A 57,671-nucleotide genomic window follows, 5' to 3' on the forward strand; every position below is an offset into this window, starting at 1 on the left:
GAATCGCTAAACTTGGCGCGTGACCGACGCACGCGAGCAACTCATCAAGTACATTTCGGCCGAGGCCGTCTTCCACGGGGACTTCACCCTGACGAGCGGCAAGAAGGCGAGCTACTACGTCGACCTTCGAAAGGTCAGCCTTGACCACAGGGTCGCGCCGCTGATCGGCCAGGTCATGATCGACCTGATCGCCGACGTTCCCGACGTCGCCGCTGTCGGTGGAATGACGATGGGTGCTGACCCCGTCGCTGCAGCTGTGCTGCACCAGGGTGCGGCGCGCGGACTGGCCTATGACGCATTCGTCGTTCGCAAGGAGCCCAAGGATCACGGTCGAGGCAAACAGGTCGAAGGGCCTGACCTCGAGGGCAAGAGAGTGATTGTGCTCGAGGACACCTCGACCACGGGCGGTTCGCCCCTCGCGGCGATCGAAGCGCTCAAGAAAGTCGGAGCCGAGATCGCAGGTGTCGCCGTGGTTGTCGACCGCAACACGGGAGCGCGTGAAGTGATCGAAGCGGCGGGTTACCCCTACTTTGCCGCGATTGGGCTCGCTGACCTGGGACTCGAATAGTGAGCGACGACGAGTCGTCATTCCGCCGGCGACGACGCCGCGGTTCCGATCCTGCCGACGGCTCGGGCGATCACTCGGGAGACCGCTTCCCGGCGAACGAGGAGACCGAGGAACCCGCTGTTGAGCTGACGCCGTGGTGGCCGACCAGCCCGCCCGCTGCTGCTGGCGCTGGCGCTGGCGCTGCTGCCGCCGATGTCGGTGACGAGGGGCGCAACGCACGGGACGCCGTCGGCAATGCTGGCGCTGCCGATTCCGGTCGTGCTGACGCCCGTGATGCCGATACCCCTGACGCTGGCAGCGGCGATTCCGGTGGCGACGAACCGTCGGACGAGCCCGTTCCGCGTCGCCGGAGCTCATTCCAGCCGCTCGCCGAGCCTATTGTCGACCCCACTGTCGACCCCACTGTTGAGCCGACCGTCGAGCCTGTGCGGGCGGATGAACCCGTAACACCAGAACCCGCGCCACAATCCTCGACATCATCATCCGCGACACCCGAGGTCACGGCAGTGCCCCAGTCGGCGCTTTTTAAGCCGCGACCCGATGTCGAGCGGCCCTGGCTGAGACGGTCGCCCCGCGTACCGGTCGAGCCCGTCGTCGCTGACAGTGGGAAGGGCAGCACGAGTGACGGCGCCACCTCGGGTGCCAACGCGAGCGACAACGACAGCGCACCGTTCAACTGGTCGCTCACTCCCAATGATGAACTCGACCCCGTCGTCCACACGTCCCCGTCGGTCCCACCATCATCGCCGTCGCCTGTTGAGCCCGCTGTGCCTGTTGAGCCCGCTGTGCCGCGGCGTGCCAGGACAGAACCCGTCGCCGTCGAGCCGGCCGAGACCGGGCCAGCAGGGACCGAGCCGGTGGATGCCGAGCCGGTGGATGCCGAGCCGGTGGATGCCGAGCCGGTCGAGAACCCGCACGCCGGGGTCGAACCCAAACGGCCCGACGAGCCCGAACGCGCCGAAGAGCCGTCGCAACCCGATCCTGGCGAACCCCGCCCCGCGAAGCGCGCCCCCGCCAGTTACGACACCGACAGCCTCGCGTTCCTGATGGAACTCGAGGCCGCCGCAGCCGCGACCTCATCAGCTGCGCCGGACGCCGACACCAATCCAGACCGCGACAACGCCGACGCCGACAAGGCGAACGCCGACGCCGCCGACGACGCCGCCGACACGGCAAGCGCCGCTTCTGCTTACAACAGTCCTGTTTCGGCGGCGGGACTACCGATGTCCGAGTTCGGCCAGGAAACCTTCGGTGGGCTGGTCCCGCCCTTGGGCGTGAAACCGGCATCACGGGAGGGAGAACGTCCAGAGCGTCCAGAGCGCGGCTCAGGCCGATCGGGGATGTCGGCACTTCCTCCGGTCGTGAAGTGGGTGGCGCTCGGGATTGCCGTCGTCCTGGTGCTTATCGCGCTGTTCTTCCTCGGTACGAGCTTGCCGAGTCTCTTCGGAAGCGCCGGCTCAACCCCCGCAGCCGCGGCCACGACGACAGCGGCCACGCCGACCGAGACCCCAACCCCCACTCCTACGACCCCGCCCACGGAAACGCTTGCAGCTGTCGGCCCGGTCGCACCCGGCGAACACAAGTGGAACGGCCTCCTCGGCGGGGAGTGCCTCGAGCCGTACACAACACCGTGGGCCGAGAAGTTCGCGGTCGTGGATTGCGCGACGGCACACACAGCGCAGATGGTGTTCACGGCCCCGGTCACATCCGATCCCGCCGCCGCATACCCCGGTGAAGCCGAGATCGCGTCTGAGATCTCACTCTGGTGCAGTGCGCCCGGCGTCCTCGACTCGGCGGCTGCGGGAGCATACTCCGACCTCCAGGTGCAGGGCACCTACCCGGTCACCGAGGAGCAGTGGGCCGAGGGGGAGCGCAACTACTACTGCTTCATCAGCCGTTCAACCGGCGAGGCGCTCACCGGAACGCTCGCCATCGCGCAGCCAGCGACCTAGACGACCAGCCGACCGCGACGACCTCGACGACCAGACGACCTAGACGACCTCTGACTCGATCGGATTGTGCTCGAGCAGGTCCACAACGCCGCCGAGGATCTCGGACGGCCTGAATGGGTACCGTGCGATTTCCTTCTCGTCCGAAATCCCGGTCAGCACCAGAATCGTGTGAAGTCCGGCCTCGATTCCCGCAACGACGTCGGTGTCCATGCGGTCACCGATCATGCCGGTGTTCTCGGAGTGTGCACCGATCTTGTTGAGGGCCGAGCGGAACATCATCGGGTTCGGCTTGCCGACGATGTATGGTTCCTTGCCCGTTGCCTTCGTGATGAGGGCGGCGATTGCTCCCGTTGCGGGCATGGGGCCGTCCGCACTCGGGCCGGTGGCATCCGGGTTCGTCGCGATGAACCTGGCGCCGTTGTTGATCAGCCGGATCGCCTTGGTGATCGCCTCGAAGGAGTAGTTGCGGGTCTCGCCGACAACGACATAGTCGGGAGCGGTCTCGGTCATGATGAACCCCGCCTCGTGCAGGGCCGTCGTGATGCCCGCTTCGCCGATGACGAAGGCTGAGCCTCCCGGCATCTGGTCCTTGAGGAAGGCGGCGGTGGCGAGCGCCGAGGTCCAGATGAACTCCTCGGGCACTTCCAGCCCCGACGAGCGGAGACGCGCGCTCAGGTCCCGAGGTGTGAAGATCGAGTTGTTGGTGAGCACGAGGTACGGTTTGCCCTGGTCACGCCACTGCTGAAGCAGCTCGGCGGCGCCGGGGAGTGGACGGTTCTCGTGGACGAGCACGCCATCCATATCGGTCAACCAGCATTCAACTTCATCGCGACGGGTCATTCGGCTCCTTCGGTCGTGCTTTCAGTGTAGGGCTGTGACCTGTTGAGGGGGCCGGGATCAGGCGCTTACCCAGATGGCGGATGTCGCGGCACCGTCGAGCGGGATTCGAACGTCGGCGGCGACAAGACCTCCGTCTACGACCGTTACCGGTGTTCCGATGTCGACACCGGCAGCGTCGAGGGTGCGCAGGAGTGCGGGGTCACGATCGCTGATCCGAAGCACGACGCCGGTGTGACCGGTCTCTGCTGCGCCGATCAACACGGCATCCTCGCGTCTCACCGCGCCATCGGTGGCCGGGATAGCGTCTCCGTGCGGGTCGCGGTCGGGGTGACCGAGCCTGGCATCGATGCTCTCGAGCAGACGGTCGCTGATGGCGTGCTCGAGGATTTCGGCCTCGTCGTGCACCTCATCCCAGCCGTAGCCCATCTCGCGGACGAGCCAGGTCTCGACGAGTCTGTGTCGCCGCACGATGCCGACGGCTTCGAGCCTTCCGGAATCGGTGAGCGTGATCGCACCGTAGCGAACGTGGGTGACGAGTCCGGCCGCGGCGAGTTTCTTCACCATTTCGGTGACCGTTGACGGTGCCAGGCCGAGCCGCTCGGCGAGGACCGATGGTGTGATCGGGTCAGCCTGCCACTCGGTGTGCGCGTAGATCGTCTTGAGATAGTTCTCGATCACCGACTTGGACAACTTCATGGCAACCCACCCTATTCGGCACCGGTGAAGAGCAGGAACAGCAGCAGGGCATTGAGGCTGACGAGAAGCACGGATGCCACGGCGCCAGCGGTCGTCGTGAACCAGCGGTTGGTGAACCCACCGAGGATCGGCCGCTTCGCCGTGATGACCACCAGGGGAATAAGGGCGAACGGAATTCCGAACGACAGCACGACCTGGCTCAGCACGAGGGCGAGGGTGGGGTCGAAGCCTGACCCGAGGAGCAGCAGCGCCGGAATGAGGGAGATGAGCCGCCGGAGGAGGAGCGGAATGCGGACACGCAACAGTCCCTGCATGATCTCGGCGCCCGCGTACGCTCCGACCGACGTGGACGCGAGGCCAGAGGCGAGCAGTCCCAGGGCGAACAGCGTCGCGACGACGGGGCCGATCGAGGTCTCGAGCGCGGCGTGCGCTCCCTCGAGGCTGTCGGTTCCCGGTACGCCTGCGAGGTTGGTGGCCGCGAGCAGGAGGATCGCGAGGTTGACACTGCCGGCGATGAGCATGGCGATGGAGACATCCCAGCGGGTCACGCGGAGCAGTCGCGTCGTGGTCAGGCCGGCCGCGCGCACTGCGAAACGATCACGGGTGAGCGCCGAGTGGGCGTAGATAGCGTGCGGCATGATCGTTGCGCCGAGGATGGATGCGGCGAGCAGGACAGAACCCGCACCGTCGAAACGTGGGACCAACCCCGCGACCACGCCACCGGCATCCGGTGGGGAGATGAACACGCCAGCGCTGAATCCGACGGCGATGATGACGAGCAGGCTGACGATGATGCCCTCGAACGCACGGGGTCCACGACGGGACTGCACGGCGAGCATGACCATCGAGACGGTGCCAGTGATGATGCCGCCGACCAACAAGGGGAGGTCGAACAGGAGATAGAGGGCAACCGCGCCACCGATGATCTCGGCGAGGTCGGTCGCCATGGCGACGAGTTCGGCCTGAACCCAGTACGCAATGCGTCCCGGCCGGTTCTTGATGCGTTCCCCGAGCACCTCCGGAAGGCTCTTGCCCGTGACGATGCCGAGCTTGGCGGAGAGGTACTGGATGAGCCAGGCCATCACGTTGCCGACGACGACCACCCACACCAGCAGGTACCCGTACTCGGCTCCGGCCGTCATGTTGCTCGCGACGTTTCCGGGGTCGAGGTAGGCGACACCGGCCACGAGCGCTGGGCCAAGCAACCAGATGAGCCGAGGTCGTGTTGCCGGCTTCGGCGCAGCGGGCAGGGCTGGCTGCACGTCGGCTAGAGGTTTCGGCATACCGAAACCCTAATGCTATTTCGGTGTGCCGAAAAGGGGCGAGCGAAGAACGATTTTCCGCACTTCGTCGAACCACAGCACGCAGGAGGCGAGGGCGGTACAGATGAGCCAGTGGTGCAGGGCGAGCGGTGCTGTTCCGAAGGCGACCTGCAGGAACGGGAGGTTGACGACGGCGATCTGCAGCACGAGGCTGAGCGCGATCGCTCCCCAGAGCCAGGGGTTGGTGAACAGGCCGTGGAACGCTGAGGTCACCTCGGAACGGGCGTTGAGGGCGTTGAACAACTGGGCGAGCACGAGTGTGGTGAACCCCGCGGTGCGGGCGACCTCGAGTGAATCCTCGCCGGGCACGAACCCGCCGGGCAGGAACAGATCGATGGTGAACAGGGTCACGATGGCCATCACGAGTCCAACCGAGAGGATTCCTCCCCACATTCGCCCGTCGATGGCGCGGTCGGAGAGTTTCCGCGGTTTGCGTGCCATGACGTCATCGATTTCGGGATCGACGCCCATCGCGAGCGCTGGCCCTGAATCGGTGAGCAGGTTGATCCAGAGGATCTGTGTGGCGAGGAGGGGGAGGACGATGGCCTCGTTGGAGGCGTCGGACAGGCCGATCGCTCCGGCGAGGAGCACGCCCAGGAACACCGTGAGCACCTCGCCCATGTTGGAGGAGAGCAGGTAGCGCAGGAACTTCCGGATGTTGTCGAAGATCACCCTGCCCTGGCGCACCGCAGCCACGATGGTTGCGAAGTTGTCGTCGGCGAGGATCATCCGCGCCGCTTCCTTGGTTACTTCGGTGCCTGTAATTCCCATGGCAACGCCGATGTCGGCCGACTTGAGCGCGGGGGCGTCGTTCACGCCGTCCCCTGTCATCGCGACGATCTGGCCATCGTCCTGGAGCGCATCGACGAGCCTGAGCTTGTGCTGCGGGGCCACCCGGGCGTACACAGAGACCTCACGGACCGTTTCCCTGAGCTGGTTCTCGTCGAGGGTGTCGAGTTCGGTACCGGTCACAGCGCGCTCACCCGGTGCGATGATCCCCAGATCGGCAGCGATGCGTGCCGCTGTTGACGGGTGGTCTCCCGTGATCATGATGATGCGGATGCCGGCGCGGTGGGCCTGGGCGATTGCGCGGCCCGCTTCATCCCTGGGGGGATCGATGATGCCCACGACTCCGGCATAGATGAGTCCATGCTCGATCGATTCGTCGGCGTCGTCGGCGAGCTCATCGTCGTCCGATATCGAGCGGTAGGCAACGCCGAGCGTTCGGAAGGCCTCGGCGGAGAGCGCCTCGACATCATCCAGTGCCCGCTGCCTGAGGTCATCGGTGAGTTCGACGACCTCGGTGCCGGACTGGATCCGGGTACACCGGTCGAGCAGGACGTCCGGTGCACCCTTGCTGAACAGGACCGGAGAGTCATCTGTCTTTTCGCGGCACACCGCCGACATCATCTTGCGGTCGGACGTGAAGGGAATCTCAGCGGTTCGTTCGTATCTGTCGATCCGGGTGGCTGTGTCATCGAGCTTGGCGGCGGCGACGAGGAATGCCGCTTCGGTGGGGTCGCCCTGAATCTCCCACTGGCCGTTACGTTCGGCCAGCTGGGCGTTGTTGGCGATTGAGCCGGCAGCGAGTACGAGTTCGGTTTCGAACCGCAGGGCGGGGTCGGACAGAGGAGCCCCGTTGTGCAACACAGCGCCCTGCGGGCGGTAGCCGACGCCGGTGACATCGACAGAGCCCGAGGACGTGACAACGCGCTCGATCGTCATCTCATTGCGGGTCAGCGTGCCGGTTTTGTCTGTGCAGATGACGGATGCCGATCCGAGCGCTTCGACGGAACTCAGCTGCTTGACCACCGCGTTGCGTTTCGCCATGCGGCGAACACCGATCGAGAGCACGACGCTGAGGATCGCCGGGAGTCCCTCGGGGACCGCAGCAACGGCGAGGGAGACACCGAGCAGGAGCACGATGACGAGGTCACTGATCGATGACACCCCGTTCACGATGATGATCGTGCCCATCACGATGATCGCGATCGCAATGACGATGATGCCGAGAACCCTGCCGATGCGCGCCACCTCGTTTTGCAGCGGCGTAGGCTCCTCAACGGTGGCATCGAGCATGTCGGCGATCGATCCGACTTCCGTGTTCATGCCGGTGCCGGTGATGACCGCCCTGCCGACCCCCTGGGTGACGGCGGTGCCCTTGAACACCATGTTGATGCGGTCGCCCAGTGGGGCTGGAGCGGTGAGCTGCTGCGGATGTTTCGTCACCGCTTCGCTCTCACCCGTGAGCGATGCCTCAGCGATTCTCAGCCCGCTCGCCGAGAGCAGGCGACCGTCGGCGCCGACGGCGTCTCCCTCACCGAGCACGAGGATGTCCCCGCGAACGAGTTCGGCCGACGGAATCGTCGCGAGCTTGCCGTCCCGAAGCACTGTCGACGTCGCTGCCGTCATGGTGCTGAGCGCAGCCACGGCGTCTTCGGCCCTGGCTTCCTGCGCGAAGCCGAGGATGGCGTTGAGCAGAACGATCGCGAAGATGACTACCGCGTCGATCGGAACGCCGTGGGCTCCTTCGACGAACCAGGCGACGAGTGAAATGGCGACGGCAGCGAGCAGCAGGTAGATCAGCGGGTCCTCGAACTGGGCGAGCAGTTTGCGCCAGAGGGGGACAGGGGGCTTGCCGCGAAGTTCGTTGGGGCCGTCTGCCGCGAGGCGCCGCGCCGCTTCGTCGGAGGTCAGCCCCACCGTCGGGTCGACCCCGAGCTGGCTGGCCAGTTCCACAGAAGGGACAAGCGACGGGTCATGAGGGGTTTTCGGCAGGGACTCCATACCTCAGTCTCTCCCATTCAGGCGGTCCGGCTACCCTGTCTTTGTGCCCGAAACGACGAACACCCCTACCCACGAGCTGTCCACCAACGGAGTAGGTCCGTGGAGCGGTGAGTGGCCGGTCGAGGATTACTACGACGCTGAACTGCTCGCGCACGGCGATACCCGCAACGTCATCGACCGATACCGGTACTGGAAGCTCGACGCGATCGTCGCTGACCTTGACGAGCACAGGCATCCGTTTCACGTCGCCATCGAAAACTGGCAGCACGACATGAATATCGGGTCGATCGTGCGCACCGCGAACGCCTTCGCCGCCGACACCGTGCACATCGTCGGTCGCCGACGGTGGAACAAGCGGGGTGCGATGGTGACCGATCGGTACCAGCACGTCGTCCATCACTCGGATGTTGCGGCGCTGGTCGAGTGGGCACGGGGTGAGAACATGCCGGTGATCGGCATCGACAATGTGCCGGGCTCGGTGCTCATTGAGACGTTCGCGCTTCCTGAGCGGTGCGTCATGCTCTTCGGTCAGGAGGGTCCAGGGCTTTCGCCCGAGGCGATCGAAGCGTCGGATGCTGTTCTCGAGATCAGCCAGTTCGGGTCGACCAGGTCGATCAACGCGTCGGCGGCCGCGGCTGTCGCGATGCACTCCTGGGTCATGCAGCACGTGAGCTTCGACGCTGTGACCGGCCGCGCGACTTAAGCCTCGACACGGGTGCGGTGCCTGGGGGTAGCGTGAGGCCATGACTCTGATCACCGATGATTTGCCCGCCATTCTCCTCCGCGAAGAACACGAAGGCTGGAAAGCAATCCTGGCCGGACATGGCGGCCAGCACTACGCACGCGAAATGACCCGCGATGCGCTCATGATCGTTGAAGGTGCGGTGTTCGGTCGCGACGATGTGGTCAAAGCCTTTGCCGGTGTCACGCCATGGGACTCCTACGAAATCCACGAACCAGCACTCATCCGGCTGGAGGAACACAGCGGGATCCTCGCGTATCGTGCCGTCGCGACCCGCGGCGGCGAGACGGTTCAGTTGCGCATGACAACGACCTATCTCTACGGCGACGGTGCGTGGCAGGTTGCCGCGCACCAGCAGACGCCGGCCTGAGCCAGCGAAGCACCTTAACCTGTCGCGGTTTCCGGGTCCATCAGTCATAAGTAGCTGGTGTGCTCAGGGCAGTTCTGGATACGCTGAACCGGAGTCACCGACGGCACAGTGCGCTCAGGGGGTCCAACGGCATGATCAGGTTTGACGGAGTATCGAAGCGGTTTCCTGACGGGACCCTCGCGGTCGATGACTTCAGTATTACGATTCCATCGCGCACGACCACGGTCTTCGTTGGGTCATCCGGTTGCGGAAAAACCACGCTGCTCCGCATGATCAATCGGATGGTCGACCCCAGCGCCGGCGCCATTCATATCGATGACGACGACATTTCCACGCTCGAACCCGTCGCCCTTCGTCGGCGGATCGGTTACGTGATGCAGAACTCCGGGCTCCTCCCTCACCGGACGGTCGTCGACAACGTCGCGACAGTTCCGTTGCTCTCCGGTGTGAAAAAGGGCGCAGCGCGTGCGGCCGCGCTTGTGCTCATGGACACGGTCGGTCTCGATCGTGCGATTGCTCACCGCTACCCGTCCCAGCTCTCGGGCGGCCAGCAGCAGCGGGTCGGGGTGGCGAGGGGCCTCGCGACCAACCCGAATATCCTGCTGATGGACGAGCCGTTCGGCGCCGTCGACCCGCTCGTGCGCAGCGAGTTGCAGCAGGAGTTGCTCCGGATTCAGAGCGACCTCGCGAAGACCATAGTTTTCGTCACCCACGACATCGATGAAGCGTTCCTGCTGGGCGACCAGGTGGTCATTCTCAAGACCGGGGGGCGAATCGCGCAGATGGGGACGCCGGACGAGATCCTCGCCAACCCGGCCGATGAGTTCGTCGACACGTTTATCGGGGCGGAGCGGGGGCGTCGGTCACTGTCGATCCGAACCGTGGACGGAAAGGACGTCGTCTTCGACGGCACCGGCAGGCTCGCCGGCATCCTCAGGAATCCGGAGCGAGAGTCGAGCACCCAGCCATGACGTGGGTGTTCGCGAACTTCGAGCAGATCTGGAGTCTCACGGTCGCCCACGTGCTGCTGAGCATCGCGCCCATCATCTGTGGGTTTCTGCTTGCTGTGCCGATCGGCTGGTTCGCCTATCGGTTCAGAGTGTCGCGAGGCATCGTCCTCACCGTCTGCGGGCTGCTCTATACGATTCCATCGCTCGCGCTCATTGTGGCGATGCCCACTCTTCTCGGGACGAAAATCCTCAATCCGCTCAACCTCATCGTCACGCTGACGATCTACGCGATTGCCCTGATGGTGAGGACAGCGACGGATGCCTTCGAGGCTGTGTCGCGGGACGTCATTTCGTCGTCGACCGCTGTCGGCTTTGGTGCGTGGCGCCGGTTCTGGCAGGTCGAGCTCCCTCTTGCCGGTCCGGTTCTTCTCGCGGGTCTCCGGGTGGTGTCGACGAGTACCGTCAGTCTCGTGACCCTCGGCGCGCTGGTGGGGATGAGCGGACTCGGTTACCTCTTCACCGATGGGTACCAGCGCAATTTTCCGACCGAGATCCTCACCGGAATCGTCGGAACCGTGCTGATTGCCGTCGTCTTCGACGTGCTCCTCGTGCTCCTCGGACGGGTGCTCCTGCCGTGGGCCCGTGTCGATGAGGCGGCGCGGCGAGGCGCCGGCGGTGTCACAGTGAAGGCGGCAACGGCATGAACCTGTTTGCCGATGCCATTCGGTGGATCATGGACCCGGTGCACTGGACCGGGGCAAACGGCATCCCGAACCGTGTCGCGGAACATCTCGGCTACACGGCGCTCACCGTGGTTATTGCGGCGCTCATCGCCATATCGCTTGGTCTCTACATCGGGCATACCGGCAGGTATCGCGGCCTCGTCGTCGGGGTGACCGGTGCGCTTCGCGCCCTGCCGACGCTTGGCCTGCTCGTCTACCTGGCCGTGCTGTTCGGCGGGGGAATCTCATTCGCGCTCGTGCCGACCATCATTGTTCTCGTTGTGCTCGCCATTCCGCCATTGCTTGCCGGTGCCTATTCAGGAGTGGAGTCCGTCGATGGGCGAACCGTCGACGCGGCGAGGTCGATGGGCATGACGGAGTGGCAGATCCTGTGGAAGGTCGAGGTGCCGCTGGCGCTTCCGCTCATTCTCGGGGGAATACGGTCGGCGGTGTTGCAGGTTGTGGCAACAGCAACGGTTGCCGCCTATATCTCGTTGGGAGGTCTCGGTCGATACATCATTGACGCGCTTCCGCTTCGCAATTACACCGAGGTGCTCGTTGGGGCGTTGCTCGTGACGGTCCTCGCCCTGGTGCTCGACGGCATCCTCGTCGTGTGTCAGCGCCTTACCGTTCCCGCAGGGGTCCGGGCAATCCGAAAATCACCCGAGCAACGAAGCACAACGAAGTCGGCGCGCACGGTGTCAGCTTCGGCGTAAAACTGCGTCACGACTCTCTCCACTTTTCACCCACAGTTAGGAAGACAGATGTTCACTTCACGACGCGGACGGACCGCGGCAGGAGTTTTTGCCGCCGGTGCCGTCCTGACACTGGCCGCGTGCTCAAGCGGCGACCCGCTTGCGAATGACGATTCGGCGGGCGGCGAGACCGACACCATTGTGATCGGTGCCGCTGGCTTCGCGGAATCCGAGATCATCGCGCAGATTTATGCGCAGGCACTCGAGGCGAACGACATCACCGTCGATTTCAAGGGGCAGATCGGTCAGCGCGATGTCTACATCGAGGCGCTCGAAGACGGTTCGATCGACCTGATTCCCGAGTACAGCGGCAACCTGCTGCAGTTCTTTGACGATTCGTCGGATGCCAGGACGAGCGATGAGGTGTTCGCCGCTCTTCAGGAGGTCGTTCCGGACGACCTCGAGGTGCTCAACCAGGCCGAGGCCCAGGACAAGGACAGTTACAACGTCACGCAGGAGTTCAGCGAGGCGAACGGGGTGACGAGCCTCGCCGACCTGGCGGGGATCGATGTTCCTCTCGTTCTCGGAGGGAACCCCGAGCTGGCGGAGCGCCCGTACGGGCCGACCGGCCTGACCGAGGTGTACGGGGTGGATGCTGCTCGAATCACCTTCGTTCCGATCAGCGACTCCGGTGGACCGCTGACCTCCCAGGCGCTCGTTGACGGAACGGTGAACATCGCCGACATCTACTCGACGACACCGTCGATCGAGGAGTTCGGGTTTGTCACTCTTGAGGATCCCGAAAACCTGATTCTGCCGCAGAACGTCCTGCCGCTCATCAACGCGGAGAAGGCGAGTGACGAGGTGGTCGAGGTGCTCGATGCCGTATCGGCAGAACTCACCACCGAAGACCTGATTGAGCTCAACGCCATGAACCAGGGCGATGAGAAGCTGTCGCCTGAGGCTCTTGCCCGTGACTGGCTCGAGGAGAAGGACCTCTTCTAAACGCTCTGCTGCGCAGCCCGGTGGCCTCGGTCGCCGGGCTGTGCCGTTTCCGGATTCGGAGCTGTAACGGCGCAGTTTGACGCCGATTGATTGCCAAAAGCGCCCGGTGGTCCGTAGCATGGGGCGCGAGCCGCTTGTTGCTGATGTGACGAGTGTTACTCATGTGACTACCCCCAGTTCGGCGCTGCTTACGATCGAAAGTGCTGTTCTCTGACACCATGGAGCAATGCGCATGCGACTTCGGACCCTCATCGCGACGATCGCCCTCGGGGTAGTCGTCGCCTCCATGGGAGTTTCGGCGCCCGCAACCGCGGCGACAAGCTACCCCTCGTGGGAAGACGTTCAGAACGCGCGCGCAAGCGAGTCGGCCAAGGCTGCGGAGATTACGCGCATCGAGGGTCTCATCGCAACGCTTCGGAGCAACGCTGAAACAGCGCAGCTCGCTGCGGTCGCCGCCGCAGACGAGTACCAGGTCGCACTCGCCGTTGCTGAGGAAGCCCTGATCAAGTCAGAAGATCTCAAGCTGCAGCTCGCTGATGCCCAGGCCAAGGCCGCCGATTCGGCAAAACAGGCGGGTGCCCTGTTCGCCCAGATGGGTCGGACGAGCACATTCGACACGACGGCAAGCCTGCTGCTCGACTCCAGTAAAGCCGATGACACCCTGTACAAGCTCGGTGCGGTTTCGAAGCTGACTGCCTTGTCGACGCAGCTGCTCGACTCTGCCGAACAGGACGCAAACCAGGTCACTTCGCTGAGTGCGCAGGGTGAAGTAGCAGCGACAATCCTCGAAGAGGCCAGGGCTGATTCCGAAGAAAAGCTCGAGGCGGCGACCGCTGCGGCTGAAGCGGCTGCGGCCGCTGTTGCCGAGCAGGAAGCCCACGAAGAGACCCTTCTTGGCCAGCTTTCTCTGCTCAAGGGGCAGACGGCATCCGTCGAAGAGGGTTATGCGGCGGGCGTTGCCGAGCGGGCCAGGCTCGCGGCGATCGAAGCTGAAAAACAGCGCAAGGCTGCTGAGGCCGCAGCGGCTGCTGCAGCGGCGGAAGCCGCTAAGAAGAAGCCCAGCACCGGCGGTGGCGGTGGCGGCGGAAGCACTGGCGGCGGCGGAAGCGCCGGCGGTGGCGGTTCTAACGCCGGCGCGACTGGCACCTACTTCCAGGCCTCATCACAGGGCTGGTGGCGTCCGCTTCCCGGTGCAATCACGTCGTGGTACGGCAACCGACCCATCCTCTGCGGAGGAACAGGGTGCTCGGTATCCTTCCACGGTGGCATCGACTTCGGTAACGCCTGTGGTCACGCCGTCAAGGCCGTCCACGGTGGCCGGGTCGTCTCGGCCGGGAATGCCGGCGACTTCGGATACCGCATCATCATCGATCACGGCGGAGTCACGTCCACGTACGGTCACCTCAGTGCCGGGTCATTCCGGGTCAGTCCCGGCCAGCAGGTGTCCGGTGGACAGGTGATCGCGAGCGTTGGCAAGACCGGTGTTGCCACGGGCTGCCACCTCGACCTCAAGATCAATGGCGGCGCCACGAACCCGGCTCCGTTCCTCCGCGGCAAGGGTGTCTCGCTCTAGAGACGTGGCCCTCGGAACGAGGCGCGGTAGGCTAGCTCTGTGACCGGAGACAATCTGCTCGGAATGCCAGAGACCCGACTCCCGTTTGAACCGGAGGTCGTGGACGCCCTCGATCGTGCCACGACGACGGATGACATCGCTGCGGTTGCGGCGAAATACCCGAAGTCCTCGCTGGCATGGGCTCGACTGGCGGAGGCGACGTTCGATCGAGCGGACCCGATCACCGCCTACGCGTACGCGCGGGTCGGCTACCACCGGGGGCTCGATGCGCTTCGCAAGGCAGGCTGGCGTGGCCAGGGTCCCATTCCGTGGAACCACACGCCGAACCAGGGTGTTTTGCGCTCGCTGTATGCACTCCGCCAGGCGGCGGATGCCATCGGTGAAACCGACGAGGTCACTCGGCTGACCGACTTCCTCCGTGACGCAGACGAGACGGCTGTGGCGCGAATCGAGAGCGAAGGCCAACCGTCCGAGCCGCAGCCGCCCACAGAGGCGTTTTTCATTCGCGGTCAGGACTAGTCACAGTCGCGCGGTCAGGCGCGAAGCGTTCTACACGCACCAAGTTTTTCCGCAGCAAGAAGCATCAGGTCAAAAGGGAGCATCCGTAATGCCAGCAATCGTGATCGTCGGCGCCCAGTGGGGCGACGAAGGCAAGGGTAAAGCTACCGACCTTTTGGGTAGCCGAATCGACTATGTCGTGAAGTTCAACGGCGGTAACAACGCCGGTCACACAGTCGTTGTCGGTAACGAAAAGTATGCTCTGCACCTGTTGCCGTCCGGCATCCTGACCGAAGGTGTCACGCCGGTGATCTCGAACGGTGTTGTCATCGACCTCGAGGTGCTGTTCTCCGAGCTCGAGGCGCTCAACGCCCGCGGTGTTGATGTGTCCAAGCTCAAGGTCAGCGCCAATGCGCACGTCATTACGCACTACCACCGGACGCTCGACAAGGTGACCGAGCGGTTCCTGGGCAAGCGCCAGATCGGGACGACCGGGCGTGGAATCGGGCCGGCATACGCAGACAAGATCAACCGTGTCGGCATCCGGATCCAGGATCTCTTTGACGAGAACATCCTGAGGCAGAAGGTCGAGGGTGCCCTCGACGTCAAGAACCACATGCTGCTGAAGATCTACAACCGCCGGGCGATTTCGCCGGACGAGATCGTGGATGACCTGCTTTCCTACGCTGAGCGGTTGCGGCCGATGGTGGCCGACACCGCGCTCGAGCTTCACCAGGCGCTTGAGCGTGGTGAGATCGTGCTGTTCGAGGGTGGGCAGGCGACGATGCTGGATGTCGATCACGGCACCTATCCCTTCGTCACCTCCTCAAATGCGACATCGGGTGGAGCGGCGACCGGTTCGGGTGTTGCGCCCAACAAGATCGATCGGGTCATTGCGATCGTCAAGGCGTACACGACCCGTGTCGGAGCGGGACCATTCCCGACCGAGCTGTTCGATGCGTCGGGGGAGTACCTGCGGTCGAAGGGCTTCGAGTTTGGAACCACCACGGGGCGTCCGCGTCGGGTCGGCTGGTATGACGCACCGATCGCCCGTTATGCCGCGCGGATCAATGGTGTGACCGATTTCGTGCTGACCAAGCTCGACATCCTCGATGAGCTCGAGACGATTCCCGTGTGTGTTGCCTATGACGTCGACGGGGTACGCCACGAGGAAGTTCCCGTTTCGCAGTCGGACTTCCACCACGCGAAGCCCATCTACGAGGAATTCCCCGGCTGGAAGCAGGACATCAGCGGGTGCCGGACCTTCGAAGAGTTGCCGAAGAACGCACAGGACTATGTGCTCGCGCTCGAGGCGATGAGCGGGTCGCGGATTTCTGCGATCGGTGTTGGCCCTGGTCGCGACGCGATCGTGGTGCGGCACGACCTGATCGACTAAATCGATGGGCGAACCTGTGACGGATGCGACGATGCATCCGTCTGTTGATGCGGATGCTTCTTCTGCCGCTGGGTCTGTCAGCCCTTCTGCTGACGGTCCCGCCGACAGATCTGTCAGCGACGGTTCTTCCACGGAGCCGAGGGGTTCGCTGCTGAGTCGGCTTCCGGGCATCCTGCTTCGCGTTGTCAGCTGGGTTGTGCTCATCGGCTGTGGGTTGCTGATCATCGGCTTTGTGCTTGTGCCTCGGCTTACCGGATCTACGCCGTACACGGTGTTGACCGGGTCGATGCGTCCGTCGATGCCACCGGGAACAACGGTTGTGGTGAAGCCGATCGATTTTGCTGCGATTTCCGTTGGCGATGTCATCACCTACCAGATTTCATCCGGTGAGCCGGAGGTCGTGACGCACCGGGTGATCGGTGTGAACGTGACTCCCGAGGGCGTCCGGCTTGAAACGCAGGGTGACGCGAATCCGGTTCCTGACCAGGAGCTCGTTCGTGAGGAACAGGTTCGTGGCAAGGTTTGGTACTGGCTTCCGGTCATCGGGTACGTCACCAACGGAGTCACGAGCGACACCCGTACCTGGCTCGCTCAAGGGCTGGGCGTTGCGCTGATTGGCTACGCGGTGGTGACGCTTGTGGTCACGGTGGTTCGTCGGAAGAAGAGCGCTCCGGGCGAAGACAAAGCTGCCGCGACCGAAGCCCAAGCCGCCGCGACGGATGCCGAGCCTGTGGCTCGCGTTGGCTCACCTGCGGCGGACGACTCATTCGCTGACGATGCACGCGCGATGACCGGTTCAGCCGCGATGACCGGTTCGGCCGCGATGACCGGTTCGGCCGCGATGACCGGTTCGGCCGCGACGGACGTTCCATCCGCTCACGAACGATCCGCGGACGATGCACGCGCGATGAATGATTCAGCCGCGACAAGCGCTTCAGTCTCGACTGATGATTTAGCCACGACGGACGCTTCAGCCGCAATGGACGCTTCAACCGTCGAGAAGCTGGCCCCCGTCGCTATCGCCGAGCGCCCCACCTCGTCTGAGCTCCCCGAGTCCGCCAAGCCCGGCGAGCCTGTCAAGCCGTCCGAGTTCCCCGAGCCCACCGAACTCCTCGAGCCGTCCGAGCCCGCCAAGCCCGCCGAGCCCGCCGAGCCCGCCATGCCCGCCACAGTGCCCGCGTCCGAGCGGGCGACCGACACCCTCAGCGAGCTTCCCACCCGTCGGAGCCTCAGGCGCGAGCGTGGCGAGCGTGGCGATCGGGCAGACGGCATCGGCGGTCAGTCGCGCTAGCTCTTCCTCGGCATCGGCATCGGCGACGCGAGATCGGGGATTGTCGCGCCGCCGTCACTCAGGATGCGGTCATGTGTCATGTGTCATGTGTCATGTGTCATGTGTCAGGTGTCAGGTGTCAGGTGTCACCACCGGTGCGCGACGTCGATGACGAGACGGCTTCCACCTCCCGGGCCGTCCAGGATGAACGTGCGGAATGGCAATCGTGCACGAACCCCGAGCCCGAAGGTGCTTTGCCCTTCGAAGCTACCGGCGAACGCGACCTGGCGGAATGTCTCGTACCCGGTGACGTTGAGCGCCTCACTGTCGTTTGCGGGGTTGTATGTCACGGCCATGTTGTTGTTGATGTCGTAGGCGGGCGCGAGGGCGATGACCTGAAGATCAGCGGCTCCACGGAGGGGAACGGGTGTACCCGACCCATCCTGGACGACCTGCGGTACGTAGCGGACATCGAACCCGAGGATGTCTCCTCGGACGTCGATGACGAACCGGTCAAAGCACGGATGCTCACCCGACCGAGCGTTTGTGATCGGTGCATCGGGCGCTGAGAGACTTTGGCTGTCGGGGAGTGACCCCCAGGTAATGCCGCAGTACGGAGCTGCCGTCGCGGCGATGCTGCCTGCGCTGAGAAAAACGGCACCCATCAGTGCGCTGATGATGAGTGCAACGGAACGCTTCATTGCGATCCATCCCTTCATGAGAACTGTTGAAACGGATGCTACGCCGGTCGCCGTGTTCGCGTGCCCGTCATAGATCACGGTTTGGGCGTCAGTCACGCCAGCCCCCGCACGGTCGTCCCCTCAGCGTGTGCGGTCGGTGTGCGCGCCCCTTAGGTGTGCGTGACCCGTGTGTGCCCGAGGCCCCTGTGGCTCAGAATGGTGGTTCGTTGGGGTCTGCTGACTCGTCTTCTGGTGCCTCGTCGCGGTTCTCCGTGTCGTTTCTCTCCCTCTCACGTTTTTCTTTCTGGGCGTCGAGGAGTCGGGTGTAGACGTTGTTCAGTCGGGTGTCTTCCTCCTGTACCTGGATTGACGGGGCATCCGTGTCGTCCGGAGCGCTTCCGGTGCCGGGATTCGGAGGCTTTGGTGGTGCCGCTTTCGCCGGTGGGATCGGATGTGGGATCGGGTTGCGCACTGGGTTCTCGGGGTGGGTGGTGTATTCGCGTCCGTGGGGTGAGGTCCATTTCAGGATCCCGTCGCCGAGTTGCTCGACGTTCCACCCGGTTTCGTGTTTCAGTTTGTGGTGTTTGGGGCAGAGGCTGGCGAGGTTGTCGAAGTCGGTGTTTCCGCCGGTGTCGTATGGGTCGGTGTGGTCGATGTCGCTGGACACCGCTTTGCGGGTGCAGCCGGGGAACCGGCAGTATCCGTCGCGGTAGCGGAGGAACCGTCGCATCGCTTTCGATGGGGTGTATTTGGTGTGGCCGAGGGACAGGGCGACTCCGGTTTCGGGGTGGGTCAGGATCCGGCTGAACTCCGGTGCCTGGGACGCGAGTTCCCGTGCGGTGTCCGGGTCGATGGGACCGTATCCGTCGAGGTTGCCTGGTTCGACACTTTTGCCGAGGAGGGTGAGGACCGGCACGGTGACCATCACGGTGGGCACGATCTTCCGGAACGCGGTCGCCGGGTCACGTCCCGGCCCTGACCGCTTTCGCCCGCGGCGGTCGCCGGTATCGATGGCGCTACCACTTTCGCTGCCGGTGGGTCCGCAGCCTGCACCACCGTTACCGGTGGGTGTGATGCCTGTCGCGCCATTCTCGCCGGTGGTGGTGCTGTTGCGGTTGGGAGCATCTGAGCGCGGGTCGGTGTAGGGGTTGCGCGTGCCGAGTCCGGTGCCGAAGAGTCGGGTGCCGGTGGGGTCGGGCAGGGTGAACTCACCGGTGAACGCCTCCATCATCGCCGCGAACACCACATCGGCGTCCAACTGGGACAGGGTGCGTGGCTCGAGCGGTGATTGCAGTTTCATCGACTGGGCACGGATCGTGTCGAAGATCGTCTCGGCGGCCGGTGCGGTGGTGAACAGGTTCAGCCAGGCCATCCCGTCCGGTGCCGGAATCAGTTCTACCCGCCGATCGGTTACCGACTTCCGACACCGGGCGACCGCGGATTCCGGCTGTAACCGTTCCCGCAACATCCTTGTCTTCTGCCGGAACCTCGCCACCGTCATCGTCCGGGCAAACGGCAACGCCTTCTCTTCGAGCTCCGCTGCTTCCTCGGCGGTGAGGGTGCTGGTCTGGTCGACCAGCTGCTGGGCATGCCGGTAACTGATGTCGCCCTCCCGCAACGCCGTCAGAGTGGCCGGCAAGCGGTGCATCAACGCTTCGCTGTCATCGATCAACGCGGTCGCGGTGCGTTCGGACACCCGCAATACACACGCCAGTTCTGCCGTGAACGACCGCAACGCCAGATCCCGGCGCTCCGCTGCGCGTTGTGCTGCGGTCTGCGTCGCAGGCCGGGCGGTGTCGAGAACGCCCTCCTCCGCGCTCAGCGCGAGGGTCCTGGCCCGGTCGATGAACTCCGCCTTCCACGCCGCCTGACGCGCCTCCAACCGCTCCACCTGCCCTACCGCCTCAAACAGCGCCGTGCACGTGTCAGCAATCCGCGCAAACAACGTTGGCTCAGGCTCAGGCTCAGGCTCAGGCTCAGGCTCGGGCTCGGGCTGAGATTCCGAATTGGAATCGACATCGGGCTCTACGCCCGCACCGGCATCCGCATCGGGCGCCGGGTCGGACTCGGGTCCGAATTGTGGCTCGGGCTCAGGCTTAGGCGCAGCGACGGTATTGCGTTCTGGGCTGGACTTAGACCCGGACTCAGGTTCCGACTCCGGTTCCGCGTCGGGATCAGGTTCCGACTCCGGTTCCGCGTCGGGATCAGGAACTGGCACAAGGGCGCCGGGATCGGGCCGAGACGTGGACTCCGCATTCGGCTCAGGCTCGGACTTCGGCTCTGAGCCAGGCGCGAGTCTCTGCTCGGACTGCGGCCCGCGCGAAGCGGCATCCGCACCGCTATCAGGTGGATCGTGATTCTCGTCGCCCGGAGGATCGACGGCTCTGTCGTTGTTTTCCATGCCACAAGTCAACACCACACCACTGACATTACTTCGACTAACAGCTAAGGAGAGGTCTAAATACTAACGAAAGTGTGTTCGATCTAGACGAGCTGGCCAGGCCCGTCCCTCAGCTTCTCGGAGGAAGTCTGATCGGCGACGGTCGCACCTGATTGTTCGACTCGAAGGGAGACAGAACCCCTTCCTCAAGCGATCCGAAAGATGGCGTGATCACGCTCTCATCCGCGGTATGTGGCAAATCTTGCGCAAACCTTGTGTGTTTGTCGAAGAACTGTCGGAACCTTGCGGATCCGGCTGGGTTGTTCTTGATCGAGGGCGGGAAATATCGATCTTGTTGGAAGCGAAAGCGGAAAACACCCGCAGACTCCGGTAGCTCCTCCGCTGCCAGGCCCAGAGAAAGAAGCACACCATGAAGAAGTTCAACATGAAGAAGACCACCGCTGCTGCGGCTGCCGCAGCCGTCGGCGCTGTTCTGCTGCTCGGTGGAGCTGGCACGCTGGCTTACTGGTCCGACAACGAGACCAGCGTTAGCCAGACGATCTCCTCCGGTAACCTCAACCTCAGCACAATTGCGGCGGGCACGTGGAGCCTTCAGCAGGTGGTAACCACCGGAACCGGTTCAACCGCTGTGACCACGCGGACGGCCCCTGTTACATTCGATTCCGCGACGATGTCCGTCGCACCGGGTGACGTCCTGACCGCGACAGTTCAGGTGCCGGTCACTCTCGCTGGTACGAACATGAAGGCCAAGCTAGACGTGAGCAATGCTGTGGTCATCCCTGCAGTGGCCAGCGACACCAAGCTGACCGAAGCTCTTCAGGTCTCAATCGTCTCGGTCGATAACACGGCCGGCGCTACGAAGACCTTCACCGGCGCGAGGACTGGAAATGTTCCCGTCGTCATCTCTGTGACGATGCCGTGGGGCACCTCCGCGAACGAGAACATTCTCGCGGCTGCCAAGTCTGCAACTTTTGCTGCGACGTACACCCTTACGCAGGTCGCGGCTGGTACCACCCCCACCGCAACCCCCGTCGTCACCCCGTAGTAAACAGCTTCACCTGCAGCGGAGGCGGGATCAGCCCCGAAGCTGATCCCACGGGCCCTGTCGTGTAATCGACTCGGCAGGGCCCATTTTTTCCGCCAGTAACACCCACTTCACCCCCAGACTCATCACCGCACGAAAGGAGCCACCATGAAGAAGTCAGTCCGCACTCTCATCGGAGTCTCCGTCGCAGCGGTCCTCGGTTCCACACTCCTCCTCGGTGGCGCCGGCACCCTCGCCTTCTGGTCTGACACCACATCGAGTGCAGCTCAGGCTATCCAATCCGGCGAACTGGACCTCGGGTCCTCTGCGGAGCTCACAATGACGAGCCCCACCATCAAGCAGTGCACGCCCACCTGCACCGGCAACGCCCCATACCGCGGTGGCGCCCTCGTTCCCGGTGATGTCGTCACAGCCACAGTGAATGTCCCTGTGACCCTCATCGGCCAGAACATGAACGCCAAGTTCCTCGTCTCACCTAAAGTGGCCCCGGCTAGTGATACGAAAGCGAACAACGCACTGAAATCGGCGGTTACCATGAAGGTCACAAAGATCGGTACCACCGAATTCGCTCTGGATTCCACCGCAGAACGCGCGGTTACCCTCTCCACCGCGACCCACAACGGAAAGACAACAGTCCCCGTCGTCGTCGAGATCGCTTTCCCCTGGGGAAACCCGGGCGACTACAACGACACGATGGGTGGACGGGTCACGCTGGCCGCCGACTACTCCCTGACTCAGGTTGCGAAGTAGCGTGAACAAGCACCGCACCTCGGCCCCCGGGAATCACAGAAAGCCGCTCATTGGAGCGGTTCTCGCGTTTGTGGCCGCGGCCGCTCTCATCGGCGGGCCCGTCACCACAGCCTCGCTCAACGACACAACGTCGAACACGTTCTCTGACGCGGTCGGGGGTGACCTCGCCGTTGAGGTCCTGACCTCCAACTGGGAGACGGTCGCCTTGTCAGCCCAGCCCGCAAACCTCACACCCCGCGGTTCGGGTGGCATCGTCCCCGGGGTCCGCGGCCAGAAAATCACCTTCACGGCCCGCAACGCAGCGTCATCAGCCACTCCCGCACAACTCACGGGCACGATCACGGCTCCCAGAGACGACACCCTTCAGGCCCTCGAAGGCGCAGGACTTCAGTATGCGATCGTCGCCAGCACCGGATGCACAGCGGATGCCGTCACCACCGTCGGCGGGAACGTCCAGACCAAAATTTCGAGCGTTGCCGCCCTCGCCAAGGGTGTTGCGTGCACCTTCACCCTGACGCTCTCGATTCCCTGCACTGGAACCTCCTGCGAATCCGCAGCGTGGAGCCTCAGAGGCATCCGTCTCACGAGCCTGCCGGCCTTCACCGTCAACGCCACGCTCACCCAGGTGGCGAGGCCACTATGACCCGCCGTCACCGCACAAACCCCACCCGGTCTCGCTTCACCGCCGCCCTCGGGGTCATCGTCGCGCTTCTCGCCATTGGACTACCTGCCTCAACGACCGGCGCGAACCTCACGAACACGAAGACCGTCACATCGAGCACAACGCCGGTAGGTGACTGGTGCAGCGTTCCCGGCTCGTCCCAGTTCAAGAACGTGTATCGACTCAACGACTTCACCGCGGTCGATGCCCCTGAAACGGCCAGGACATCCACTCCGGTCCGGATGCTCGTGCTGCCCGTGGCCAACGTCGCGGAATACGCACCGGTCGGTGGCAAAGAGACGGTGCCGTCGGCTCAACCCGGCCAGCTGGGTATTCGGCTCTGGAGCTGCAGTGATGCCTCTGCGATCCCTGCTGGATCGATCAAAGCGACAGCCTGGCGGGGCGCGTATGCCTCGGCCAACCTCAACTGGTTGACCTCGCCGGTCGCCGCAGGCTCCCTCGCCGGAGCGAGATTGGATCCCCGGGGTTCACTCACGTCCGGGGCAACCCAGGCTTCGACACGCGCAGGCAACGAGCTCCGCGATCTGCACCGCGGAAAGAACACCCTGGGTGGCGTCACCGCTGACGGCACTCACGAGGTCACTATGCGGTACAGCTGGCTTCTCACAAATGGACGCAACGAGCTGCCGGCGAACCACCAGAAGGAACCCGCGTGTTCTGGACTGAGTTGCGCGGTAACTCCCGCGCTCGGAGGCGACGGCGCAACGTTTGCGAATTCGTTCTCGCACGACGAATCGGCGACGGCGTCCGGCGCCGTTCTCGGCAACTCAGCGACGTACCTCGCGAACAAGTACTACGCCGATGGCGGTCTGTGGCAAACGATGAAAGATCAACTTCAGTGCAGGGACCGATATTGGTTTTTCACGTGGCTGCCGTGGTCGGAGTTTGCTGACGAGTCAGGCGCCGCCTGTCCACGAAACAACGCAGTGCACGAATATGAACAGAGGTTTGTCCAGAGGCCCGTGAACGTAGTGCCCACGCCGGCGTTCACGCTCCTTCAGACTCCTGTAGGACCAAGCGACGCGGCCCTGGAAGACAAGACCGGTACTGCGATCCAGTACGTCGTGCTCGAGTGGTGGGGCGCAACCGCGACCACAACAAACGGTGCGCTGCCCACCGACCTCGCCGTGGAGGTGTTCGTCAAACGATGACCACCTTCCGGCTCCTCGCCCGCATCGCCGCAGCCCTCATCGCGATCGCAACGGTCAGCATCCTCGGTCTCGCTGCTGCTCCCACCGTCGCACACGCCGAAGGTGACGACCGCGCGCTTCACCTCACCCGCGTCGACGGCAGCCCGATCGGCACACTGTTCAGCGACTGGGTGATGGTCCCGGGCGACAAAGTAAGCACGACAGTCATCGCTCACCGAACCGGCGAGGGCGACTCAAACCTTCTCATCACCCTCGGTAGCTGGTCGGATGCCGCACGCACGACAGCCGCCGCCATTGAAGAAGACGTGATGATCAGCATCCGCACCAACGGAATCGAACTCTCGTCGACGGCATCCGCTCTGATGACGGGTGCTGCCGTCTTCGACCTGGGCCGCAGCGCGGCATCCTCGGTCCCCATCGAGGTGACCTTCGAGTTGCCTTTCTCCTCGGGCAATGCCACCCAGCAACAGAGCATCGACCTGTCACTCATTGTTACAGCGGCAGATCTGCCGGAGTCCACACCGACGCAACCCGGGACTGACGGCCCCCTCGCCTCCCTCATCCCGATTCTTCCGAGCACGGGAACGTCTGCCCGCGACCTTCTGATCGTTGCCGCGATCGTTACCACAATCGGACTCCTCTTTCTGGGGGGTAAGCGAAAAACTTCCACACCCTCCCAGTCCCACTAAGGTTTAGGGAGCGTGACAGGGGGTCACGCTCCACATCAAGGCAGCTAGCTCCCTTGTCAGTTGGTGTGCCGGTCTGGGAATAGCGGAAAAATGTCTGAACGTACTAGCCGCACCGCCGTTGTGATCGAAGACGATGGCGACATTCGTGGCCTCATCGAAACTGTGCTTCGCCAGGCCGGGTTCGATGTTTCGTCGACCGCAGACGGGGCCGAAGGCGTCGAGCTCGTCCGCACACTGTCGCCCAGCGTTGTAACCCTGGACATCGGACTCATCGATATCGACGGGCTCGAGGTCGCACGCCGTATCCGGCTGTTCAGCGACTGCTACATCGTCATGATCACCGCGCAGGGCGACGAAGCGGACCTGCTCTTCGGCCTCGAGTCCGGCGCCGACGATTACGTCGTCAAACCGTTCCGGCCACGCGAACTGCGAGCGCGCATCGGCGCGATGATGCGCCGACCGCGCAGCTCGGCTTCGTCAGATCAAACGGATGCCGCGGGCCAGACGGGTGCGCATTCACCGATTCCTGAAACGCAGCCGATCGGACAGTCAGCCACCCAGGTGCCGGGCCCGACAGGGCCAGCGTCAGGACAGACGCGGGACTCCTCCTCGACAGCGCCGATATCGGTGCGCGAAACGAACCCGGTGCGGCTCGCCGATCCTGCTGCCGATGACGCCGGTGAACTGGTGTTCCGCCACAACGGGATCACGCTCAACGCAGACACCCGCACCGTCGAGCTCAACGATTCCGAGCTCGACCTGACGCGGACAGAGTTCGACCTGCTCCAGTCGCTGCTGAGCAGTAAGCGCCGGGTGCGCTCAAAGGCGGATCTCGTTCGCGAACTCCGCGATGAGGAATATGTCGCGAACGACTTCGTCAGTGAGTCGGAGGAGCGAGCGATCGAGGTTCACTTCGCAAACCTCCGTCGCAAACTGTCCGATGACCCCAAGCGCCCCCGCTGGGTCGAGACCGTGCGCGGAGTGGGATACCGACTGCCTCCGGCCCGCGAACCCGAGTTCCCAGCCTGATCTGCACTCGCTGAAGCTGCCCACTTCGCTGGCGGCTCGATGCGGCTCGATGCGGCTCGATGCGGCTCGATTCGGCAGGATGCGGCAGGATGCGGCTCAGGACGCGACAGCGACGTCGGAGTTTGACCATCGCACGGGGAGCGCGAGCAGGGTGGCTTCCCCGATTTCCCGAAGCATGGGAAGACCCCTGAGGGCGGCAGCGAAGTCTGCGCTGCGCACCGCATTCTCCAGTCCGGCTGAGAACGACGCCAGCCGGGTCGCGCCGATCATCCCGCTCGACACTTTGACGCTGAGAATGGCCGTCAGCGCGCCCCCGCTGTCCGCGGCGCGCAGACGATCGGCAATCCGCGTCACCCTGTCAGGCCACTGGTCCACGAACGCCTCAACGAACCGTGCTACCGCATCGGTGTCATTCTCGAGAGCCTCGAGCAGATCGTTGAGGGGTTTGTCGTCGAAAACAGGCAGATGCCCGGCGAGGATGAGGTGCTGGTCGTCCGGGGAAAACGTCACCGTGCCCCACTCTCTACTCAACCGGGCATCTGCCCTCGGACGGTCAGGGGAACCGTCCGGGGTCGTGGCCTCGGGTGGCCACTGGATTGAGTCTGACCGGCCCGGATCAGGATTGACGGATGCCAACCGTCAGGTTTTCTGCAAGATTGCGGAGCTTGATCAAGATTTGCGTAACACCCCCGCACGGGGGTCCTGATCTCACCGTGAGGTGACCCGTGAGAATCGCCGTACGCTCAGCGGCACAAAGATAAGAAGAATCACGGCAACGCCGATCAGAACCGCAACCGCAGGGTTCTGCTGCACCCAGCTGTCACCGACAGGAGTGCCAGGTGGAACATTACCGAACAGCTCCCGCGCGGCCTGCACCAGGGATGTCACCGGATTCCATTCCGCGAACGTCCTGAGCGGACCGGGCAGAGTCTCGGCCGGAACAAAAGCGTTTGAGATGAAGGTGAGCGGGAACAGGACGAGGAACGACACATTGTTGATTACCTCCGGGCTCCGCACGGTCATCCCGAGATACGCCATCACCCAGGACAGCGCATAGGCAAAGAGGAGAAGGAGTGCGACAGCCGCAACAGCCTCGAGGAAGCTCGAGTGGATACGCCAGCCGACAATGAAGCCTGTCGCCATCATCACGACCATCGAGAGTGTGTTGATCAGCAGGTCCCCGTTCGTCCGTCCGACGAGCACTGCCGACGGACTCATCGGCAGGGTGCGGAACCTGTCGATGATGCCGTCCTTCAAGTCCTGTGCCATCGCCGAACCGGAGTAGGTCGACCCGAAAACGACGGTCTGCGCAAAGATACCGGCCATGATGAAGTCGGCGTATGTGCTCCCGGGGATCTCGATCACTCCCGCGTACACGTAGGTGAAGAGAAGGACGAACATGATCGGCTGCAGGGTCGTGAAGACGAGGATGTCCGGCACCCGCTTGATCTTGATGAGGTTGCGCCTCGTCGTGATCCAGCCGTCATTGAGCCAGCCGACGATCGCTCCCGGCTGATGCGGAATGTCTATTCCGGGGGTGCGCGTTTCGGTCACGCCGACGTCCTCTTCCGAGTGCCGGCATCCGGTTCGTCGTTTTCCTCGTCGAGCTCTGCTGTGGCAATGTGACCCGTGAGCCGGAGGAAGACGTCGTCGAGCGTCGGTCGTCGCATCCCCGCGTCAAAGAGTGCGACGTTTCTGACGTTGAGTTCACCGAGGACGAGCTGCAAGGCCTCAGGCCCGCTCTCGACACTGACGGTAACCGTGCGGGAGTCGTTCGATATCGCTGGTTCCACTGTGCCGAAGCGACGCAGAACCTCGACGGCGTCAACGACGTCGTCCGCTGTCACGAGGTTCAGCTCCACCCGCTGTCCGCCGACAGACGCCTTGAGCTCATCGGCCGTTCCCTTCGCGATCACCTTGCCCGTGTCGATCACACTGATGTCGTCAGCAAGCTGGTCGGCTTCCTCGAGGTACTGGGTGGTGAGAAGTACCGTCGTACCCCCGTCGACGAGCGACCTGATGATGTCCCACATTCCCAGCCGGCTGCGCGGGTCGAGACCGGTGGTCGGTTCGTCAAGGAACAGCACACTCGGTCTCGTCACAAGCGCACCGGCAAGGTCGATCCGGCGGCGCATCCCTCCGGAGAATCCCTTCACCGGTCGGTTCTGCGCCTCGGACAGCTCGAACAGTTCGATCAGTTCCCGAGCACGCGCACGCGACGCCTTCGCGCCGAGGTGATAGAGCCGGCCAACCATGTCGAGGTTCTCGAACCCCGTCAGGTTTTCGTCGACCGCGGCGTACTGGCCCGAGACACCGATGATCGGACGGATGGCCTCCGGCCGTGCAACAACATCGATGCCGCCGATGGTCACTGAACCGCTGTCGGGAACGATAAGCGTTGTGAGCACCTTCACCGCGGTCGTCTTCCCTGCACCATTCGGGCCGAGAATCGCGGTGATCGTGCCCTGGGGCACAGAGAGATCCAGCCCGTCCAGTGCGTGGACCGGGTTGGCACCCTTGGGGGAGTACGTCTTCCGAAGCTCGCGAGCTTCGATGAAACTCATCGTTCGACGATACCCCGCACGGCGCTCGCGGAAAAGAACCGGTTCGTTTGTTTCACACCACGCTGAACCGCTCCGGCAGTGGCTCCCGACCGGTCAGCGCCATCAGCACCAGTTCGCCGTCACCCTTCCTCGCCGCGATCCCCGCCGCGAGAGACGCCGACTCCTCGATCAGGTCAGGAGCGAAGTGCGCAACCTGACCCGTTGCCCGCGCAATGTCGATGGAGCGAACAACCAGCTCGAACACCCGCGTCTTGAGGTACTCATCCAACGGAATACCCATGCCGCCGAGCGACACCAGCCGACCGGCATCCTGCACCGAAATCAGGTCGAGTGCGCGCTTCGTGAGTGCCTCGATCCGGTCGATCGGGTGATCTCCGAGTGCTATCCCTGCCTGCACGCCACGCTGCGCGATCGCCTCGGGGTTCGTATAGACGAGGTAGATCTGCCCGTAGTAGTCGCCGGCTGTCTCCATGTCGACCTGCGTCGCCGGGTCGAGCTCGAGATAATCACCCACAGTGATGAGTGCCCGAGCCGCATGCCCGACAAGCGATCGGACGCTCCAGACGCCAAGTCCGAGCGTCTCCCACTGGTCGATCTTGATGCCGCGCACCACGTCGACAAACGCATCAGCCGCCCTCGAAAACTTCTCCGCCGTAGCCATGGTTCATGCTCGCACGAACTGCTGCCAGACTGAAAGACATGGCTCAGTTCGACGACCCCACCCCGCTCTTCTGGCTCGGTTCATATACAGCGGATGCCGGCGGCTCCGGCGACGGAATCAGCGCACTGCGCCAGGAAGAAACGGGCACGCTCAAGCCGGTGTCGCACTCGCAGGTCGAGTCGCCATCTTTCCTCGCGAACCACCCGACACTGCCCGTGATCTACGCGGCGCTCGAGGGCTCCGGCCAGGTCGAAGCGCTCGCCAGACGCGGTGAGGCCGGACTCGTCCCGCTCGGCCGACCCCTCGAAGCGGGGGACTCGGTGTGCCAGCTCACCGTGACGCCCGACGGTTCGACCCTCATCGCCAGTTGTTACGGCGACGGCCGTGTGCTGCTCTTCCCGCTCGCTGCCAGCGGTGCGCTCGCCGGTGAGGGTGTCGTCGCTCCCGCATCCAACGACCCGTACGGAGATCCGCTCGCCGCCCGTGCGGCCGAACTGGAGAACACCGACTTCGGCGACGATCCCTTCGCGGAGCTCGCACTCCGAAAGGCGGTCGATGACGCCGCCGTGGATCGCCCGTCCCGCGCACACGCGTCGCTGGTGCTGCCGGATGGCCGCTTCGCAACGACGGACCTCGGCCACGACACGGTGAGGATCTGGCGTCGCTCCGGCGCCCGCCCGATCCTGAGCCAGGAGGTTGTCCTGCCGTTCGGTGTCGGCCCGCGACACCTCGTGTTTCACCCGTCAGGACACGTTCACGTCATCACCGAGTATTCCAACGAGGTCTTCACCCTCGGACGCGGTGACGACGGTGCCTGGCGGGTCGTGTCCTCCGTGCGGGCAACAGCAGACTCTCTCGAAGACGGCGACAACGCCTCGGAGATCAGCATCGCGGCATCGCGGGAACAACTGCACGTCTCGATTCGCGGCACCAACCGGGTGTCAACACTGACGATTGGCGGCGACGGGTCGACACTGCGCGCGATTTCCGATGTCGACTCCGGCGGAGACTGGCCGAGACACCACGCCGAGTCTGGCCGCTTCCTCCACGTCGCCAACCAGAAGTCAAACGAGATCGCGACGTTCCTCCTCGACGCCCGCGGCATCCCGTCAAAGCGGATCGGCTCGATCGAAGCTGGCTCGCCGACCTGCCTGGTGAAGGCATAACCAGCCCTATGCTGATTCGGTGACCGCACGCATCCCGGACCCCGCGCCAGTCATCGGGCGGTTCATCCGACTCGATCCGATGACCCCCGACGACTATCCCGGCCTGTTCTCGGCGATCGCACACCCGGAGGTCTTCGCCGGCGGGTATGGCGGCGGGCCCCACGGACTGCCGGAAGACTTCGCCGCCTTCCGGAGCTTCGCCGAGTCGTACTTCGCTGTCGGAGGCAACCAGTCGTTCACGATCCGGCTCGTCGGCGGTGAGTCCGACGGCGTCATCGTTGGCACGTCGACCCTCGGCGATTTCAACGAGGCGAGTGAACACACCCAAATCGGCTGGACGGCATACGACCCACGGGTCTGGGGAACCGCGGTGAACCCCGAAGCCAAGCTGCTGTTGCTCGGCCTCGCGTTCGATAACGGATTCGGCCGGGTCACGATCCAGGCGGATGAGCGCAACGAACGTTCCCGCGCAGCAATCGCCAAAATCGGCGCCACGTTCGAGGGCCTCATCCGCCGCGATAAACGTCGCGCGGACGGCAGCTGGCGGACCACAGCGCTCTTCTCAGTGATCGTCGAGGAGTGGCCCGATGTGCGTGCCGGTCTGGAAACGAGGCTCGCTGCCTTCGACGGACCGGTGGCCCTGGGCTGACGGATGCCCTTGGGCTGACGGTAGCCCTGCGCTGACCGATGGCGTCACTGACCGTTGGCGTCACTGACCGTTGGCGTCGGCCAGGTCGTGCTCCCTCGGCGGGCAGGATCTCGTGGTTCGATGGCTGATTTCCGCCAGTTGCCGATCCGCCCCCGCGAGTAGATTGTTGAGGTGTCTCGCACTGCAGCTTCTCCCTCCGTTCAGAATGTCGGAGACCCGTCCTACGCCACCGCACCATCGAGCCGGATCACCCTCCAGTTCATCGGGATGGGACTGGTCTGGGGCGCGAGTTTCCTCTTCATGAAGGTTGCGCTGACCGGGGTGTCCTTCGGCCAGGTCGCGTGGACCCGGATCCTGCTTGGCGCCATCACCCTCGGCATCATTGCGCTCGCGACCCGCGCGAGGCTTCCGCGCAACCCGAAGATCTGGCTGCACTTCACGGTGATCGCCATCACCTACTGCGTCATCCCGTACACGCTCTTTGCGTGGAGCGAGCAGTACATCTCGTCGAGTCTCGCGTCGATTCTCAACGCCGTTACCCCGATCATGACGGCGCTCATGGCGACGCTCCTCTTCCGGGTCGAGAAGCTCAGCGCCGGTCAGGTGCTCGGTGTCATCGTCGGCATCCTCGGTGTGACCGTCATCGTCGCACCGTGGCAGGCCGGTGCCCTGATCGGCAACTGGCAGGGCCAGCTTGCCTGCATCGGCGCTGTCGCCTCCTACGGCTTCAGCTTCGGCTACCTCAAGAAGTTTCTCGCTCCCTACCGGGTGCCGTCGATCACCGCGGCGTTCATGTACATCGGCATCGCCGGGGTGATCATGCTCCTGCTCACCCCCGTCATCGCCTGGCAAAGCGTCGAGCTCGACATCTGGGTCGTGCTCAGCCTCGTCGCTCTCGGCGCCTTCGGAACCGGGATCGTCTACATCTGGAACATGAACGTCCTCGCGGCGTGGGGCCCGACGGCCACCTCGAGCGTCACATACATCACCCCTGTCGTCGGAGTGATCCTCGGTGTTCTCCTGCTCTCCGAGACCCTCGGTTTCAACGAGCCTCTCGGCGCTGTCATCGTCTTCGTCGGCATCCTGCTGACCCAGAATCGAATCCGGCTGCCCAGGCGGCCAGCCTGACCCAGGGTCACCCTCGAGGATGACCCCGCGTCAACCTCGGGCACGATGTGCGGATGCCAGCTGGCGGCGAGTCTGGAATCATGACTTTTTCGACGCCCCAATACCCGACTAACCAGTACCCGGCTAACCAGCACTCGTCTAGCCAGCACCCGACAAACCAATACCCGTCTCACCAGTACGCAACGCCCCCGACCACCTCGTTCTCCGCCCCGGCCATCCTGTCCGGTTCAGCGCTCGTGAAGACCTACGGTCCGAGCACAGCCCTCGCCGGAGTGGACATCCAGATCAGGGCCGGGGAATCCGTGGCAATCATGGGCGCATCAGGGTCGGGCAAGACCACCCTTCTGCACACCCTCGCGGGAATCACCTCCCCGGACTCCGGTCGCGTCGAATTCCAGTCGGCGGGTGGAGCCGTCGACGTCACAGCGATGAATGAGCGCGACCGCTCGAAGCTGCGTCGCGAGGCTTTCGGTTTCGTCTTCCAGCAGGGGCTCCTGATTCCGGAACTCACCGCCATCGAGAACACGGCTCTTCCGCTCATGCTCGCCGGGTACCCCCGGCGTGAAGCTGAGGGGCGCGCTCAGCACTGGCTCGGAGCCCTCGGCCTCGCCGGCCTGGAAACGCGCCGAATCGGCGAACTCTCCGGTGGGCAGGCACAGCGCGTCGCCATCGCCCGCGCCCAGGTCACCGGTGCGACCGTCGTGTTCGCCGACGAACCCACCGGGGCGCTCGATTCGGCAACGAGCGATGACGTGATGAGCGCCCTGCTCGGATCTACAGTTGGGCAGGGTCACGCCCTCGTCGTCGTCACGCACGATCAGACGGTTGCCGCCCGCTGCTCCCGGATCGTCCGGGTCCGCGACGGCCGGGTACTCCCGGACGCGACCGGGGTCACCGCCGGTGCGCCTGGCGCTGGCGCCGCTGGCTCGACGACCGGAACCACCGGGGTGTCAGCATGACCGCAACCGCCGCGTTCTCGCCGCAGACGGCATCCGCCCCTCGCCCCTCCGGGCGTGCGCCGATCGCCCGCCTGACCTGGCTGCTCGCACGACCGAGCGCACAGAGCACCGCGGTGCTCCTCTTGCCCGGAATCGCTTTCGCGGTCACGACGGCCCTCGTACTGATTGTGCTCGGCGGAGGACTCATGTTCTGGCGCTGGACTCTCGAGGACAACGCCGACGCGCCCATTTACCAGATGCTCAGTGTGCTCGCCCTGGTTCTGCTCCTCGTGCCGCTTGCCTCCCTCGGTGGCGCCGCGGCGAGGCTGTCCGCCCGGCGACGGGATGACCGTCTTGCCACGCTGCGACTGCTCGGCGCAACGCCGGGTGTCGTGACGCAGATGACCGTCCTCGAGTCAACGGCGATCGCCGTGCTCGGTTCTCTTGCCGGCATTGTGCTCTATCTGGTTGCGATGCCCTTTGTGGGCCTCATCCCGTTCGGTGGCGCTGCCATCGGCGCTGGGGAACTCTGGGTTGGCCCAGGGATTCTCGCACTCGTCGTCGTCGCCATCGCTGCGCTCGCTGCGATCAGCGCGGCGATCGGACTCCGCCAGGTGACGATCTCGCCACTCGGCGTTCGCACCCGCCAGTCCGCTCCGAAGATGCACTGGATGCGCATCGTCATCGGTGTCGTCGCGATCATCGTCGCCTATCTGCTGTTGAGTTCGATGGCGGGAATGGCCGATATGGCGCTCACCATTCTCGTCCTCGGTACCGGCATCGGGATCGGGATCGGAGTGCTGAACCTCATCGGCCCGTGGGCGCTGGGGATCGCCGCGAAGCTGTCACTCCGCCGTGCGAAGACGGCTGCGCAGCTGATCGCGGCCCGTGGCATCCTGGAATCTCCCAAGGCCGCGTGGAGGCAGGTGTCAGGCGTTGCGATGACGAGTTTCATCGCCGTCGTCGCCGGCACCGGGATCGCCTTCGTGAATACGCTCACCGGTGATTACGACGACGCCACGAGGCTTCTGCTCGCCGACGTGCGCACCGGCATCATCATCACCGTCGTCATGAGCTTCCTCATGGTGGCCTGTTCGGTCGGGGTGAACCAGGCAGCGAATGTCCTCGACCGCCGCGACCTCTACGTCGGCCTCGACCGGCTCGGGATGCCGCGCGAGGTGATCGAGAGTTCCAGATCTCGCACGATCATGGGTCCGCTGCGGTTCGTCGCCTTCGGGTCAGCGCTCATCGGCGCTGTGCTCGTTCTGCCGCTCGTCGGGATCACCATTGTGATCGCACCGGCGTCGCTCCTCGTCATTGCCGGCTGCCTCATCGGCGGCGTGCTGCTGGTCTGGCTCTCTCTCAAGGCCACCAGCCCGGTGCTCACCAGGGTGCTCAGCCAGCCCGAGCGGCTCTAAGACCGGTGTTGCCCCTCGCCGTTCGGGTTCGGCGCGGGGCAGCGCTGCGGGGCGGTACTGAGGGGGAGCGCTGCGGGCAAACACTACGGGGGAGCACTGCGGGCGGGCCGCTGGGTGGGCCGGCGAGACCGGCGCTGCCGGGCTGCACGATAGATTGAGTTCATGGCCGACACCGACGCAACAGCAGAGCTCCTCAGTTTGAGATCCACCATCGACAACATCGATGCCGCTCTGATCCACATGCTCGCCGAACGCTTCAAGGCCACCCAGCAGGTCGGCAGGCTCAAGGCCGAGCACGACCTTCCCGCCGCGGATCCCGAACGGGAGAAGCGCCAGATCACCCGGCTCCGCGCCCTCGCCGAAGACGCGCAGCTCGACCCGGCCTTCGCCGAAAAGTGGTTCAACTTCGTCGTCGCCGAGGTCATCCACCACCACGAGCAGATCGCGAACGGGGAGCGATGACCTGGAACCCCGCCGACCTGCCGGACTCAACGGGCAAGGTCGTCGCCGTTAGTGGTGCAAACGCGGGCATCGGGTTCTGGACCGCGTATCAGCTGGCCGGTGCCGGAGGATCCGTTCTTCTCCTCACTCGAAACGCTGAGCGAGCGGATGCCGCGGTGCGGGCAATTCGCGCACACGTGCCAGCCGCGGACCTCACGGTTGTGCCCATCGACGTCGCTGACCTGTCGAGTGTGCGCGATGCCGGCGCCCGGCTCGCGGAGTTGTCGCGCCTCGATGTGCTCGTGAACAACGCTGGGGTCATCCATGCCCCGCGGCACCGCGAGCAGACCGTGGACGGACTCGAACTCGTCACAGGGACGAACTTCTTCGGGGCGTTCGCGCTCACCGCCGCGGCTCTGCCCGCCCTCGAACGGACAGCGGCCTCGCGCGTGGTCTCGCTCGGGAGTCTCGCGACCCTGCTCGTTCGGCTCGACACGGACGACCTGCAGCTCGAGCGGCGCTATTCGGGCTGGACCGCGTACGCGACGTCGAAGATCATGCTCACCTCGTTCGCCTTCGAGCTCGACCGGCGGCTGACCGCGCGAGGAAGCAGCACCCGCTCGCTCGTCGCTCACCCCGGTTATTCGATCTCCGGTCGCACGAGGACGGTCCCCGGTGTGAACGAGCCGTCAAGGTTCAAGCGCTTTGTCGATACGCTGCAGACGCCGTTCACCCAGAGCAAGGAAGCCGGTGCGGGGCCGATCGTTCGGGCCGCGATCGATCCGGATGCCGTTGGCGGCTCGTTCTATGCACCGCGGTTCCTCGTCAGGGGCGAGCCGGTTGTGGCGCGACCGGCGAAGGTGACGACGAACCCGCGCATCGCTTCAGCCATCTGGGCCGAGGCCGAGGTCGCCACGGGGATGCCGCTGCTGTAGCGCGCTGTCGTGCGCGCCCGATCGCGTCAGCACTGGCACACTGGTGCCGTGGACACCTACTCAGCGATTCGTGACGCCGAACTCGCTCTTTTGTCACCCGCGGTGCGCGGCGACGCCGATCGACTGCGCGCACTGCTGCATCCGGAGTTCGTTGAGATCGGCCGTTCCGGTCGACGGTGGACCCGCGAGGAGATCCTCGGCGCGCTCGTCAGCGAGGATTCGAGCGAGATCCCGGCCGTCGACGACTGGCAGTTCACGAACCTGGCCGACGGGCTCACCCTCGTCACCTATCTGATTCGAGGGGACGAGCGCGACAGCCGCCACTCGTCACTGTGGGACACCTCGACCGGCGCACCGGTGCTGCGGTTCCACCAGGGGACCGTGGTGGCGGGCCGATAACCGGCAACCGCCCACGGCATCCGCTTCATAGCTCCGCCACGGCATCCGCTCACGACAGCGGTTTAACAGGACATCGCACGTTTGTCAGGACGATTGTGCTGATGCTGTCCTGAAAATCGTGCGATCTCCTGTGCTGAGTGCGTCGGCCCGGCGAGGGTGCCGCCGGGCCGACGCTGCACCACTGTTAGGCCAGGCGCGGCACCAGCTGCCTCGCGGTCACCGACCGCGACTTGACCACGGCCAGGGTGGTGGCGGCGAAGGCGGCGAGCGTCCACAGGACGAGACCGGTGATCGCGGCCGGGAGGCCACCGCCACCCGACACGACCGACTGGAACGCGTTCAGCGCCGGCTGCAGCGGCATGAAGCCGACCGCCGAATCGAGCGCCGCCGGTGCCGTCGCGATGATGCTCGTGGCGATCAGGACGAGCGCAACGATCATCGAGACAAACCGTCCGGCTCCGCCGAACACGGCGTTGAGGGCCTGGTTCGTCGAGGCGAACGCGATACCGGCGAGGGCAGCGATGGCGGCGAAGCCGAACCAGCCAGCGGCATCCAGCTCCATCAACGGCTGGAGGATCGCAGCAACGAGCAAGCCCTGCACGGCACCGACGATCGCTCCGGGCAGCCACGCCTTGAACGCGAGGAGTGCCGACGGGCGGGTCGATCCGAGTACGCGCTGCGGAACAGCACGCAGCACCAGGAAGCTCGCGAACGCGCCGAGCCAGAGTGCAAGCGCCGCGAAGAACGGAACACCGCTCGTGCCGAAGGAGAGACCGTCGCCCTCGCCTTCAGCGACGATCGGAGTCGCGACGACATCGGCGAGCGTCTCGCGCTCAGTCTCGGTGTAGCTCGGGATAGCATCCGTCGCCTCAGTCAGTCCTGACGCCAGAGAGTCGACACCGCCGGCCAGGCCGGCAGCGCCGTCGGATACTCCCGTTGCACCGGTTGCGAGGTCTGCTGCACCGGTAGCGAGTTCGAGTGCGCCGGCGTTGAGCGTGGTTCCACCCGCGGCGAGTTCGCTGGCTCCGGATGCGATCGTGCCGATTCCGGAGACGAGGGCTGGCATGTTGCTTGAGAGCTGAGTAGCGCCATTCGCCAGTTCGCGAGCGCCGGTCTGGAGCTGTGCAGTCTGTGCAGCGGCGGCGGGGTCCGTGGAGCCAGCCGCGAGGGTCTTGAGGGCGGTGCAGAAAGGATTCTCTGAACCGTCGGGCATTGGAAGGGCCGCCGACGCGCACTGGCTGGAAAGCGCAGCGAGCGCCTGCCCCTGCTGGCCCATGCCGGCGATGAGCGCGTCGATGCCGTCAGCGACACCGTTCGCGCCGGTGGCGAGCTGGCTCGTCGCGCCCGGGAGCGCGGCGGTCTGCTGCTGCAGGGTTGCGAGGCCGCTCGAGAGCTGCGAAACCCCATCGGTGTACTCGTTGATTCCCGTGGACAGGCTCGACACTCCGCCGGAGAACTCGGTGGTTCCCCCCGCGAGCTGGGCCGCACCATCGGCGAGCGAAGTTGCGCCGGTGGCCAGCTCCTTCGCGCCATCGGCAGCGGTTCCCAGCTGGTCGCCGAGCGTGTTGAACCCGATGTAGATGTTCTCGAGGTAGCTGGTCGTCAGTTCGTTGCCGACCACGCTCGCAGCCGTCGTGGTGATGACAGAGCTGATGGCGTCATCTACGAGGCGGCTCTTGTCGCTCGTCTCAACGTCGATGGTGGCTTTCTCGGCCTCAGCAGCATCGCCGGAGAACGAGGTAGCCGCCGCGGAGAAGTCCTCGGGAATCGTGACGACAGCCGTGAACCGGCCCGACTTCAGCCCGTCCTCGGCGTCTTTCTCGTCGGTGAGGACCCAGTTGTAGTTGGTGTCTTCAAGGTCGGCACCCGCGGCGCTTGCCGATGAGTCGCTCGAGCCTCCGCCGACGAGTCCGGCGGCGAGCTGCCGGCCGAGTGGCACGGTCTGGCCGTCGAGTTCGACCGGTTCGTCGAGGTTGACGATGGCAGCGGTCACCGTGTCGAGTCGCTCCTGCGGGTTCCAGAACGCCCAGACGAGCACTCCGGCAACCACGAGCGGGACGAGGAGGATGCCGAGGACCGAGCGCCAGGTGATGCGACCTGTGGCCCGCGAGGCCGTGAAACGTGCGAGTGGGGTGCTCATGCGGATACCTCTGCTTCGTGCGTGAGTTCTGAGTGTGTCAAGTCGACCCGGACGGCTGTCCCGACACCGGGAACGGCATCTGCCAGCGCCTCGGGGAATGCGGTGCCGACGGCAACCGCGAGAGTGGTCTCGTTCTTCGCCGCCGCGCCCTGGGCCGAGACGAGAGCGTCGTAGATGTTTCGGCGCGCAACGGCATCCGTCACCTGGTCAATGCCGTCGATCACGACCAGGCGCGGGTTCTCGCCGAGCGCATCGGTGAGGTCGCGGACCGGATCGGTCGCATCGCCGAGCGAGACAAATGCGACGCGCGATCGAATGGATGCCGCCCGCACGCCGGCAACGTACCCGGCGACCTTGAGGACGCCCGAGTCTGCCGCCATACGTCCCGACAAGGTGAGGAGTAGCGCGGTGACGCTGGCATCGCGCGTGGAGGAGACCACGAGTGTGCCGTCCTCCGGCAGCGAGAACGAGACGTTCTCGAACAGGGTTGTCTTGCCGGCGTCGAGGGACAGGCCCTCGGCGGTTGCGACATCCGTCGACTCGGGGCTCGGCCAGGTGCGCAACTCGATCTCCTTCGCGACACCCTCACCCTCGACGTCGAACGACGGCAGCACGCGGTCGAGCCACTTCGGGATCCACCACGCCTTCTCGCCCAGCAGGGCGAGCACGGCGGGGACGAGCGTCATCCGCACGATGAACGCGTCGACGAAGACGCCGACGGCGAGGCCAAGCGCGATGGGCTTGATGTTGGTGTCACCCTCTGGGACGAAGGCAGCGAACACGGCGAACATGATGATCGCGGCCGCCGTGACGACCTTCGCTGAGCCGATGAACCCTGTCGTGACCGATTCACGCGCCTTGCCCGAGTGGACGTAGTCCTCGCGCATGCGGGCGACGAGGAATACCTCGTAGTCCATGGCCAGACCGAACAGCACGCCCATCAGGATGATCGGCATGAAGCTGATCACGGGGCTGCCCGGCTGGATGTGGAGCGCCTCGGCGAACCATCCGTACTCGAACACCAGGGCGACGACACCGAATGACGCGCAGACGCTGAGCAGGTAGCCGAGCGTCGCCTTGATCGGCACCCAGATCGAGCGGAACACCATCGTGAGCAGGATGAGCGACAGGCCGACAACGACGACACCGAACGGCAGCAGCGCAGCACCGAGCTTGTCCGACACGTCGATGCCGACGGCAGTGAAGCCCGTGACCGAGAGGTCGACGTCATACTCCTCGAGGAAGTAGTCGTGCATGTCACGGATCTCGGCGACGAGCGCCTTGGTCTCCGGAGAGTCGGGACCGCCGGTCGGAATGACCTGCACGATGCCGGTGTCAGCCGTCTCGTTCGGTGTCGCCAGGGGAACAGCTTCCACGCCGTCGAGCTTTTCGATCTCGCTCTTGAGGTCGTCCATGAGGCCGAGCGGGTCGTTCGATGTGACGATGCTGCCCGTAACGATGAGAGGGCCGTTGAAGCCCTCACCGAAGTGGTCGGAGACGATGTCGTAGGTGACTCGAGCCGGGTCACCCTCGGGCAGGCCACCGGCATCCGGCAGCGCGAGGCGCAGGCCGAGGGCTGGCGCGGATGCGAGTCCGAGCACGGCGACGACGGCGAGGATCGTGACGATCGGGAATCGCGTCGCCGTCTTCACCCAGCCCGAGAAGAAACGGTTGGGGCGGTGGGCGGATGCCGGGAGCTCGCCAGCGTCTGCGACATCGACGTGTGCGCCGGAGCGTCCCTCAGCGTGGGCGGCAGTGGCCTCCGCGTGCGCTGCAGCGTGGGCGCGGCGCGCCTTCCGCGTCGGCTTGGCCGGCTTCGGGCGCAGCCGGTCACCGGCGAAGCCGAGGAGCGCGGGGATCAGGGTGAGGGAGATGAGCACGGCGACGGCGACACCGGCCGCAGCCGAGACACCCATGATCGTGAGGAACGGGATGCCGGCAACGCCGAGGCCGACGAGCGCGATGATGACCGTGAGCCCAGCGAAGATGACGGCGCTTCCCGCCGTCGCGACGCTTCGGGCGGCAGACTCCTCGGTCTCGAGCCCGTCACGGAGTTGCTCCTGGTATCTCGAGATGATGAAGAGCGCGTAATCGATGCCGACGGCGAGGCCGAGCATGAGTGAGAGCATGGGCGTCGTCGACGTGATCGAACCGAACGCCGTTGCCACAAAGATGAGCGCAACCGAGATGCCGACGCCGAGCAGGGCGGTCAGCAGTGGCATGCCTGCCGCGAGGAACGAGCCGAGCGTGAGGAGGAGCACAACGAGGGCAACGCCGACACCGATGAGCTCGGTGGCGGTCAGGACGGGAAAGCTCGCGCTGAACAGCTGGCCGCCGAGCGCGGATTCCGAACCGTCCGGAAGTGCGTCAGCGATGGCATCCGCTTCTGCGATCAGGGCGTCCTTGGTCGCCTCGGTGACCTCATACTGCGGGCCGTCGAGCTGGATGCTGATGAGTGCCGCGCGCTCGTCGTCGCTGACCGCGCCGTCGATGTTCTCGTCGAACGGCGAGACGGCGCTCTCGACGCCCTCGATGTCGTTGAGCGCGTCGACGCCGTCGGTGATGGCCGTTGCGACGGCCTCGTCGGTGACCTTCTCGCCCTCCGGCGCCACAATCGCGAGCTGTGCTGACGCGCCACTCACCTGCGGGAACGTCGTAGACAGTGAGTCGAGCGCACGCTGCGACTCAGTGCCGGGGATGGAGATCGAGTTGTCGAGTCCCTGGTTGAACAGGAGAGCGCCACCGCCGACGAGGGCAAGGATGAGGATCCAGGCGCCGACGACGATGCCGCGCGCGCGAAACGCCCAGCGACCAAGTGAGTAGAGCAGTGAGGACACGAGTCTCCTAGGAGGGCGGGGTGTGTGGGGGTTACGCGTGAGATACACCGGCGTATTCAATACACGAATGTATCCGATACACTGGTGTATCGCAAAACTCTCTCAGTAAGGTGTCAGGGTGTCTCTTTCAGTCGAACAATCGGAAGCGCAGGGCGAATCCACGCGCCGTCGCAAAACCCGGGATCGTTTGATCGACGCCGCATACGAGGTGTTCGCCGAGACCGGGATTCACGCGGCATCAGTGGAAATGATCACCGAGCGCGCGAATTTCACTCGAGGTGCCTTCTACTCGAACTTCGAGTCGAAGGAAGAACTCTTCTTCGCGCTCGCCGAGCGGGAGAACCGGCTGAGGTTCGAGCGCTTGCAGGAGGGCGTCGACTCGATCCTGCCTGGCGTCGATGTCGCGGCTGCGGTCACCGAGGGCACGCTCAGCCAGATCGTGATGCAGTTTCTCGAGTTGCAGGGCGATGACCGGCGGTGGTGCCTCGTTCAGTCGGAGTTCCGGCTGCTCGCCATGCGGGACTCGAGCGTTGCCGCGTCGTACCTCGAGTTCCAGCGCAACTTCCAGTCGCAGCTCGCCGGGAGGCTCGACGACGCCGTTCGATCGGTCGGACTCGAGTTCATCATCGATCCAGTCGATGTCACGCGGCTCATTCTCAACGTTTACGAAGCAGCGATGCAGGAGTCGATCCTCGAGGGAAGCAGCGACCTCAACATGGCGAGGTCGCCGATCGTGCTCGGCACGCTCCCGCCGCTCATCCAGTCGCTGACGCGCGCGCTGTAGCGCGGTATCCGTACCAGCCGCATCCGACGCCTGGTGGTATTCGCCCAGGCGGGTGCACGCGCGGTTGCTCGGCCAGGAACGGCTGGACGGTTCGTGCTCGGCCAGAAACGGCTCGAGTTTCTCGGGAATCGCGACCGTTTCTGTCCGAGCGCGGAGGAATGCACACCGACAGCGAGCATTTGTGACCGACCAGTGGACGCGACCGCACGCCCGCGGTACACGAAAATGGCTCCCTGTGCCGGGAAAACCCGGGCTCAGGGAGCCATTTTCGGTAAAGCGAGTGGGCGCTAGCCGACCGTCGGACCGAACGCCGCCGGGAGTGTGGCCGTGTGCACCGAACGCAGCTCATCGACCGTCGCCGTGAAGAGGTCCTGGATCTCGAGTGCCGGTGACGCCTTGTCGGTGACGCCGATGCGCAGCACCGGGTAGTCGCGCCCCTCGCAGAGTCCGCGGAACTTGACGTCGTCCTCGCGCGGAACCGACACGAGCACACGCCCGGTCGACTCGGAGAACAGCGCGGTCGCAACGTCGACGCCATCGCGCTCAACGATCTCGCTGAGCCAGACGCGCGCGCCGACACCGAAGCGCAGCACGCTCTCGGCGAGTGCCTGGGCGAGCCCTCCGTCGGAGAGGTCGTGCGCCGACGCGATGATCGACGACTGGGCTCCGGCGTGCAGCAGGGCGGCGAGGTCCTTCTCGCGGTCGAAGTCGACCTCGGGCGGAAGCCCGCCGAGGTGGTCGTGGATCGTGCCGGCCCAGGCGGAGCCGGAGAGCTCCTCACGGGTGATGCCGAGCAGGTAGATGTTGTCGCCTTCGTCCTGCCAGCCGCTCGGCACGCGACGAGCAACATCGTCGATGACGCCGAGTACACCGACGACGGGCGTCGGGAAGATCGGGGTGTCTCCGGTCTGGTTGTAGAACGACACGTTTCCGCCGGTGACGGGCACCTCGAGTGCGAGGCAACCGTCAGACAGTCCCTCGACAGCCTGCGAGAACTGCCACATGACCTCGGGGTTCTCCGGCGAGCCGAAGTTGAGGCAGTCGGTGACCGCCGCGGGCACAGCACCGGTGCAGGCGACGTTCCGGTACGCCTCGGCGAGGGCGAGCTTGGCGCCGAGCGATGGGTCGAGCTGGCAGTAGCGACCGTTGGCATCCGTCGCGATCGCGAAACCGAGGCCGGACTCCTCATCGACCCGGATCATCCCGGCGTCGTCGGGGAACGCCAACGCGGTGTTGCCCATGACGTAGTAGTCGTACTGGTTGGTGATCCAGCTCTTGTCGGCGAGGTTCGCTGAACCGAGCAGCGCGAAGAACTGCGAACGCAGCGTCGCGGCATCCGTCGGTCGTTCCAGAGCGGATGCCGTATCCGCCTGCAGCGCATCGAGCCAGGCCGGGTGCGCAACGGGGCGCTCGTACACGGGTCCATCAACGGCAACGGTAGACGGGTCGACGTTGACGATCTCCTCGCCGTGCCAGTTGATGATGAGCCGTCCGGTGTCGGTGACCTCGCCCATGACGGAAGTTTCGACATCCCACTTCGCGGTGACCGCGAGAAAGCCCTCGAGCTTGTCGGGCTCGACGACGGCCATCATGCGTTCCTGCGACTCCGACATGAGGATTTCCTCCGGCGTGAGCGACGGGTCGCGGAGGAGCGTGTGCGACAGCTCGATGAACATGCCACCGTCGCCGTTCGCAGCGAGCTCGCTCGTTGCACAGGAAATGCCGGCGGCACCGAGGTCCTGGATGCCCTCGACGAGCTTCTCCTTGTAGAGCTCGAGGCAGCACTCGATGAGCACCTTCTCGGCGAAGGGGTCGCCGACCTGGACGGCCGGCCGCTTGGTCGGGCCAGCGGCGTCGAACGAGTCAGACGCGAGGATCGACGCACCGCCGATGCCGTCGCCACCGGTGCGGGCGCCGAACAGGACGATCTTGTTGCCGACACCCGAGGCGTTGGCGAGGTGCAGGTCTTCGTGGCGGAGCACGCCGACCGAGAGCGCGTTGACGAGCGGGTTGCCCTGGTACACCTTGTCGAAGTAGGTCTCGCCACCGATGTTCGGCAGGCCGAGGCAGTTGCCGTAGAACGAGATGCCACTCGTGACCCCGTGAACGACACGCGCGGTGTCCGGGTCGTCGATCGCACCGAACCGCAGCTGGTCCATGATCGCGACGGGGCGCGCGCCCATCGAGATGATGTCGCGGACGATGCCGCCCACACCCGTCGCTGCACCCTGGAACGGCTCGATGTAACTGGGGTGATTGTGGCTCTCGACCTTGAAGGTGACGGCCCAGCCCTCGCCGACGTCAACGACACCGGCGTTCTCGCCCATACCGACCATGAGGTTCTTCTTCATGGCTGGAGTGACCTTCTGGCCGAACTGCTTCAGGTAGATCTTGCTCGACTTGTACGAGCAGTGCTCGCTCCACATCACGGAGTACATCGCGAGCTCACCCGACGTCGGACGACGGCCGAGGATCTCCTTGATCTTCTCGTACTCATCAGGCTTGAGCCCGAGAGCCGCGTACGGCTGCTCTTTCTCGGGAGTGGCTATTGCGTTCGAGACAGTGTCGGCGACAGACGTTGCGGGGATGCTCACGAGGGGAGGCTCCTAGATCGAGGGATGCCGGATGGGGCCATTCTATCGGGCGACCGGATGCCTCCAGCTCGGTCGTTTCGCGACTAGCGATCTCCGCCGGGAGGGCCCACCACGAGCAGGGTGGCGAAGATCACGACGAGCGCAACGACGAACAACACGATGAGGATGACCGGGTGGTTGAGGAACCAGCGCAGCAGACGGTCGACCCAGGTCTTGTCGCCGGGATGGTCGGTCTCGGTGCGACGCCATGAGCCGTTGAGCTTTCCTGTGCGGTCGGCCCACAGGTCGAACGGGATCGTCGCGTACGGAACGACGGCGGTGATTACGCCGAGGGTGATCAGTCCCATGCTCCAGCGCTGGTTCAACCCGACGAGGACGGCGGTCATTGCGTAGGCGAGGAACACGAACCCGTGGATCGTTCCTCCGACCCGAACGCCGAGATCGCCAAGCTCACCGGGCACCCACACGTACTTCATGAGCAGGCCGAGAATGAGCAGGGTCCAGGTCACCGCTTCGGCGAACGCGAGGGTGCGGTAGAACAGGCGGGGAGACACAGAAACACTCCAGGAGTTGACGGCACACGCAGCGTCACGAAACGGATGCCGGTGGCCGGGTGATGAGGGACGCCTCCATCCTGTCAGGGCAAACCTGAATGCACGTCGTCTGCACGCCTCTCGCACGCCGTCCGAATAACCTGCGCGGGGGCATCCGTCGGCATCTCCACCGCACGGGGGATATGCCCGCTCGAGCGCAACTGCCAGAGTAGGGGGAACCCCGCCCCTCTACTTCAGGAGCAGAATGCCAACGGGAGTACCCATCGAATTCGCCGGCCTCACCAAGAGGTTCGGACCTGTCGCCGCTGTTTCCGACCTGACCTTCACCGTCGAACCCGGCCGGGTCACCGGATTCCTCGGGCCAAACGGCGCAGGCAAGACCACGTCACTCCGGATGCTGCTCGGTCTCGTTGCTCCGACCTCCGGCTCCGCGACGATCGGCGGGGTTCGGTACCCGGAGCTGCCCTCACCGCTGACCACCGTTGGTGCGGCACTGGAAGCCGCGAGTTTCCACCCGGGACGGTCAGCGCGTGATCACCTGCGGGTCTACGCCCAGGCTGGCCGGATCGACCCGAAACGTGTCGACATCGCACTCGAGACCGTCGGTCTTGCGGAGTACGCGACGCGCAGGGTCGGCGGGTACTCGCTCGGAATGCGGCAACGGCTCGGTCTGGCCTTCGCGCTTCTCGGTGACCCCGGCGTGCTTGTCCTCGACGAGCCGATCAACGGCCTCGACCCCGAGGGCATCAAGTGGATTCGCGGCTTCCTCCGCACCCTCGCCGCCGAGGGGCGCACCGTTCTCGTCTCGTCCCACCTGCTCAGTGAGGTGCAGCAATCGGTCGACGAGGTCGTCATCATCGCCAAGGGCGCGCTTGTGCACCGTGGCCCGCTGTCCAGCCTCGAGATCGAAGGGGCCGCGACGAAGGTGATCGTTGATTCTCCGAACCGGGAGGCGTTGACGGCTGCGCTCGCCGCGGCATCCGCCACGTTCGACATCGCACGGGCCGGTGTGCTCGTTTCCGGCCTCGAACCCGGGGAGGTCGGCCATATCGCCTTCCTGGCCGGAGTGGAGGTGAGTTCGCTGCATCGACAAAAGTCGGGTCTCGAGGACTCATTCCTCGCGCTCGTCGGAGAGGGGGGATCGCTGTGAACATGTTCGTTCCCGCGCTCCGCTCGGAGATCACCAAGCTTCTCACCACCAAAATCTGGTGGATTCTCGCCATCATCCTGTTCCTGTACATCGGCACCGTGTCTGGCGGGCTTGGCGCCGTGTTCGGGTTTGTCTCACGCGCGTCGGGAGTCGAGGCATCCGCGGCGCCACCGACCGATGTGCTCGCACCGATGCTCTACGGTTCGGTCTCGACGTTCGGTTACGTCTTCCCGGTGCTGCTCGGTGCGCTCGCCGTCACCGGTGAGTACCGGCACCAGATGCTCACCCCCACGTTCCTGGCGACACCGAAGCGTGGGATTGTGCTCGGCGCCAAGAGTGTTGCCCTGCTGCTCTTCGGTCTGGTCTACGGCGTGATCGGCGTGCTGGCGTCCGTCGGCGCAGGGGCTGCGATCCTCGCGCTGTTCGGCATGGAAACCCAGTTGGGCGACAGCGACACCTGGGCACTCATGGCTCGCGGCGTGCTCGCCCTCGGCCTGTGGGCGATCATCGGAGTCGGTCTTGGCGCGCTCATCCCCAACCAGCTGGCCGCGATCGTCGTCATTCTCGTATTCACCCAGCTGGTCGAACCGACCCTCCGCGCCATCGTCATGTTCGCGGACTGGGCAGCGGCTGTCGGCAAGTTCCTCCCGGGGGCGGCAAGCGATGCCCTCGTCGGTGCGCCGAGCTTCTTCAACATGGGAGTGACGGGGGAGGCCCTCGAGTGGTGGCAGGGCGGGCTGCTGCTCGCCGCCCTCGCCCTCGTGCTTACGGTGGTCGGGTACTTCGTGTCGTGGAAGCGGGACGTCACGTAGGCGCCGGGCAGAACTCGGCGGTCGCCCCTTGACCGTCAGAGGGGCGAAGCGGATGATCAGGCAAACGTTCGCTATCGAAAGAGAGCCGTTCATGACCGTCCTGTCTCCGGAACTCAAGCCGCTGTCCCCCCAGGTCGTCGCTCAGGTCAGTGCGACGGCACCCGGTCTCGGGCCCGAGAGCATGAGCCCGGTGATCGGGCCGTTGTTCGACAGGCTGTTCGACGACCTCACGTCCGCGGGGGTCACGCCAGGCGAAGAAGCCCTCGCGATGTACGAGGAGCTCGACCCTGACACCGACGGGGCCGGCGCGCGTGCGTACGCGGCGTTCCCGGTTCCCGCCGCCACGGTATCCGCGTCGGGGTATACGGTCACCGAAGTTCCGGGTACCGACCTCGCCGTCACCTGGGTTCATCACGGGGTGATGGCAACCATCGGTGACGTCTGGGAAGCACTGTTCGGCTGGATCGAGGCGAACGGCTACACGCCGGTGGGGATGTGCCGCGAGGTGTACCTGGTGTCACAGCCGCTGCCGCAGGAGGAGTGGGTGACCGAGTTGCAGCAACCGGTCGTGCGCGCGTAACGGACCGTTTGCCAGAAAAGGCTCCCTGCCGCGGGAAAATCCGCGGGCAGGGAGCCTTTCTTGGTAATCGAGCGGCTGGACCGGAGGGGCTAGACCGCCTGCAGCGCCTGGATCGCGCTCGTGAAGAGGGTGAGTCCGTCGACGCCCGAACGCATGGCATCCGTCATGTCGGGACCGAAGCCGGGTTCAACGGCGTGCTCGGGGTGCGGCATGAGACCGACGACGTTGCCGCGCTCGTTGGTGATGCCGGCAATGTCGCGCAGTGAACCGTTGGGGTTGACGCCGAGGTAGCGGAAGACGACGCGTCCTTCACCCTCGAGCCGATCGAGTTCGTCTTCGGAGGCGATGAATCCGCCCTCGCCGTTCTTCAGCGGGATGACGATCTCGTCGTTCGGCTCGAAGCCCGTCGACCACGCGGTGTCGGTGTTTTCCACGCGCAGAGCCTGGTCGCGGCGGATGAACAGTCCGTGATCGTTGCGGATGAGTCCGCCGGGAAGCAGGTGTGCTTCGGTGAGCATCTGGAATCCGTTGCAGATTCCCAGCACGGGCATTCCGGAGTTCGCCGCGTCGATGACCTCGGCCATGATCGGAGAGACGGATGCGATGGCACCGGCGCGCAGGTAGTCCCCGTAGCTGAATCCGCCGGGAAGAACGAGGGCATCGACGCCGTGGAGGTCGTGTTCGCCGTGCCAGAGCGCTACCGGCTCAGCACCGGCGATGCGGATCGCGCGCTGAGCGTCACGCTCGTCGAGCGACCCGGGAAAGGTGATGACGCCGATGCGCATGGCTACTCCGCCTCGGGGTAGCTGATGGCGACGACGTCTTCGATGACCGCGTTTGACAGGATCTCGTCGGCGATCTTCTCGACGTCCGCGCGGACGGCATCCGTCACCGGACCATCGACGGTGAGCTCGAATCGCTTGCCGATGCGAACCCCGCTGAACTCGGTCTTGCCGAGACGGGCGAGCGCTCCCGCGACGGCCTTACCCTGCGGGTCAAGCAGTTCGGCCTTCGGCATAACTTCAACGACGATTGTGGGCACGGATGTCTCCCGGCTGTCAGAGGTGGGCGAGCTTTCATCCTATCGGCACCTCGAACTTTCGAATGATGCCCTTAACAGGTGGTCGAAGTAGGATTTCGAAACGAAAGAGAGACGATGAATCACTCCGCCCTCACCCCGGTGTTCGCCGTATTGCGATGGTCGCTGCATTCGCTGCTGATCGCACTCATCGTCGTCGTCATCGTTCGGTCGGTGATCACCGACTCGCCCATCGCCGGGCTCATCCACGGCCTCGCGGTCCTCATGCTCGCGATCTACCTCGGCGGTGCGCTCGTCGCCCACCTCAAACCCGAGTTCGTCGCATCGTCCCGCTGGGTTCCGGTGCTGTGGATCGCCCTGCTCACGGGAGTGTGGGCCGCGCTTCTCTCCATCACACCGGATGCCGCCTTCATCGTCTTCCCGCTGTTCTTCCTCTACCTGCAGGTGCTTACACCGAAGGTTGCGGTACCCGTCGTCGCGGCGACGACGGGGGTCACCATCCTGGCCATCGGCCTTGATTCGGGGGTTTCGGTTGGCGGCGTGATCGGGCCGCTCATTGGTGCCGGTGTCGCCCTCGCCATCGGATTCGGCTATCGGGCGCTGTATCGCGAGGCAGAGGAACGCCAGCAGCTCATCACCGAACTGCTCGAGACCCGCGGCGAGCTCGCCATCGCCGAGCGGTCGGCGGGGATGCTGGCCGAGCGCGAACGACTGGCCCGCGAGATCCACGACACAGTGGCGCAGTCGCTGTCGAGCATTCAGCTGCTCCTGCACGCTGCGGAACGACTCGACACCGAACGGCCTGGCCTCAAGCAACTGCAATTGGCCCGGGAAACCGCGGCCGATTCACTCGTCGACACCCGGCGCATCATCCGCGAACTGACACCGCCGGCGCTCGATGACCGGACCCTTCCCGCCGCGCTCAAACGCCTGGCAGCGTCCACCGAGCAGACCCTCCGTGCCGGCGGAGCAGGCACGACCGTGAACTTCTCCGTCGAGGGCGATCCCGTTCCTCTTCCCATGACCGTCGACGCCACCCTGCTGCGGATCGCCCAGGGAGCCATCGCCAACGTGGCGAGGCACGCTCGGGCAACGCGCGCCGACCTCACCCTCACCTATCAGTCAGACGGCGTCTCCCTCGACGTCGTCGATGACGGCAGGGGATTCGACCCCGAACTCGCAGCATCAGCCGCTCGAGCCGATGGCACCTTTGGGCTCACCGCCATCCGCCAGCGCGTCGACGCCCTCGGCGGAGTGCTCAGCATCGAATCGAGGCCGGGGGAGGGGACAGCGCTCGCCGTGACCCTGCCCATCCTGCAGTCGAGTTCCGCCATCCGATCCGAGTCGCAGCCGAAGGTCAGCACATGATCCGCCTCCTCATTGCCGACGATCATCCCGTTGTGCGCGCCGGTCTCGGTGCGCTCTTCGCGACCGAGCCCGACTTGATTGTTGTCGGCGAGGCGGCATCCGGGGAGGAAGCTGTCGCGCGGAGTTACGCCGGCGTCGACATCGTGCTCATGGACCTGCAGTTCGGCGGCGGCATGCAGGGGGCAGACGCGACGAGGCGCATCCGCGAACGTCCCGGTGCTCCGCACGTGCTCGTTCTCACCAATTACGACACGGATGCCGACATCCTCGGTGCTGTCGAAGCGGGAGCCGCCGGCTACCTGCTTAAGGACGCGCCGCCTGAAGAACTGATTGCGGCGGTGCGTGCTGCAGCGCGGGGCGAGAGCGCACTCGCTCCCACCGTCGCCGGTCGGCTTGAGGCCCGCCAGAATGCTCCGGATGATGCGCTGAGCGCGCGCGAAACCGAGGTGCTCACCCTCGTCGCGGACGGCATGTCCAATCGCGACATCGCCAGGCGGCTCTTCCTCTCCGAGGCGACGGTGAAGAGCCACCTCGTGCACATCTTCACCAAGCTGCAGGTCTCGTCGCGAACCGCCGCCGTGGCATCCGCCCGGGAACGCGGAGCGATCCGTTCGGCCTGAGCCGCGGCTCGACAGTCAGGCGTCAGGAGCGCGCGGTCGCGTGGAGCGTGCGGACGTCAGACCGTGATCGACTCGGCCGGCTCGTGGAGCGTGCGAAGTGCTGCGACGACATCGGCGTGCCACCGACGGGCGAGGGGAACGACCTTCCGGTACATCGCTGCCTCGTGGGTGGCGCCCTGATAGCGAACGGCGCTCGCGGCGACGCCCGATGCGCGCAGGATCGTCGCGTATCCCTCGCCGTCGAGGCGCAGCGCGTCGTACTCGGCCGTGAGGATGACCGCCGGCGGAAGGCCGCGGTGGGTGAGCGCTCGTGCCGGTGAGGCATATGGCTCGCTCGCTCGCGACCGGTCGCCGAGGTAGGCCTCAGCGACCTGGACGAGCTCGCGCCTGGCCAGGAAGCTCGGGATGCGCATCTCGCGGATCGGAGCCATGTCGATGCTCTTGCCGGTGAGGTCGGTCACCGGCACCTCGAGTACCTGAAGCCGGAGGGGATGTCCGAGCCTGTCGCGGTTCAGCAGGGCGACGCTCGCAGCGATGTTTCCGCCGGACGAGGTGCCGTTGAGGGCGAGCCGGTCCGGGTCGATGCCCAGTTCGTCGGCCTTGTCGATCAGCCAGCGAAGGGCCGCGTAGCCCTGTTCGACCTGCGTCGGGTAGCGATGTTCCGGCGCGAGCGCGTAGTCGACGGCAACGTGGATGACGCCGGCATCGGCGGTCCTTGAGCGGAACGCCGCGTCGACGCTCGTGTCCTCAACGCTGCCGAGCTGGAACGATCCGCCGAAAAACGCGAGCACGGCGGGGAGCGCAGTTCCATCCGTCGGTGACGTCCCGAGGGGGCGGTAGACCCGGACGCGAACCGTCGGGAAACCGGTGACATCGACCAGATAGTCGGTGATGTCGACGTCCGGGGGTTCGATCCCGACCCGCCCAAAGAGTTTGGTGTCCCACTTCTGGGCATTCCGGCGCTTCCACGCCGGTGTCTTGCGTTTCGCGACCTCGGCGGGAGTGAGGACGGGCTTGGGGGCGCGGGAGACCGATTTCGCCGCCGCGGCTGTCTTGTCGTGGGATGCCTCCCTGCCGGCGACCGCGGTCCCAGCGGCTTTCGTGCCGACGGTGCCCGCCGGCGATTCACGAAGGGCCCTGAACGCGGCGAACCGTCGCCAGGGGACCACTTTCGACAGGGCGCTCGTGAGGAAACCGGTGACGATGCCGCGCGTTTCGGCGACCATGTCGCGGCGTCGCTCCAGGTACAGCTTCTGGAAGTACGGATCGAGTGGCATCAAATTCCCCTTGCTCAGTCGCACGAGGCTATCAACTGCCATAGCCGGACACCCGGGCCTTGCGACCCGGAAAGGGTTCTGACAGGCCCGTTCAGGAAGTGGAGATCTCGACCCGGATGAGGTTCGCCCACGGGTCGTCAAAGCTCACGGTCCTGCCATCGTCGCGCACCTGAACCTTGTGGTGCGTGAGCCGCTCGGTGAGTTCGCCGAGCGAGTCCGCCTCCGGTACCCGGATGTCGATGCGGCCAAGGCCGAGTGCCGGCATCCGCGGGCCGGCGCCGCGGGAATTCCAGACGTTCATGGCCATGTGGTGGTGGTACCCGCCGGCGGAAACGAAGAGCGCCTGGTTTCCGAGTGAGGTCGTTGCGTCGAAGCCCAGGGTGTCGACGTAGAACTGACGTGCGGTGGCGACATCGCCGACGGAGAGGTGGACGTGGCCGACCTGGGTGCTGCCGAAGATCGACTCATCACCCGGTGTTGACTGTCCCTCGAGCGTGAGGTGCTCGGAGAGGAACTCGTTCGGGTCGACGTAGAGCGTCGCCATCTCAACGGAGCCGTGCACCCAGCTCCACTCGGTGCGGTCGCGGTCCCAGTACAGTTCGACGCCGTTGCCCTCTGGGTCGGTGAAGTAGAAGGCGATGCTCACGAGGTGATCGGCGCTTCCGGTGAAGGTTCCTGGTGCCTTGCGCGCGACCGAATACAGTGCAGCTGCGAGAGCTGCTTTCGACTCGAAGAGGATCGCCGTGTGAAACAGTCCGGCCGAGCCGGCGGCGGCGTGGGTGAGCTCTGGAGCGTATTCGAGGATCACCGTTGGCACGCCGCCGCGACCGAGCGTCACTGTTCGGTCGGTGGCCGACAGGATCCGCAGGGTGACGGCATCCGTGTAGTAGGTCGTCATCGCATCGAGGTCGGCAACCAGCAGGGTGACGGGGCCCATCGCGGTATCGGCGGCGAGCTTGTCTGAGGAGGGGAGCGCGTTCATGATGGGTGCAACGTTAGTTGTAGCGACAACATTCCGCAAACCTCAGGTTGCCGACACAAGCTCCCGGCCGAGCGACACTGTCCTTGGGTTGTTGGCATAGTGGCCGTAGTTCGGGATGCCCTGATACCCGGCCGAACGGTACAACGCGATTGCCGTCGGATGGTTGAGGTTGGTTTCGAGGATCATGAACGTCACCCCGTGTTCGCGGGCCGAGTTTTCGAGCCAGGACAGGATGGCGCGCGAGTAGCCGCGGCCCCTGTAACGTTCGTCGACGAACATCCGTTTGAGCTCTCCTCTACCGCTTTCGACGCTTCCGACGCTCCGCCAGGCACCCATCGCGACCGGTTCGCCATCGACATAGCCGACGGCGAAGGCTCCGCGCGGAGGCTGAAAGTCGGCTTCGTCCACGGGGCTCTCGTCAGAGCCGCCATAGATGCTGACGTACAGGTCCTGAAGCTGGTCGATGAGTCGGCGAACATCGGGGTGCGAGTAGTCGCGCCGCGCAATGGTGAGGACGGGCTCGGTGTGCTGCATGGATCGGCTCGAGCGTACTCAGGCGGCCGCGACGGTGCGCTTGCGCAGGTCGAGCAGGCTGAGCACGAGCGCAACCACGAGCAACCCGACAATGATGAGCGTCCCGCGGCCGTAGGCATCCCGATAGATCGCCTCTGTCGTCTCGCGTCCCTGCTCGGCGTACAGCGTCGCGAAGAACGTGCTCGATGCGACGGCGACTCCGATCGCCGTTCCGACGCGCTGGCCCACCTGCGCCACCGAACCGGCGACACCGCCCTGGGTGACCGGAACCTCCTGGAGCGTGAGCGTCTGGTTCGGTGAGATGACGAAGCCACCACCCGCTCCGGCGATGGTGAGCACAGCGGCGAGCAGCCAGGGCGTCAACTCTTCGGGTGTGAAGGCGACGATCGGCAGGGTGGCGCCGATGCCTGTTGCCGCGAGCGCGACGCCGACCACGACGATCTTCCTGCCCTGTGTGTTGACGAGGCGCCCGCCGAGCCACGACGTCACCGCAGAGGCGAGGGCAAACGGGATCGAGACCATTCCCGCGAAAACAGCCTCGAGTCCGAGGCCCTGCTGCAGGAACAGGGTGACGATGAGGAACATGGCGGGGATAGCGGCGAAATATGCGGTCGCGATGAGGATGCCGTTGCGGTACGACGCGAGGCGAAGCAACCCGAAGTGCACCACGGGTGACTTGCCGATGCGGAGGTAGCGGCGCTCCCACCAAACGAACGCGGCACCGGCAACCACGAACCCGATGAGCCAGAGCCAGCGGCGCGGGTCGTCATCCGGGCCGCCTGTTGTCAGGACGAACGGCAGCATCAGGCTGAAGGTCGCGAGCCCGAGCAACAGGATGCCGGTGACGTCGAGGCTCGATGCCCCACCCTCGTGAATTTGCCGTTTGGGCAGCAGCCGCCAGGCGAACCAGATCGCGAGAAGGCTGAGCGGGATGTTCATCCAAAACAGGAGCCGCCAGCCGTTCTCCAACCCGCCGATCCCGATGAGCAGCCCACCGACGGTCGGACCGAATGCCGTTGACAAGCCGATCGTCGCGCCGAACAGGCCGAAAGCCCTCCCGCGTTCGGCACCCTGGAACAGTTGCTGAATCAGTCCGAGCACCTGCGGCATCTGGATTCCTGCCGCGACCCCCTGCAGGATGCGACCGAGGACGAGGATCTCGATGCTCGGCGCGAGCGCGCACAGCAGGCTCGCGAGCATGAACGACGTGAGTCCGATCAGGAACATGTTGCGGCGCGACTTGAGGTCACCCAGGCGGCCGGACGGCACGAGCGCGAGCCCGAAGGCGAGTGCGTAGCCGGCAACGATGAGCTGCAGTTCCGTCGCACCCCCGCCGAGCGATTCTTCAATCGACGGCAGGCCGACGTTGACCTTCGACAGGTCGAGGATCGTCAGGCAGGCAACCCCCGCGCAGACCCAGAAACTCTGCCATTTAACGCGTTCACTGTGTGCATCGGTTTTGGAGGTATCAGCCACCCTTCGCACTCTACGCGGTGAGGCGAAGGAGCAATTCCCGGTAGCGGTCTGCCGTTTTCTCGACTATGGCCTGTGGCAGCTCCGGTGGCGTTCCGGTCTGGTCCCAATTCGCGGCGAGCCAGTCGCGCACGATCTGCTTGTCGAAGCTGGCCATGCGGGCTTCCGGTGTATCCGCCGTCGCGTACACCGCGGCATCCCAGTACCTCGACGAATCGGAGGTGAGCACCTCGTCGCCGAGGGTGATGAGGCCCGTCGCGTGGTCGCGACCGAACTCGAATTTGGTGTCAGCGAGGATCACACCGCTTTTTTCGGCGAGAGCGGATGCCTCGGCGTAGATCGCGAGGGACAGATCGCGCAGCGCTGTGGCATCCGTTTCACCAACGAGCTCGACGCTCTGCTCGAACGAGATGTTCTCGTCGTGCTCGCCCATCGGCGCCTTGTACGCGGGGGTATAGAGGGGCTCGGGCAGGCGGTCGCCGTTGGACAGGCCGGCGGGCAACGGGATGCCGCACACGCTCTGTGACGCGACGTACTCCTTCCAGCCGGAGCCGGTGAGGTAGCCGCGGACGACGCACTCGACGGGGAACATGTCGAGTTTCTTGACGAGCATTGCGCGACCGGCGACCTCACGGGGGATGATCTCGGCGACACCGCCGTCGTGGGTCAGTTCGTGGTGGGGCAGGAGGTGGTTGGGCACGCTCAGCTGGTCGAACCACCACAGGCTCAGTGTGGTGAGGAGTTCACCCTTGCCGGGGATGCCGGGGGAGAGCACGTGGTCGAAGGCGCTGACCCGATCGCTCGCGACCACAAGGAGAGAGTCGGATGCCGTGCCGTCGGCGCGTTCGTAGAGGTCACGGACCTTGCCGGAGTAGACGTGTTTCCAGCCGGCCAGGTCAGTCGATTCGCTCACGGACCCATTATCGCGGGGTTCGATCCCGAGCTCGACCTCCGTTTGCCAGAAAGGGCGCGCGACGGGCGGCATCCGCCGTTCAACGGAGCCATATTTGGCAGATCGATCTCGTGGCGGGAGGCGGGCTGGGCTGGCGATACTATTGGCGTCGAATTGCTCGTGAGGTGGCGAGCCAGCGAGCGAGATGTGGGAGCGGAATGTCGACGGCGTGGACGGGGCACAACTGGCAGCTGATCGACCCGGAGGACTCGCTGACCATGGTCGGTGCCACCTTCGGAATCGGAACGCTCAACGAGCCGCTCGACGCGGCTGGGTCACTGTCGATCGCGCTCGCCGCCCTCAAGGCGGAACTGACCCGTCCGGTCGAGCTGGGCGACGGCAGGACCTATGTGCCCGAGGGGCTCGTCGATCTCCGCTCGGACACCGCCACCATCGCCATCCGTGGAAGTCTCGAGGGTGTCACAGCCGCCTGGCGGAGGTTGCCGACGCTCTCCGCCGACGCGATTCCCGACGATGTTTTCCCTGTGCGTCCCGAGCAGCCTGTCTGGCCCGCTGACCTGCTGGTTCGAACCGGCCGCAACGCCGCAGTGCTCTCGCGCTGGCAACTCACCGCTCCCGACGTCCACGAGCGCGCGAGCGCACTTCTGGCTCGACTCGATCCGTCAGCGGGGAACGTACCCGCGGTGTTCTTTACGACCGATGAATCCCTCGTGGGCATGGGGTTCCCCGTTCGGGAGGACCTGCCGGTCTTCGCGCCGGTGACGTGGGCCGATGGTACGGCGCAGCCGGACCTGACCCCGGGCATTGACCCGACCGTGCTCGCGAACAACCGGGCAGGACTTCTGCCGCGTCCCGACGAGGATGTCCTGTGCTCCGCCCTGGTGCCTCGCACTCCCGCTGGCGCTGCGGCTGCAGATGTGCTCAGGGCACAGCTGCAGGCCATGCCGGCGAACAGCAGGGCAGGCCTGACGATCCGCGGGATTGTTGTCGGCCTCGGCGCGAACTACTGCGTCTTCCTCCTGGCAGACCGGGTTCCGGACGAGGCGACTCGGCGGATGCTTCTCGGCGAGTTCAGCCGAAACCTCGGCATGGTGCCTGATCCCTGGCTGGACATCGCAGCCGCCGAGGTGAGCCGTCAGCCGTCGCCCCGCCTCGAACGGGAACGCCGGGTCTTCGGCCTCGATCCGGTGCTCCAGGCAACGAGCGCCGACATCCGGCATGCCATCGCCTGTGCCGCCGAGACCATCCACCTTGCGCTCGGCCTCAGTCCCGCCGAACTCGACACGGGTTCGAGGCTCAACCTCGGCTCGATTCCCGGAGACCTCGAGCCGCTCGTCGGCTTCTGGGAGCCTCAGCTGGACGGCGCGCACGAGTTCCGCAGCAGCGGTGCGAACGGGACGCCCGTCACCACCGTCGCGGTCACGCCGAACAGCATCCTTCTCCCAGCGCGGCGACCCGAAAACATGCCGGGCCCGGCGACTCAGTGGGAGGGCGTCGACGCGGCTCGACTCCTCGCTGTCGTGAATGACGGGGCAGGCACGCTCACCGTCATCGATGAGTCGATGGCGACGGTCTCGTTTGCACCTGCCCAGTTCCCTGACCCTGACCAGCTCATGCAGATCGTTGGCTACCATCTGGCCGGGGTCGTGCAGCTCTCGTTCCTCAGCGCGGTTCGGCTGCCGGACGATCCGCCGCCAGCGCCGGGCGGGGGATCGGCTCCGGGCAGATCGTCCGCGCCGGGCGGCGGATGGGCACCAGGAGGGATCACTGTCCCCGGCGGCAGAGCGGCCTCAGGTGGGTCATCCTGGTCAGCCGGTCCATCCGTTTCAGCCGTTCCATCCGTTCCGGGCGGTCTATCCGTTCCGGGCGGCCTATCCGCGCCAGCCACGGCAGCGGCAGGTG

54 protein-coding genes (1 of these 54 only partly in view) are annotated in these 57,671 nt (G+C 65.1%); 33 read left to right on the top strand and 21 right to left on the bottom strand.

Features of this window, described 5'->3' with window-relative positions:
• The first annotated feature begins 19 nt into the window (after positions 1-19).
• Entirely contained in the window at positions 20-568 is a 549-nt protein-coding gene (gene pyrE, locus AC1C2M_RS14970; protein WP_483406050.1) for an orotate phosphoribosyltransferase, read from the top strand.
• Positions 568-2,520 (top strand): hypothetical protein, encoded by a 1,953-nt coding sequence (locus AC1C2M_RS14975; RefSeq protein ID WP_495437389.1) that lies wholly within the window; start codon positions 568-570, stop codon positions 2,518-2,520. The genes pyrE and AC1C2M_RS14975 overlap by 1 nt, the downstream gene beginning before the upstream one ends.
• Before the next feature lie 39 nt (positions 2,521-2,559).
• On the opposite strand, the gene AC1C2M_RS14980 is transcribed toward AC1C2M_RS14975, so the two are convergent.
• Genes AC1C2M_RS14980 through AC1C2M_RS14995 form a run of 4 tightly spaced genes read right to left on the bottom strand, consistent with a single transcriptional unit; the run spans position 2,560 to position 8,165 of the window.
• Entirely contained in the window at positions 2,560-3,360 is an 801-nt protein-coding gene (locus AC1C2M_RS14980; RefSeq protein WP_108392036.1) for an HAD-IIA family hydrolase, read from the bottom strand.
• Positions 3,361-3,417: 57 nt separating this feature from the next.
• Complete coding sequence (locus AC1C2M_RS14985; RefSeq protein ID WP_495437391.1) at positions 3,418-4,056, bottom strand: metal-dependent transcriptional regulator; 639 nt, start codon at positions 4,054-4,056, stop codon at positions 3,418-3,420.
• 11 nt (positions 4,057-4,067) lie between these two features.
• Positions 4,068-5,339, bottom strand: coding sequence for an Nramp family divalent metal transporter (locus AC1C2M_RS14990; protein ID WP_495437393.1), 1,272 nt, complete (start codon positions 5,337-5,339; stop codon positions 4,068-4,070).
• Positions 5,340-5,354: 15 nt separating this feature from the next.
• Positions 5,355-8,165, bottom strand: coding sequence for a cation-translocating P-type ATPase (locus AC1C2M_RS14995; RefSeq protein ID WP_495437395.1), 2,811 nt, complete (start codon positions 8,163-8,165; stop codon positions 5,355-5,357).
• Between the two features lie 43 nt (positions 8,166-8,208).
• Here AC1C2M_RS14995 and AC1C2M_RS15000 point away from each other — a divergent pair, with 43 nt between their 5' ends.
• From AC1C2M_RS15000 to AC1C2M_RS15045, 10 genes are all read left to right on the top strand, one after another.
• Complete coding sequence (locus tag AC1C2M_RS15000; protein ID WP_495437396.1) at positions 8,209-8,868, top strand: TrmH family RNA methyltransferase; 660 nt, start codon at positions 8,209-8,211, stop codon at positions 8,866-8,868.
• A gap of 40 nt (positions 8,869-8,908) precedes the next feature.
• Complete coding sequence (locus tag AC1C2M_RS15005; protein ID WP_495437398.1) at positions 8,909-9,277, top strand: DUF4440 domain-containing protein; 369 nt, start codon at positions 8,909-8,911, stop codon at positions 9,275-9,277.
• Positions 9,278-9,408: 131 nt separating this feature from the next.
• A complete protein-coding gene (locus tag AC1C2M_RS15010; RefSeq protein ID WP_495433611.1) occupies positions 9,409-10,248 on the top strand; it encodes an ABC transporter ATP-binding protein in 840 nt (279 codons plus the stop codon).
• Positions 10,245-10,931, top strand: a complete 687-nt coding sequence (locus AC1C2M_RS15015) for an ABC transporter permease (protein ID WP_483406042.1) — start codon at positions 10,245-10,247, stop codon at positions 10,929-10,931. Before AC1C2M_RS15010 ends, AC1C2M_RS15015 begins: the two co-directional genes overlap by 4 nt.
• The gene (locus AC1C2M_RS15020; RefSeq protein WP_495437400.1) at positions 10,928-11,665 is read left to right on the top strand and encodes an ABC transporter permease; all 738 of its coding nucleotides are present in this window, start codon (positions 10,928-10,930) and stop codon (positions 11,663-11,665) included. Before AC1C2M_RS15015 ends, AC1C2M_RS15020 begins: the two co-directional genes overlap by 4 nt.
• A 48-nt stretch (positions 11,666-11,713) precedes the next feature.
• On the top strand, positions 11,714-12,649 hold the full coding sequence (locus tag AC1C2M_RS15025) for an ABC transporter substrate-binding protein (protein ID WP_495437402.1): 936 nt from the start codon (positions 11,714-11,716) through the stop codon (positions 12,647-12,649).
• Between the two features lie 232 nt (positions 12,650-12,881).
• On the top strand, positions 12,882-14,222 hold the full coding sequence (locus tag AC1C2M_RS15030) for a peptidoglycan DD-metalloendopeptidase family protein (RefSeq protein ID WP_495437403.1): 1,341 nt from the start codon (positions 12,882-12,884) through the stop codon (positions 14,220-14,222).
• A 39-nt stretch (positions 14,223-14,261) separates the two neighbouring features.
• Entirely contained in the window at positions 14,262-14,741 is a 480-nt protein-coding gene (locus AC1C2M_RS15035; protein ID WP_495433614.1) for a DUF3151 domain-containing protein, read from the top strand.
• An 88-nt stretch (positions 14,742-14,829) separates the two neighbouring features.
• Positions 14,830-16,116: an adenylosuccinate synthase gene (locus tag AC1C2M_RS15040; protein WP_483406037.1), complete on the top strand. Its 1,287-nt coding sequence runs from the start codon at positions 14,830-14,832 to the stop codon at positions 16,114-16,116.
• Between the two features lie 4 nt (positions 16,117-16,120).
• Positions 16,121-17,407, top strand: a complete 1,287-nt coding sequence (locus AC1C2M_RS15045) for a signal peptidase I (RefSeq protein ID WP_495437404.1) — start codon at positions 16,121-16,123, stop codon at positions 17,405-17,407.
• Between the two features lie 125 nt (positions 17,408-17,532).
• Here AC1C2M_RS15045 and AC1C2M_RS15050 read toward each other — a convergent pair whose 3' ends face one another.
• Together AC1C2M_RS15050 and AC1C2M_RS15055 are read right to left on the bottom strand one after the other, a co-directional pair.
• A complete protein-coding gene (locus tag AC1C2M_RS15050) occupies positions 17,533-18,087 on the bottom strand; it encodes an AMIN-like domain-containing (lipo)protein (protein WP_495437568.1) in 555 nt (184 codons plus the stop codon).
• A gap of 190 nt (positions 18,088-18,277) precedes the next feature.
• A complete protein-coding gene (locus AC1C2M_RS15055; protein WP_495437405.1) occupies positions 18,278-19,948 on the bottom strand; it encodes an HNH endonuclease signature motif containing protein in 1,671 nt (556 codons plus the stop codon).
• A gap of 928 nt (positions 19,949-20,876) precedes the next feature.
• On the opposite strand from AC1C2M_RS15055, the gene AC1C2M_RS15060 reads away from it, so the two are divergent.
• The 6 genes from AC1C2M_RS15060 to AC1C2M_RS15085 all read left to right on the top strand — a co-directional run bounded on the left by AC1C2M_RS15060 (position 20,877) and on the right by AC1C2M_RS15085 (position 25,813).
• Positions 20,877-21,512: an alternate-type signal peptide domain-containing protein gene (locus AC1C2M_RS15060; protein WP_495437406.1), complete on the top strand. Its 636-nt coding sequence runs from the start codon at positions 20,877-20,879 to the stop codon at positions 21,510-21,512.
• A gap of 147 nt (positions 21,513-21,659) precedes the next feature.
• Positions 21,660-22,262 (top strand): alternate-type signal peptide domain-containing protein, encoded by a 603-nt coding sequence (locus AC1C2M_RS15065; protein ID WP_495437407.1) that lies wholly within the window; start codon positions 21,660-21,662, stop codon positions 22,260-22,262.
• A gap of 1 nt (position 22,263) precedes the next feature.
• On the top strand, positions 22,264-22,905 hold the full coding sequence (locus AC1C2M_RS15070; protein WP_495437408.1) for a hypothetical protein: 642 nt from the start codon (positions 22,264-22,266) through the stop codon (positions 22,903-22,905).
• Entirely contained in the window at positions 22,902-24,095 is a 1,194-nt protein-coding gene (locus AC1C2M_RS15075; RefSeq protein WP_495437410.1) for a hypothetical protein, read from the top strand. Before AC1C2M_RS15070 ends, AC1C2M_RS15075 begins: the two co-directional genes overlap by 4 nt.
• A complete protein-coding gene (locus AC1C2M_RS15080; RefSeq protein ID WP_495437411.1) occupies positions 24,092-24,784 on the top strand; it encodes an LPXTG cell wall anchor domain-containing protein in 693 nt (230 codons plus the stop codon). The genes AC1C2M_RS15075 and AC1C2M_RS15080 overlap by 4 nt, the downstream gene beginning before the upstream one ends.
• Before the next feature lie 90 nt (positions 24,785-24,874).
• The gene (locus tag AC1C2M_RS15085; protein ID WP_495437412.1) at positions 24,875-25,813 is read left to right on the top strand and encodes a response regulator transcription factor; all 939 of its coding nucleotides are present in this window, start codon (positions 24,875-24,877) and stop codon (positions 25,811-25,813) included.
• A 96-nt stretch (positions 25,814-25,909) separates the two neighbouring features.
• On the opposite strand, the gene AC1C2M_RS15090 is transcribed toward AC1C2M_RS15085, so the two are convergent.
• From AC1C2M_RS15090 to AC1C2M_RS15105, 4 genes are all read right to left on the bottom strand, one after another.
• On the bottom strand, positions 25,910-26,323 hold the full coding sequence (locus AC1C2M_RS15090; RefSeq protein ID WP_495437413.1) for an Hpt domain-containing protein: 414 nt from the start codon (positions 26,321-26,323) through the stop codon (positions 25,910-25,912).
• A 198-nt stretch (positions 26,324-26,521) separates the two neighbouring features.
• A complete protein-coding gene (locus AC1C2M_RS15095; RefSeq protein ID WP_495437415.1) occupies positions 26,522-27,367 on the bottom strand; it encodes an ABC transporter permease in 846 nt (281 codons plus the stop codon).
• Complete coding sequence (locus AC1C2M_RS15100; protein ID WP_495437416.1) at positions 27,364-28,377, bottom strand: ATP-binding cassette domain-containing protein; 1,014 nt, start codon at positions 28,375-28,377, stop codon at positions 27,364-27,366. Before AC1C2M_RS15100 ends, AC1C2M_RS15095 begins: the two co-directional genes overlap by 4 nt.
• A 52-nt stretch (positions 28,378-28,429) precedes the next feature.
• Positions 28,430-29,038, bottom strand: coding sequence for a DinB family protein (locus tag AC1C2M_RS15105; protein WP_495437418.1), 609 nt, complete (start codon positions 29,036-29,038; stop codon positions 28,430-28,432).
• Positions 29,039-29,076: 38 nt separating this feature from the next.
• Between AC1C2M_RS15105 and AC1C2M_RS15110 the strand changes: the two genes are divergently transcribed.
• The 8 genes from AC1C2M_RS15110 to AC1C2M_RS15145 all read left to right on the top strand — a co-directional run bounded on the left by AC1C2M_RS15110 (position 29,077) and on the right by AC1C2M_RS15145 (position 36,112).
• The gene (locus AC1C2M_RS15110; RefSeq protein WP_495437420.1) at positions 29,077-30,204 is read left to right on the top strand and encodes a lactonase family protein; all 1,128 of its coding nucleotides are present in this window, start codon (positions 29,077-29,079) and stop codon (positions 30,202-30,204) included.
• A 19-nt stretch (positions 30,205-30,223) separates the two neighbouring features.
• Positions 30,224-30,853 (top strand): GNAT family N-acetyltransferase, encoded by a 630-nt coding sequence (locus AC1C2M_RS15115; protein ID WP_495437421.1) that lies wholly within the window; start codon positions 30,224-30,226, stop codon positions 30,851-30,853.
• A gap of 171 nt (positions 30,854-31,024) precedes the next feature.
• Complete coding sequence (locus AC1C2M_RS15120) at positions 31,025-31,981, top strand: DMT family transporter (RefSeq protein WP_495437423.1); 957 nt, start codon at positions 31,025-31,027, stop codon at positions 31,979-31,981.
• An 80-nt stretch (positions 31,982-32,061) separates the two neighbouring features.
• Complete coding sequence (locus tag AC1C2M_RS15125; RefSeq protein ID WP_495437424.1) at positions 32,062-32,940, top strand: ABC transporter ATP-binding protein; 879 nt, start codon at positions 32,062-32,064, stop codon at positions 32,938-32,940.
• Positions 32,937-34,337 (top strand): FtsX-like permease family protein, encoded by a 1,401-nt coding sequence (locus AC1C2M_RS15130; RefSeq protein WP_495437426.1) that lies wholly within the window; start codon positions 32,937-32,939, stop codon positions 34,335-34,337. The genes AC1C2M_RS15125 and AC1C2M_RS15130 overlap by 4 nt, the downstream gene beginning before the upstream one ends.
• 162 nt (positions 34,338-34,499) lie before the next feature.
• Positions 34,500-34,799 carry a chorismate mutase gene (locus AC1C2M_RS15135; protein WP_483406019.1) on the top strand — a complete coding sequence of 100 codons (300 nt, stop codon included), beginning with the start codon at positions 34,500-34,502 and terminating at the stop codon, positions 34,797-34,799.
• On the top strand, positions 34,796-35,713 hold the full coding sequence (locus tag AC1C2M_RS15140; protein ID WP_495437427.1) for an SDR family NAD(P)-dependent oxidoreductase: 918 nt from the start codon (positions 34,796-34,798) through the stop codon (positions 35,711-35,713). Before AC1C2M_RS15135 ends, AC1C2M_RS15140 begins: the two co-directional genes overlap by 4 nt.
• 48 nt (positions 35,714-35,761) lie before the next feature.
• Positions 35,762-36,112 carry a nuclear transport factor 2 family protein gene (locus AC1C2M_RS15145; protein ID WP_495437429.1) on the top strand — a complete coding sequence of 117 codons (351 nt, stop codon included), beginning with the start codon at positions 35,762-35,764 and terminating at the stop codon, positions 36,110-36,112.
• A gap of 184 nt (positions 36,113-36,296) precedes the next feature.
• Here the strand turns inward: AC1C2M_RS15145 and AC1C2M_RS15150 are convergent, their stop codons facing one another.
• Together AC1C2M_RS15150 and AC1C2M_RS15155 are read right to left on the bottom strand one after the other, a co-directional pair.
• Positions 36,297-38,252, bottom strand: a complete 1,956-nt coding sequence (locus tag AC1C2M_RS15150) for a YhgE/Pip domain-containing protein (protein ID WP_495437431.1) — start codon at positions 38,250-38,252, stop codon at positions 36,297-36,299.
• Complete coding sequence (locus tag AC1C2M_RS15155; RefSeq protein WP_495437432.1) at positions 38,249-41,089, bottom strand: MMPL family transporter; 2,841 nt, start codon at positions 41,087-41,089, stop codon at positions 38,249-38,251. The genes AC1C2M_RS15150 and AC1C2M_RS15155 overlap by 4 nt, the downstream gene beginning before the upstream one ends.
• Positions 41,090-41,207: 118 nt before the next feature.
• Between AC1C2M_RS15155 and AC1C2M_RS15160 the strand changes: the two genes are divergently transcribed.
• A complete protein-coding gene (locus AC1C2M_RS15160; RefSeq protein ID WP_495437434.1) occupies positions 41,208-41,873 on the top strand; it encodes a TetR/AcrR family transcriptional regulator in 666 nt (221 codons plus the stop codon).
• A 287-nt stretch (positions 41,874-42,160) separates the two neighbouring features.
• Here AC1C2M_RS15160 and purL read toward each other — a convergent pair whose 3' ends face one another.
• Together purL and AC1C2M_RS15170 are read right to left on the bottom strand one after the other, a co-directional pair.
• Positions 42,161-44,467, bottom strand: coding sequence for a phosphoribosylformylglycinamidine synthase subunit PurL (purL, locus tag AC1C2M_RS15165; protein WP_495437435.1), 2,307 nt, complete (start codon positions 44,465-44,467; stop codon positions 42,161-42,163).
• Between the two features lie 83 nt (positions 44,468-44,550).
• A complete protein-coding gene (locus tag AC1C2M_RS15170) occupies positions 44,551-45,021 on the bottom strand; it encodes a DUF3817 domain-containing protein (RefSeq protein WP_495437436.1) in 471 nt (156 codons plus the stop codon).
• A 244-nt stretch (positions 45,022-45,265) separates the two neighbouring features.
• Between AC1C2M_RS15170 and AC1C2M_RS15175 the strand changes: the two genes are divergently transcribed.
• The 3 genes from AC1C2M_RS15175 (at position 45,266) to AC1C2M_RS15185 (ending at position 47,563) form a co-directional block, all read left to right on the top strand.
• Entirely contained in the window at positions 45,266-46,171 is a 906-nt protein-coding gene (locus AC1C2M_RS15175) for an ATP-binding cassette domain-containing protein (protein WP_495437437.1), read from the top strand.
• A gap of 2 nt (positions 46,172-46,173) precedes the next feature.
• Positions 46,174-46,983 (top strand): ABC transporter permease, encoded by an 810-nt coding sequence (locus AC1C2M_RS15180; RefSeq protein WP_495437570.1) that lies wholly within the window; start codon positions 46,174-46,176, stop codon positions 46,981-46,983.
• A gap of 91 nt (positions 46,984-47,074) precedes the next feature.
• A complete protein-coding gene (locus AC1C2M_RS15185) occupies positions 47,075-47,563 on the top strand; it encodes a GyrI-like domain-containing protein (protein ID WP_495437439.1) in 489 nt (162 codons plus the stop codon).
• A gap of 89 nt (positions 47,564-47,652) precedes the next feature.
• Here AC1C2M_RS15185 and purQ read toward each other — a convergent pair whose 3' ends face one another.
• Together purQ and purS are read right to left on the bottom strand one after the other, a co-directional pair.
• Entirely contained in the window at positions 47,653-48,348 is a 696-nt protein-coding gene (purQ, locus tag AC1C2M_RS15190) for a phosphoribosylformylglycinamidine synthase subunit PurQ (protein ID WP_483406009.1), read from the bottom strand.
• A gap of 2 nt (positions 48,349-48,350) precedes the next feature.
• Entirely contained in the window at positions 48,351-48,605 is a 255-nt protein-coding gene (purS, locus tag AC1C2M_RS15195) for a phosphoribosylformylglycinamidine synthase subunit PurS (protein ID WP_495437440.1), read from the bottom strand.
• Positions 48,606-48,719: 114 nt separating this feature from the next.
• Between purS and AC1C2M_RS15200 the strand changes: the two genes are divergently transcribed.
• Positions 48,720-49,970: a sensor histidine kinase gene (locus tag AC1C2M_RS15200; RefSeq protein WP_495437441.1), complete on the top strand. Its 1,251-nt coding sequence runs from the start codon at positions 48,720-48,722 to the stop codon at positions 49,968-49,970.
• On the top strand, positions 49,967-50,590 hold the full coding sequence (locus AC1C2M_RS15205) for a response regulator (protein WP_483406006.1): 624 nt from the start codon (positions 49,967-49,969) through the stop codon (positions 50,588-50,590). The genes AC1C2M_RS15200 and AC1C2M_RS15205 overlap by 4 nt, the downstream gene beginning before the upstream one ends.
• 56 nt (positions 50,591-50,646) lie before the next feature.
• On the opposite strand, the gene AC1C2M_RS15210 is transcribed toward AC1C2M_RS15205, so the two are convergent.
• The 5 genes from AC1C2M_RS15210 to AC1C2M_RS15230 form a co-directional block, all read right to left on the bottom strand.
• Complete coding sequence (locus tag AC1C2M_RS15210) at positions 50,647-51,867, bottom strand: alpha/beta hydrolase (RefSeq protein WP_495437442.1); 1,221 nt, start codon at positions 51,865-51,867, stop codon at positions 50,647-50,649.
• A 91-nt stretch (positions 51,868-51,958) separates the two neighbouring features.
• Positions 51,959-52,849, bottom strand: a complete 891-nt coding sequence (locus AC1C2M_RS15215; RefSeq protein ID WP_495437444.1) for a VOC family protein — start codon at positions 52,847-52,849, stop codon at positions 51,959-51,961.
• Positions 52,850-52,891: 42 nt separating this feature from the next.
• The gene (locus AC1C2M_RS15220) at positions 52,892-53,383 is read right to left on the bottom strand and encodes a GNAT family N-acetyltransferase (RefSeq protein ID WP_495437445.1); all 492 of its coding nucleotides are present in this window, start codon (positions 53,381-53,383) and stop codon (positions 52,892-52,894) included.
• Between the two features lie 18 nt (positions 53,384-53,401).
• Positions 53,402-54,859, bottom strand: coding sequence for an MFS transporter (locus tag AC1C2M_RS15225; protein ID WP_495437446.1), 1,458 nt, complete (start codon positions 54,857-54,859; stop codon positions 53,402-53,404).
• A gap of 10 nt (positions 54,860-54,869) precedes the next feature.
• The gene (locus AC1C2M_RS15230; protein ID WP_495437448.1) at positions 54,870-55,769 is read right to left on the bottom strand and encodes a phosphoribosylaminoimidazolesuccinocarboxamide synthase; all 900 of its coding nucleotides are present in this window, start codon (positions 55,767-55,769) and stop codon (positions 54,870-54,872) included.
• Positions 55,770-55,966: 197 nt separating this feature from the next.
• Between AC1C2M_RS15230 and AC1C2M_RS15235 the strand changes: the two genes are divergently transcribed.
• Positions 55,967-57,671: the 5' portion of a hypothetical protein gene (locus AC1C2M_RS15235; protein ID WP_495437450.1), read on the top strand. It continues 524 nt past the right edge of the window; only the first 1,705 of its 2,229 coding nucleotides appear in the window; its start codon is at positions 55,967-55,969; the stop codon falls past the right edge of the window.

The organism is Mycetocola sp. Y444 (assembly GCF_059445295.1).

Bases quoted from the DNA above. Each gene is read 5' to 3' on its own strand.
- AC1C2M_RS15045 (WP_495437404.1), top strand. From the start codon at position 16,121: ATGGGCGAACCTGTGACGGATGCGACGATGCATCCGTCTGTTGATGCG.
- AC1C2M_RS15005 (WP_495437398.1), top strand. From the start codon at position 8,909: ATGACTCTGATCACCGATGATTTGCCCGCCATTCTCCTCCGCGAAGAA.
- AC1C2M_RS15180 (WP_495437570.1), top strand. From the start codon at position 46,174: ATGTTCGTTCCCGCGCTCCGCTCGGAGATCACCAAGCTTCTCACCACC.
- AC1C2M_RS15130 (WP_495437426.1), top strand. From the start codon at position 32,937: ATGACCGCAACCGCCGCGTTCTCGCCGCAGACGGCATCCGCCCCTCGC.
- AC1C2M_RS15040 (WP_483406037.1), top strand. From the start codon at position 14,830: ATGCCAGCAATCGTGATCGTCGGCGCCCAGTGGGGCGACGAAGGCAAG.
- AC1C2M_RS15060 (WP_495437406.1), top strand. From the start codon at position 20,877: ATGAAGAAGTTCAACATGAAGAAGACCACCGCTGCTGCGGCTGCCGCA.
- AC1C2M_RS15105 (WP_495437418.1), bottom strand. From the start codon at position 29,038: ATGGCTACGGCGGAGAAGTTTTCGAGGGCGGCTGATGCGTTTGTCGAC.
- AC1C2M_RS15030 (WP_495437403.1), top strand. From the start codon at position 12,882: ATGCGACTTCGGACCCTCATCGCGACGATCGCCCTCGGGGTAGTCGTC.
- AC1C2M_RS15185 (WP_495437439.1), top strand. From the start codon at position 47,075: ATGACCGTCCTGTCTCCGGAACTCAAGCCGCTGTCCCCCCAGGTCGTC.
- AC1C2M_RS15015 (WP_483406042.1), top strand. From the start codon at position 10,245: ATGACGTGGGTGTTCGCGAACTTCGAGCAGATCTGGAGTCTCACGGTC.
- AC1C2M_RS15125 (WP_495437424.1), top strand. From the start codon at position 32,062: ATGACTTTTTCGACGCCCCAATACCCGACTAACCAGTACCCGGCTAAC.
- AC1C2M_RS15020 (WP_495437400.1), top strand. From the start codon at position 10,928: ATGAACCTGTTTGCCGATGCCATTCGGTGGATCATGGACCCGGTGCAC.
- AC1C2M_RS15200 (WP_495437441.1), top strand. From the start codon at position 48,720: ATGAATCACTCCGCCCTCACCCCGGTGTTCGCCGTATTGCGATGGTCG.
- AC1C2M_RS15140 (WP_495437427.1), top strand. From the start codon at position 34,796: ATGACCTGGAACCCCGCCGACCTGCCGGACTCAACGGGCAAGGTCGTC.
- AC1C2M_RS15215 (WP_495437444.1), bottom strand. From the start codon at position 52,849: ATGAACGCGCTCCCCTCCTCAGACAAGCTCGCCGCCGATACCGCGATG.
- AC1C2M_RS15110 (WP_495437420.1), top strand. From the start codon at position 29,077: ATGGCTCAGTTCGACGACCCCACCCCGCTCTTCTGGCTCGGTTCATAT.
- AC1C2M_RS15100 (WP_495437416.1), bottom strand. From the start codon at position 28,377: ATGAGTTTCATCGAAGCTCGCGAGCTTCGGAAGACGTACTCCCCCAAG.
- AC1C2M_RS15220 (WP_495437445.1), bottom strand. From the start codon at position 53,383: ATGCAGCACACCGAGCCCGTCCTCACCATTGCGCGGCGCGACTACTCG.
- AC1C2M_RS14980 (WP_108392036.1), bottom strand. From the start codon at position 3,360: ATGACCCGTCGCGATGAAGTTGAATGCTGGTTGACCGATATGGATGGC.
- AC1C2M_RS15210 (WP_495437442.1), bottom strand. From the start codon at position 51,867: ATGCCACTCGATCCGTACTTCCAGAAGCTGTACCTGGAGCGACGCCGC.
- purQ (WP_483406009.1), bottom strand. From the start codon at position 48,348: ATGCGCATCGGCGTCATCACCTTTCCCGGGTCGCTCGACGAGCGTGAC.
- AC1C2M_RS15205 (WP_483406006.1), top strand. From the start codon at position 49,967: ATGATCCGCCTCCTCATTGCCGACGATCATCCCGTTGTGCGCGCCGGT.
- AC1C2M_RS15150 (WP_495437431.1), bottom strand. From the start codon at position 38,252: ATGAGCACCCCACTCGCACGTTTCACGGCCTCGCGGGCCACAGGTCGC.
- AC1C2M_RS15010 (WP_495433611.1), top strand. From the start codon at position 9,409: ATGATCAGGTTTGACGGAGTATCGAAGCGGTTTCCTGACGGGACCCTC.
- AC1C2M_RS15075 (WP_495437410.1), top strand. From the start codon at position 22,902: ATGACCCGCCGTCACCGCACAAACCCCACCCGGTCTCGCTTCACCGCC.
- AC1C2M_RS15135 (WP_483406019.1), top strand. From the start codon at position 34,500: ATGGCCGACACCGACGCAACAGCAGAGCTCCTCAGTTTGAGATCCACC.
- AC1C2M_RS15175 (WP_495437437.1), top strand. From the start codon at position 45,266: ATGCCAACGGGAGTACCCATCGAATTCGCCGGCCTCACCAAGAGGTTC.
- AC1C2M_RS15085 (WP_495437412.1), top strand. From the start codon at position 24,875: ATGTCTGAACGTACTAGCCGCACCGCCGTTGTGATCGAAGACGATGGC.
- AC1C2M_RS14990 (WP_495437393.1), bottom strand. From the start codon at position 5,339: ATGCCGAAACCTCTAGCCGACGTGCAGCCAGCCCTGCCCGCTGCGCCG.
- AC1C2M_RS15025 (WP_495437402.1), top strand. From the start codon at position 11,714: ATGTTCACTTCACGACGCGGACGGACCGCGGCAGGAGTTTTTGCCGCC.
- AC1C2M_RS14985 (WP_495437391.1), bottom strand. From the start codon at position 4,056: ATGAAGTTGTCCAAGTCGGTGATCGAGAACTATCTCAAGACGATCTAC.
- AC1C2M_RS15065 (WP_495437407.1), top strand. From the start codon at position 21,660: ATGAAGAAGTCAGTCCGCACTCTCATCGGAGTCTCCGTCGCAGCGGTC.
- AC1C2M_RS14995 (WP_495437395.1), bottom strand. From the start codon at position 8,165: ATGGAGTCCCTGCCGAAAACCCCTCATGACCCGTCGCTTGTCCCTTCT.
- AC1C2M_RS15080 (WP_495437411.1), top strand. From the start codon at position 24,092: ATGACCACCTTCCGGCTCCTCGCCCGCATCGCCGCAGCCCTCATCGCG.
- AC1C2M_RS15050 (WP_495437568.1), bottom strand. From the start codon at position 18,087: ATGAAGCGTTCCGTTGCACTCATCATCAGCGCACTGATGGGTGCCGTT.